The organism is Streptomyces chattanoogensis (assembly GCF_001294335.1).
In the GTDB taxonomy this organism is placed as follows: domain Bacteria; phylum Actinomycetota; class Actinomycetes; order Streptomycetales; family Streptomycetaceae; genus Streptomyces; species Streptomyces chattanoogensis.
This window is the reverse complement of the sequence record NZ_LGKG01000024.1, coordinates 1-56,240: the sequence shown is the minus strand read 5'-3', so window position 1 is coordinate 56,240 and position 56,240 is coordinate 1. Positions and strand designations below refer to the sequence as shown.

Here is a 56,240-nt window from a genome sequence, read left to right as displayed (position 1 = left end):
CTGCTCCACTGCGAGCAGCTGGCCGAGCGGTCGGTACGGGCCCGGCTGCGGGCCCTGCCCGGCGGCCGCGCGGCGGCGGACGAGCCGGAGCGTGAGCGGGAACGCGAGCCGGAGCGTGAGTCGGAGCCCGAGCCCCAGCGGCGCCCCCGGCCCGCTCCGTCACCCGCGCCGAAGGCCCCGCGCCGGGACCGTCCCATCCCCACGCCCGGCGAGGTCTTCCCGCCCCGCCGCAAGCCCGCCCCGCCCCCCGAGAGCCGCACCGCCTGAGCGCTGCGTACCCTGGGAATCTCGACGCCCCAAAGGAGGCCGTACGCCATGGATTACCTCGCAGCGCTGACCCCGCCGGCAGTGATGGCCGTGGCCTTCACCGCCCTCATCGTGACGATCGTCAAAAGCCAGGGCGGCCCGAACAAGGCCAAGGAAGACGCCGCCGCGGACGCCATGATCGCCCGGTCCGAGCCGGCTGCGGAGCCCAAGGCGCACGGAGTCTGACCGTTGTGCCGCCTCTTGCGGCGGTGTGCGCACACAGTACGGCCCGGGAATGACCATCTCGGGTCGTACATCCTTTTTCCGGCACAAACGCCACGAGATCAACGGGCATTCGGGACATCTCCCACTATTGTTCTTGTGTGCCGAGACCATTGGGTGATCTGGAAGACGCGGTGATGACGCGGGTGTGGGAGTGGAACCGCCCGGTCACCGTTCGAGAAGTCCTGGAAGATCTCCAGAAGGAACGGTCGATCGCCTACACGACGGTCATGACCGTATTGGACAATCTTCATCAGAAGGGCTGGGTACGGCGCGAAGCAGAAGGCCGCGCCTATCGATATGAGGCGGTCTCCACTCGGGCCGCGTACTCGGCCGCACTGATGAACGAAGCATGGTCCGCCAGTGACAACCCCGCGGCCGCTCTTGTGGCCTTCTTCGACATGATGTCGCCGGAACAGCGACATGCCTTGCGCGATGCCGTACGGATGGTGCAGATCGACGATCCGGAGAGCACCGATCCGGAGAGCCGCGAAGAGACCGAAGAGGCCGAAGAGACCACTCCGGAACGCGCGGAAGAACGCGCAACCGGCGAAGGTGATGAACCCGGGGCGGGCGCCGGCGGCACGGGGCGATAGCGTCCCGGCATGCCCGTGCATTCAAAAGGCCTCACCGTCCGCCGCGCCCGGACCAGCGATGTCCCGGCGGTCCGCCGCCTCATCGACTCCTACTCACGGGACGGCATCCTGCTCGACAAAGCCACCGTCACGCTTTACGAGGACATCCAGGAGTTCTGGGTTGCCGAGCGCGACGAAGACGCCGAGGTCGTCGGCTGCGGCGCACTGCATGTGATGTGGGAAGACCTGGCCGAAGTCCGCACACTTGCGGTGGACCCGCAGCTCAAGGGCTCGGGAGTCGGCCACCATGTCCTCGACAAGCTGCTGCGTACCGCACGCTGGCTCGGAGTACGGCGCATTTTCTGTCTCACCTTCGAAGTCGACTTCTTCACCAAGCACGGCTTCGTGGAGATCGGCGAGACTCCGGTAGACGGTGATGTCTACAGCGAGCTGCTGCGTTCCTATGACGAGGGCGTTGCCGAGTTCCTCGGGCTCGAACGAGTGAAGCCCAACACCCTGGGTAACAGCCGGATGCTTCTCCACCTGTGATCGGCGTTCTATGTCCGAATCGCTCCCCTATCTCATGGCTACGGAAGCATGTGTTCCCCGCTCTGCGGGCAAGTGAACCCTACCCAAGGGTTTGTGTTTTTCCCGGAAAAGCGGTTTGCTTTCCGTCGTAATCCACATTCGATGAAAGGGAATCCGGTGGCACAGAAGGTTCAGGTTCTTCTTGTCGACGACCTCGACGGTGGCGAGGCCCACGAGACCGTGACGTTCGCTCTCGACGGCAAGTCCTACGAGATCGACCTCACCGACGCCAACGCCCAGAAGCTCCGCGACTCGCTCGCCGACTTCGTGAAGGCCGGCCGCCGTACCGGTGGGCGCTCCGCGGGCCGTGGCAAGGCGCGCGCGACTTCCGCCGGCAGCCAGGACACCGCGAAGATCCGCGCCTGGGCGAAGGAGAACGGCTACAACGTCAATGACCGTGGCCGTGTCCCCGCCGACATTCGCGAGGCATTCGAGAAGGCCAACGGCTGATCGCCGTCAGCGCGATCCGATTGGGCATTACGAGCACGCAGCAACCGGGCCCGGTGGCACTCCGTTGCCGCCGCGCTCACCAGCCGAATGAGGTCGGGGGCGCCCCCACCGTCTCCGCCGATTCCTGCCCCGAACCCCGTGGCGGGCAGGGAATTCTCCGCCGCGCGCCCCGGCCGGGGAGGTCGCAACCATCCTGCGGCCTCCCGCGCGCCGAATCCGTGCGAGGAGAGCGCTCCGGCGGCGGACGGGCAGGGAGGGAACGGGGGAACGGCCGGTGCGGGCATCCGCTCGCCGGCTCCGCGCGCGCCGAGATCCGGCGTGAGTGCACCCCACTCCAGCCATTCCAGGATTTCCGGGAGTTCCTCGGCGCCGCCGGCCGCGATGAGCATGAGTAATTTCGGCCGATCAATGAGGCGATTTCCGTCGCGTCCGGCCCGCAGCAGCGCCACCGGGCCGGTGTGCGGCAGCCGACGCAGTACGGCCCGTCCCGCGTCGGCCGGCATCTCCAGGACGTCGAAGCGCGGCCCCACCAGCAGCTCCACCGGTTCCGTGCCGGTGGTCGGCCAGCCCATCTCCTCCTCGTACCACCGGCGCACGGCGGAAAGAGGGCTGCGGGGTCGCGGAAGCGCGCGGGCCATGTCCGGTGCAACTCCCCGAGACCCAGGAAGTTACGCTGGGTGGAAGTGCGGATACGTACCGTAGCTGATCGTGACCGGGGGAGGGGCGCGGCGGTGCATTCGGTGGCGGGCGGATGTTCGCCCGTAGCGGATGGAAGCGGCCCGCGCCGCATGGAGTGTCAGTGGCAGCGGGTAAGACAGTCACAGTGGGAAGAGACCGTGTGACCGGCGCTCAAGGCGCTCTGCACCGGCTGATGGCGGGATGCGGTGGGCGTGTCGGCAGCGGGCGCGTTCGCCACGGGCGTAGTGGCGAAGAGCGTATATGCCTGGCCTGCGGGAACATCGTCTCGCACCATCGAGTTGGAGCAGATGTCAGCTGTTCGGCAGTTATTTTCCCCGCCGGAGCGGGGGGTGATCCGGACGGGTGTCGGCAGTTGGAATGAGCTGTCCCGTGTTGCGGGACTAGCATGCGGAAGGACAGGGAGGGGACCGACCCCTAACTGCCTGACCGCTCTGAGGAGCGATTAACGATGTTCGAGAGGTTCACCGACCGCGCGCGGCGGGTTGTCGTCCTGGCTCAGGAAGAAGCCCGGATGCTCAACCACAACTACATCGGCACCGAGCACATCCTCCTGGGCCTGATCCACGAGGGTGAGGGTGTCGCCGCTAAGGCCCTGGAGAGCCTCGGGATTTCGCTCGAGGCGGTCCGCCAGCAGGTGGAGGAGATCATCGGCCAGGGCCAGCAGGCCCCGTCCGGGCACATCCCCTTCACCCCCCGTGCCAAGAAGGTCCTGGAGCTCTCGCTCCGCGAGGCCCTCCAGCTCGGCCACAACTACATCGGTACGGAGCACATCCTGCTCGGCCTGATCCGCGAGGGCGAGGGCGTCGCAGCCCAGGTCCTGGTGAAGCTGGGCGCCGATCTCAACCGGGTGCGGCAGCAGGTCATCCAGCTGCTCTCCGGCTACCAGGGCAAGGAAGCCGCCACCGCAGGCGGCCCCGCCGAGGGCACGCCCTCGACGTCCCTCGTCCTGGACCAGTTCGGCCGCAACCTGACGCAGGCCGCTCGCGAGACCAAGCTCGACCCGGTCATCGGGCGCGAGAAGGAAATCGAGCGGGTCATGCAGGTGCTCTCCCGCCGTACGAAGAACAACCCGGTCCTCATCGGCGAGCCCGGCGTCGGCAAGACCGCCGTCGTCGAAGGACTGGCGCAGGCCATCGTCAAGGGCGAGGTGCCCGAGACCCTCAAGGACAAGCACCTCTACACCCTCGACCTCGGCGCCCTGGTCGCCGGCTCCCGCTACCGCGGTGACTTCGAGGAGCGCCTGAAGAAGGTCCTCAAGGAGATCCGCACCCGCGGCGACATCATCCTGTTCATCGACGAGCTCCACACCCTGGTGGGTGCGGGCGCCGCCGAGGGCGCGATCGACGCCGCCAGCATCCTCAAGCCCATGCTGGCGCGAGGCGAGCTGCAGACCATCGGTGCCACCACGCTCGACGAGTACCGCAAGCACCTGGAGAAGGACGCGGCCCTGGAGCGCCGCTTCCAGCCCATCCAGGTCGCGGAGCCGTCGCTGCCGCACACCATCGAGATCCTCAAGGGCCTGAGGGACCGCTACGAGGCGCACCACCGCGTCTCCATCACGGACTCCGCCCTGGTCGCCGCGGCCACCCTGGCCGACCGCTACATCTCCGACCGCTTCCTGCCGGACAAGGCGATCGACCTGATCGACGAGGCCGGCTCCCGGATGCGGATCCGCCGCATGACCGCGCCGCCGGACCTGCGCGAATTCGACGAGAAGATCGCCGATGTGCGCCGGGAGAAGGAGTCCGCGATCGACTCGCAGGACTTCGAGATGGCCGCGGGCCTGCGCGACAAGGAGAAGCAGCTCCTGGCCGCGAAGACCAAGCGGGAGAAGGAGTGGAAGGCCGGCGACATGGACGTCGTCGCCGAGGTGGACGAGGAGCTGATCGCCGAGGTCCTGGCCACGGCCACCGGCATTCCCGTCTTCAAGCTCACCGAGGAGGAGTCGTCCCGCCTGCTCCGCATGGAGGACGAGCTCCACAAGCGCGTCATCGGCCAGAAGGACGCCATCAAGGCGCTCTCCCAGGCCATCCGCCGTACCCGTGCCGGCCTGAAGGACCCGAAGCGCCCCGGCGGTTCGTTCATCTTCGCGGGCCCGTCCGGTGTCGGTAAGACGGAGCTGTCCAAGACCCTCGCCGAGTTCCTCTTCGGCGACGAGGACGCGCTGATCTCCCTCGACATGTCGGAGTTCAGCGAGAAGCACACCGTCTCGCGGCTCTTCGGTTCGCCTCCCGGCTACGTCGGCTACGAAGAGGGCGGCCAGCTCACCGAGAAGGTGCGCCGCAAGCCGTTCTCCGTCGTGCTCTTCGACGAGGTCGAGAAGGCCCACCCGGACATCTTCAACTCGCTGCTGCAGATCCTGGAGGACGGTCGCCTGACCGACTCCCAGGGCCGGGTCGTGGACTTCAAGAACACCGTCATCATCATGACGACCAACCTCGGCACCCGGGACATCTCCAAGGGCTTCAACCTGGGCTTCGCGGCCCAGGGCGACGTCAAGACCGGCTACGAGCGGATGAAGAACAAGGTCAACGAAGAGCTCAAGCAGCACTTCCGCCCCGAGTTCCTCAACCGTGTCGACGACACCGTCGTCTTCCACCAGCTCACCGAGGAAGACATCATCCAGATCGTCGACCTCATGATCGCCAAGGTGGACGAGCGGCTCAAGGACCGCGACATGGGCATCGAGCTCAGCGGCGAGGCCAAGTCGCTGCTGGCCAAGCGCGGGTACGACCCGGTGCTCGGCGCCCGTCCGCTGCGTCGCACGATCCAGCGCGAGATCGAGGACGCCCTCTCGGAGAAGATCCTCTTCACCGAGCTGCGTCCGGGCCACATCGTGGTCGTCGATGTCGAGGGCGAGGGTGAAAGCGCCAAGTTCACCTTCCGCGGCGAGGAGAAGGCGGCCCTGCCGGACGCCCCGCCGATCGAGTCCGCGACCGGCGGCTCGGGCCCGAACCTGAGCAAGGACGCATAGCGCGGCACAGCCAGGCGACAGCGTTTGGCGCCAACCGCCCCGGAACCGTTCCGTACGGTCCGGGGCGGTGCTGTGTCCGGGCAGGGCTGTCTAAAGCTGAATGACGCGGATTCCGTCCGGAACACCCGTCACCGGCGGAATTCGGCGGCCGATCTGCAGGGTGTCCAGCTTCGGGAACGCCGACAGCCATTCCATCGGGACGCCCAGGTCATAGGCGAGCCACAGCCGGGTCAGGCCGTCCGCCGGGACGATGCCCTCGATCAGCTCGTCCGGGGTGAAATGCCCGGTGATCCGCAGATGGGGGCGGCCGCCCAGGCTGCGCAGGGTATGCAATTCCTCCCGGTCGGCCACCGGGAAATACAGTTCGGCCGGTTCGAGATGGGCGATGATCTCGCGGGCATAGCGGGCGGTGTCGTAATGCCGCCAGGCCCCCGCGAGCTGGGCCCGGATGTCGTGATGTGCGCGGTCGCGCAGCCCCACCAGATAGTCAATTGCCATGTCGTCCGCAATGGACGTAGCGGTAATGGCGAGGAGATATGCCTCGTCGTCGGAGGCGCGGGCGGGATCGGGCAGCATTTCCAGCACAATCGGCCCGATCCAGCCCAGGGCGCGGGCCGCGGACGGTGTCCCCGGCCGCACCATGTCCCGGGTGAAGCGCTGGACGCGGGCGCGGACGTCCGGGTCCAGCTCGGTGGCGTGCTCCAGACAGGCCGCGGCCAGCAGCTTCCGGTGCCTGGCCTCGGCGGCCCGTACGCCCGCGTGCGGGGCCAGCAGGCCGTCCAGGAGGGCCGCGCACTCGTCGGGCCGGGAGAGGGCCACAGCCATCCGTATGACGTCCTCCCAGTCGTCGTGGTGGGCGTGCGCGAGGAGCAGCCCGAAGTCGTGCCGCTGCACGGTCGCCCGCGCGGAGAGATAGTCCTGGAAGGTGCGGTGCACGAAGTCGACCGTGCCCGGTGTGGGCTCCCGGAGCAGCCCGGTCCGGTTGAGGAGGTGGCGGAACACCTCTTCGGGGCCGCCCTGGCGGGCGGCGTCCGGTATGGCGGGCAGATGCTCGGCGAGGGTCGCGACGGCCGTGTCCCGGTCCATCTCCGAACGCCCGTTGATCAGCATCCAGTGCGCCAGCTTCTGCAGCAGCTGGATCTTGGGCTGCCGGGTCAGCTCCACGCTGTCCGTCGCCACCATCGCCCGCTCCCGGTCGCGGCGCTCCAGCAGCATCGACAGCGCGGCGTCGTAGAGCTCCTTACGGCCGTTGGGCAGATAGCCGCGCCGGTCGCGGTGGAGGGCGCACAGCAGCCCGCACATCAGCGGATTGGTCGCCAGCCGGCCCAGGTCCCGGGTGATCCGTACGGCGTTCAGCAGCGTCCGCTCGTAATGGCCGAGACGGTCGAGGTCGGCCGGGTTCTGCTGGGCGGCGGCGCGGTGCCAGCGCTGGATGAACGCGGCGATGTCCTCCCGGCTCATCGGCGCCAGGGCGAGCTCGGTGAACCCCTCGCCGGCGAGCCAGCCGTGCGGTACGGCGGAGGGGCGGGAGGTGACGATGCAGACGTTGCCCGGGTAGCGGGTGGTCCAGTCGCGGAGACGGGCGCGTACCTCCTCGCGGTCGTTCTCGGGCGCTTCGTCGATCCCGTCGATGAGGAGCAGGGCGCGGCCCTCGCCCAGTACGCGCTCTGCCCAGCCGGGCGGCTGTACGCCGGCGTCCGGAAACCCGGTGGCCGCCAGGAACGCGGCCGGCTCCGGGAACCCGTCGCGAGCGAAGCGGCGTACGGGAAGCAGGAACGGCACCCGGCCGCGCAGCCCCGCGAGCGCCTCGGGCAGCTCGGCGCGGGCGGTGGCGACCGTCAGCCACTGGAGCAGGGTGGTCTTCCCGGACCCGGCGACGCCGCGGATGAGGATGCGGGAGTGGTCCGCCAGGGCCTGTTCGGCAGGGACGGGGGGTTCGTCGTCCTGGGCCTCCGGCTCGCATTGAAGTCCCAGGTAGGCGGCGTCGAGGGGCCAGCTGTCGGGGGAGTGGGCGAGGTCGATGCCGAAGATGGTGAGGTGGTTGTGGGTGGTGGCGGTGGAGGTGGCGTAGTGGCGGGCGAAGGCGGCGTCGGTGGGTGTTGTGGAATCCATGCGGTCCCCGTAGGAGCGGTGGTTACGTGCGGGGGCGGGGGTGGAGGGTGAGTTTTACCTGGGGTGGGAGGGAGTCGGGGATCTCTGGGCGGAGGTTGTAGAGGCAGAGCTGTTGGAGGTGGGGGAGGTTGTCCACGGGCGGGAGGTCGATGGGGGCGTTGGTCATGCCGAAGAGCTGGAGCTTGCGGATGTGAGGGAAGGCCGGGAGTGCGGTGCGGAGGATGCGGGTCAGTTCGCGGGAGGGGCGTTTGTCCGTGTTGAGGAGACTGAGAGTCTCCACCTGGGGCAGCTGAAGGCCAGGGGGAATGCGGAGAGCATCGCCCTCGGTGTCCAGGCCGAAGGAAAACTCCTGCAGTTCGGTGAGGTGCGTGAGGACGTGCCACTCTTCCTCGGCGAATGTCTCGGAGAGGCGCCGTAGTTGGAGGTACTTCAGGCGCGGCCAGGAAGCCAGGTGAGCGGCATCGGTGCCGATCGGCTGCCAGAGAGCGAGGAAAGTGAGTGGGGCCTGTGCAGGGAAGGCCGCCAGGCCTTCCGGTGGCAGCGGTACCTGGAGCGACAGGGAGTTGAGGTGGCCGAGGCAGTTGAGCCCGCGCGGGTAGGTCACCCCGCTGGATTCTCCACCGCTGACGGACAGGGAGCGGAACGGCAGGTCCGCGAGGGGGACGACGCTGTCGATTGCGGGACAGTTCTGGAGTGTCAGTGACTTCAGTGCCGGGAATTCCCGGAGGAACGCGAGGCTGCTGATCTCGTGGTTGTCCTGGAGCACCAGCTGGGTGATGGGCCGGTAGTCAAGCTCATCGAGGAGCCGGCGGTCGGTGAACGGGCCGATGACGGTGGTGACGGGCCGGCCGCCGAGGGCTTTGAGGGCGTGCAGCTCGGCAGGGCTGCGCACAGTGAAGGGCGCGTGATCGCCCAGGTGCCGAATGACTTCCTGCGCGTAGCGTTCGGTGTCAAAAAACTGCCAGTACGAGGCGAGTCTGTATTGCACGTTGAACTCGGGATGTGCCCGGAAGCCCTTCAGTACTTCCAAGGCGGCGTCCGAGCCGATGAGCGCGGCGGTGGCCACCACCTCGCGCGCCTCGTCCTCCTCCAGCTCCTCCGGGCCGGGCAGCAGCTCCAGCACGATCGGGCCCACCTCGGCGAGCAGCGTCGACTCCTCTTGGCTGCGCGGCGGCAGGATCGCCCGTGCACGTGCCTGCACCTCCTCCCGCACCCCCGGATCCAGCTCCGTCGCATGCTCCAGACAAGCCATCGCCAGCAGATGGACCCGCAGCCGGGTACGGTCACTCCGAATGCCGTCCCCGTGTGCGATCAACCCCCGTAAGATCTCGGCCCGTTCGCGCGGCCGGGCGTGTGCCACCGCCATCCGGATCACGTCCTCGAACTGGGCGTCCACCGCATACCGCGTGAGCAGCCCGAAGTCGCCCTCCTCGACGGCCGCCCTGGCCCCCAGGTAGTCCTGAAACGTCCGGTGGATGAAATGGACCGAGCCGGGTGACGGTTCCAGCAGCAACCCGCTGCGCAGCAGCAGATGCCGGAAGACGGCCGCGGCGTCGCCCTGGGAGGCCGCCGCGGGTACGGCCGGCAGCGCCTCCGCGATGATCATCTCCGCCCGTTCGCGGGCCAGCTCCGTGCGCCCGTTACGGATCAGCCAGTACGCGAGCCGTTGCAAGAGCTGAACCTGCGGCTCATCGGACAGTTCGATGCCCGTCGGCGCCCCCATGTCCCGCTCGCGGTCGCGCCGTGAGAGCAGCATGCTGAGCGCCGCGTCGTACAACTCCTTGCGCCCGTGCGGGAGATAGCCGCGCCGGTCACGGTGCAGCGCGCAGATCAGCCCGCACATCAGGGGGTTGGTGGCCAGCCGCCCGAGGTCCTGCTTGGTGCGGACCGCGGACAGCAGCGACTGCTCGTACGCATCGAGCCGTTCGACGTCCTCGGCATCGACGCGCGCCGCCGCATGCCACCGGCCGATGAACGCGGCCACCTCCGCCCGCCCCATCGGCGTCAGCGTCAGCTCGTCGAAGCCGTCGGCGGCGAGCCAGTCCTCGTGTACGGCGGAGGGCCGGGTGGTGACCAGCCACAGGTTGTCGGGGAAGGCGTCCAGCAGATCGCGCAGCCACCGGCGGGCGGCCCGGCGTTCGCGTTCGGGGATCTCGTCCAGGCCGTCGATCAGGAGCAGGCCGCGGCCGCAGGACAGTACGCGCTCGGCCCAGCCGTCGGGCTGGGCGCCGGAGACCGGGCAGCCGACCGCGGACAGAAAGCGGTCGGGGGTGGGCAGGGCGGCGCCCGAGCGGGTGAGGGTGCGCAGGGGGAGGACGAAGGGGACGCGGCCGTAGAGGTGGGGGAGGGGGGTGTCGGTGGGGCCCTTGGTGCAGGAGACGGCCAGCCACTGGATGAGGGTGCTCTTGCCGGAGCCCGCGACGCCGCGCAGCAGAACGCGGGCGAAGTCGGCGAGGGCCTGGTCGGCGCGTTGCGGGGAAGCGGGCGCCGGCACCATGACCTGCCCGGTGGAGTTGATCACCACATCGCGACGCTGACTCGTCGCCCCCAGGCTCAGATACGCCGAGTCCAGCGGCCACCGGTCCGGTGAATGGGCGAGATCGATGCCGTAGATGGTCAGCCGGCTGTGCTTGCGCGCGATGTAGTCGAGATAGCCGCGCTCGAAGGCGGCGTCGGCGGTCCGCTGGGACGGATGCACCTCGAGGTAGGTGTCGATCTTGGTGATGACGCTGTCCAGGGTGCGGCTCTGCTGGATGAGGGTGCGGGCCACGAACGTCGACCGCTGGGTGAAGAAGTGCACGATGTGCAGGCAGGCCGTGGCGAGCAGGGTGTGGTGCATCAGCTCGGCGTCGCGGGTCAGGCCGCGGGTGGCGTGCGGGGCGGCGGCCGTCAGGCGCTCGGCGAGGGCGCTGTGGCCGAGTAAGACGGCCTGTACGTCGTCCATGGCGAGGTCGCCGAGGCCGCTCAGGGTGGTGGCCAGGGCGTCGGCCACGGCGGTTTCCTCGTCCTCGGGGCAGGGCCGCTCGCCGGGGCGGGCGGACCGCACGGCCCGGCTGACCAGTTCGGCCGCGACGTGGTGCAGGTCCTTGTCGGTGAGGGTGCGCTTCTCGCCCTTGAAGGACACCAGGCCGGATATCCGCACCGGCCCGGAGACCAGCCCGGCGCCCGGCCCCTCCTTGACGAACAGCTTCTTCACGAGCGGCGCGACCACGCCCGAGGCGAGTCGTATCCCCACTGCTGACGCTTCCATCGTGCGGGCGGCCTCCCCCGTGGCGGCTGATGTCGTCGGAGCCAGGCTACGCGCCGGGCGGCGGACAGGTGGCCCATTTCACTATTTCCCGGCCCGGCACCGGTCCGGCGGGTAATCCAGCTCACGTAAGCCAGGTCACAAATAAGGCGCCGGGTCTTATGGGGCGGTGACATGGCGCACACGGTATTTGCGCCCTACTAGAAGAATTAGGGGCGTTATCGGGCTTCGGGGTGGGGTTGTGCCGTACGGGGCGGAGGGCCGGAGGCGCCCCCGGGGTTTGATGAAAATGCCAGGTCAGGCGGTGTGTGGAGGTGCCGGGTCGGGCGCCGGACGGCAGGTTTCGCCGCCCCTGCAATGACGTGAATTACACCGGCCCGAATACGGCGGCCGGTAGTAGAAAGCGTCCCTTGGCGGTGCGCCGAATGCGGGTTACCAAGGAATGGCCAACCCGGTCCGCAGCCGGGAAAGCGAATCTCGCCGATTACGGCAATCCATTCCGGATTCCAGATCTCTGGAGGAAAAACCCGCATGTCCAAGTTCACCGCCATACGCAATGCGAAGAACTCGAACTCCGCCAAGAAGACCGTTCTGCGCAACCGCGTGGCCGTCGTTGCCGGTGGCCTCGGTGTCGCCGTCGCGGCGGGCGCCGGTATCGCCAACGCCGCCGCCGGCCCGAACCTGACGAGCCTCGCCTCGAACGTCGGCTCCACGGTCAGCGCGCAGGCCGCTGCGCAGGCCAAGGCCGCCAAGGACGCCAAGGCCGCCGCCGCGAAGACCAAGGCCGCCGCCGCGAAGGCCAAGAAGGACGCGGCCAAGAAGGCCAACGCCTGGGTCAAGCCGGTCGAGAAGTACGTCCTGGGGTCGACCTTCGGTCTGGCCGGCAGCCACTGGTCGCACAACCACAGTGGTCAGGACTTCGTCGTGCCGACCGGCACCCAGGTCCACTCCGTCCACAAGGGCACCGTGGTCAAGGCCGGCCCCTGGGGCGGCGGTGACGGCCCGGCGTACGGCAACGCCATCGTCGTCAAGCACGACAACGGCATGTACACCCAGTACGCGCACCTGTCACAGATCCAGGTCCACGTCGGCCAGCAGGTCGGCACGGGCCAGCAGATCGGCCTCTCCGGCAGCACCGGTAACTCCACCGGCCCCCACCTGCACTTCGAGGTCCGCACCGGCCCCGACTACGGGACGGGCATCGAGCCGACCGGATTCCTGCGGGCTCACGGCGACGCCGTCTGAGCTGAATCCGGCCGGACTGGCCGGCGGCTCGGCGGGTTGGCCGCCGTGACCAGTTCTGTGGCGACCTCGAGGATGGCCTTGCGCTTCTCCTCGGGGTCGCCTTCAAGGTTCTGCATCGCGAACATGCCCGCGTGCATGGAGAACAGCGCCGTGATGCAGCGCACCTGGTCCGAGAGCTCCGTGTCGGGCTCCCTGAGGAGGCCGAAGAGGGCCAGCATGCGTGCCTTGAAGGTCTCGCCGATGCTCAGATCGCGCACCGCGGCCTGGTTCTCCTGCATGAAGCGGAACAGCGGCTCGGCCGAGCGCAGCGCCTCGTTGTAGCGGCGGATCACCTCCAGCTTGGTCTCCAGGGTGCGCGGCTGCTCCTCGGCCCAGGCGATCAGCTCGTCGCAGGGCTTGGCCAGGTCCTGGAACAGGCTGATGACGATGTCTTCCTTGGTCTTGAAGTGGTAGTAGAGCGCCGCCTTCGTGACCTCGAGCTTTTCGGCGATCTCGCGCAGCGAGGTCTTCTCGTAGCCCCGCTCGGAGAACAGCTCCAGAGCGACGTCCTGAATGCGCTGGCGGGTGTTCCCCCGGCGCGGGTGCGGTGTGCTCATGGTGTTCTCCTGCGTGGTTGCTGCGGGTGCCGCGTAGAGAGCGTAGTGCGGCGTGACGCGAGTCATGCCGCGTGATGCTGCGTAGTCGGTGCTGGTCGGAAGGCTGCCTGAGGGCTGCCCCGGCGGGCGCCGCGGAAACTTACTTGACGCCCGGCTAGTTAGCCGCCTACCTTGCCGTACTGTACAGAACTAGCCGGGCGGCAAGTAAGTAGGAATACGGGAGTGAGGACGGGGATGTCGCAGAAAGCGGCCCCAACGGGGGACAGAACGGCGGAAACAGCCGGCGGGGCGGACGGGGGGAAGCAGTCCGCCAGCGTGCGGGTGGTGCTCTTCGCGCTGATGATCACGATGCTGCTCGCGATGCTGGACAACATGATCGTGGGTACGGCCATGCCCACGATCGTCGGCGAGCTGGGCGGGATGGAGCACCTGTCCTGGGTGGTCACCGCGTACACGCTCGCCACCGCCGCGTCGACCCCGATCTGGGGCAAGCTCGGCGACATGTACGGACGCAAGGGCGTCTTCCTTACGTCCATCGTGCTCTTCCTGATCGGCTCCGCGCTGTCCGGCATGGCCCAGGACATGGGGCAGCTGATTGCCTTCCGCGCGGTGCAGGGCCTGGGCGCGGGCGGTCTGATGGTCGGCGTCATGGCCATCATGGGCGATCTGATTCCGCCGCGGGAGCGCGGCAAGTACCAGGGCATGATGGCCGGCGTCATGGCCGTCGCGATGGTCGGCGGCCCGCTGGTCGGCGGCACGATCACCGACCACCTCGGCTGGCGCTGGACCTTCTACATCAACCTGCCGCTCGGCGCGGTCGCGCTGATCATGGTCACCGCCGTTCTGCATCTGCCGAAGAAGCGGTCGCAGGCCCGGATCGACTACATCGGCTCCGCGCTGCTCACCATCGGCATCACCGCCCTGGTGCTGCTCACCACCTGGGGCGGGACCGAGTACGACTGGACCTCGCCGCAGATCCTGGGCCTGGGCGCGGGCGGCGTGATCGCGCTGGTGCTCTTCGTGCTGGTGGAGCGCAAGGTCAGCGAGCCGGTGCTGCCGCTGCGCATCTTCCGTAACGGCAACTTCTCGCTGATCACCGTAATCGGCTTCCTGGTCGGCTTTGTGATGTTCGGGTCGATGACCTTCCTGCCGCTGTTCCAGCAGACCGTGCAGGGGGCCTCGGCGACCAACTCCGGTCTGCTGCTTCTGCCGCTGATGGGCGGCCTGCTCGTGGTGTCGCTGATCGCGGGCCGGGTGACCACCCAGACCGGCAAGTACAAGTTCTTCGTCGTCGGCGGCAGTGCGGTGCTCACCATCGGGCTGGCGCTGCTCTCGCTGATGGACACGGAGACGACCCGGCTCACCTCCAGCCTGTACATGGTGGTGCTGGGCGCCGGTATGGGCTTCCTGATGCAGACCACGATGCTGATAGCGCAGAACAGCGTCGAGATGAGGGACATGGGCGTCGGCTCGTCCTCCGCCACCCTCTTCCGTACGATCGGCGGCTCGTTCGGCGTCGCGATCCTCGGCGCGATCTTCACCAACCAGGTGAAGTCGACGATGGTCGAGCGGCTCGGCGCGGCGGCCGGTGCGAAGATCAGCGGCGGCGGCGCCCAGATGGACCCGAAGCGCCTGCCCGAGCTGCCGCCGGTCGTCCGGGACGCCTATGCGCACGCGGTGGCCAACGGCAGCCACCAGGTCTTCCTGTGGGGCGCGGCGATCAGCATCATCGGCTTCGCGGCGGCGTGGTTCCTGAAGGAGGTCCCGCTGCGGGGTGGGCCTTCGGCCCCCAAGTCGGACGAGGGTGCGGGCGCAGCGCCGGTGGCAGAGCCGGCCGCCGTCTGACCGATGGTTGCGGCTCGGCGTGTGACCAGCGGCCCTCGCGATTGCGGGGGCCGCTGGTCATTCGGGGCCGGGGTCCCCAAACTCCGGGTCGGAGAGGTACCGGAAACCCAGACGCTCGCGCAGCGCTTCCTTCTGCTCGGGCGTGGCGAGGACCACGAAGGTGTCGCCGTCGTGGGGTTCGAAGACGATCTCGTGCCATGAGCGGGGGTCGTCGTCAGCGGCTGTCTCCGCGATGGCTCGGCAGGCCGCCCCGGGGTTGTAGTGGCGGTCCGAGAAGTGCTCGACGCCGATGGTCACGAGCTTTCCGTCGCGTTCGAACTTCAGCGTGTCGAACCGGTCGCCCATGAAGCCGTCGAAGCCGCCTTCGCCCGCGATGAGCCGGACGTTGGTGATGGCGACTTTGTTGCCGGCGACTTCGGAGGCCTCTTCCAGCAGGACCGCGTAGTCGGAGTAGATGGAGTCGATGCTGTCGGCGTGGACCGAGACCGCCACGCCGAATTCCTCGAGGGCGTCGGCCGCCTCGTACTGGTCCACCTCGTCGTGCGCGTAGTCGGCGGCCTCTTCCAGGACGCTGCGCAGCTTCTCCTCGGACACCATGCCGATGTCGTGCAGGATCGCGCCCACTTGCGCATACGTGAACGATGAAGTGTTCGACATGGAGGCGATCTTGTCAGGCGGACGGAGCCCTTGTGCCCCGTTCTGAGCAGGTTGCCCCGCCGAATGGTTCGGCGGGGCAACGCGGTTCAGGCGCCGTTCAGTTGGCCGTGTTTGACGGCCGCGACGAAGGACGCCCACCCGGCGGCCGGGAAGACGAGCGCCGGGCCGTACGGGTCCTTGCTGTCGCGGACGGGGACGAGGCCGGGGAGGTCGTCGCGGACCTCGATGCATTCGGCGCCTTCGCCGTTGCTGTAGCTGCTCTTGCGCCAGGTTGCAGAGCTCAGGTCAACTTCCTTGCTGTGCTTCATCGCTGTAGCCCCTTGCCGCTTCCTCGATCATGGCCAGGGACGCCCTGGGGGACAGTGCGGCGGCCCTGAGCAGATCGTACGAGCTTCGGTAGTCCTTCACGAGCGGCGGATAGTCGATGATCTGGCCGCTGTGACAGCCCTCGGTCCAGGCCACCGGTGGGGCCTCCGGGAAGGTCATGATCTTGAGCACCCCCATCATGAGCGAGTGACAGGTCTCCGTTTCCGGCAGGATCTGCACAACGCACTGTGTGGTCCGGATCAGTTCGGCGATGTGCTCCAGCTGCTCGGCCATGTCCTCCGGCGGGAGAATCGGCTTACGAAGCAGTGACTCGGCGAGGATCCCCCAGTACGTCGCGCGGTCCTCACGCTTCCAGAAAGCGGCGCGCGCCAACCTTGCGCAGACTCGCTTCTCGACGATCTCAGGCGGTGCCCACAACGCTGCGCTCTGCGCGATCTTCCGGGCGTACGCCTCGGTCTGCATCAGACCCGGGACAATGAACGGCGCCCAGTCCTCAATTGTGGCCGCGGATTTCTCCAGGTCGGGGATGTCCGCGAAGTACTCCGGATGCCCGGCCCGCCGCGCCTTCGCCGCCGCTTCGCAGTGGCGCTGGAAGAAGCCGTCTGTCTTCAGCACTGTGTCGCAGTGGACGGCCAGATCCATCGGCATTCCCCGCTCGCCCCGCTCAATCTGGCTGAGGTACGAGATGCCGCGGAAGCTGCCTTCCACTAGCTGCTCAAGCGTGAGCCCCGCTTGTTCTCTCTGGTGGCGCAACTCCGCGCCGTAGAAGCACGGCACGCTCGCCGACGCGTCGGGATCTTTTCGAGGAGGCGTAACTCACCACCGCCGCTTGCAGGTTGCCCGGTGCAACCCCGTGACGCCAACGCTACGCCGCGTGACGAAACGCCGTGCGTGTTTCGTTACAATCCGTACAGGAGACAACCTCTGGCATGGATGCATCAAACGGGGATCTTGCGGGGAAGGTGATGGAGGTCCTTGTCGGCCTCGCCACGGGGGCGGGTACCGGCATCGGCACGGTGGCGGCGCAGACCGCCGCCGGTCTCGCGCGCGAGCGGCTGCGGGGAACGGAGGCCGGCCGCGACGCGCTGGCCCGGCTGGACGGCGCGCCCGACGACCCCGGCGCGGCGGCCGCCGTCCGCTCGGTGCTCGATGCCGAGCTGTCGGTGCCGGAGTTCGCCGGCGCGCTGAAGGCGGCGCTGGCCGGTCCGCCCTCGTCGGCGGCGTCGGTGAGCGGCAGCATGATGATCACGGGCAGCAGGCTGAAGGGGAATCAGATTGCCCTCGGGCCGCTGCACATCACCAACAACCGGTCCGGACGGCTGACCGCGGCGGCCATCGCCCTGGCGCTGGTCCTGGCCGTCGCGCTCGTCGTCTACGGCGGGATACAGCTGATAGCGGGTGGTGAGTCGTCCGGGGATTCCGTACAGGGACTGGAGGAGTCGGCCGTCACCACCAAGGACCTGGCCGGAGCGGCGATTCCGTGGACCGTGGAGGCCGTCACGAACAACGGCAAGCCCGTCTACTCCGCCCTGACCGACGGGGCGACGCGGTCCGCGGAATGCCGCCCGCTGGTGGACGTGCTGAACCGCAAACCGGCCGAGCTGCCGAAACCCACCCGCTTCGGCCAGGTGCGCCGTCTCGACTCGACGTCGCGCAACTGGAGCGTACGCATGGGCCTGCGCGGATACGCCGATGAGGGGGCAGCGAAGGGGGTCGTGGACAAGGTCATCGGCGCCCTGTCCACCTGTTCGTCCTTCACGCTCGACCCCAATGCGACCCTCGTCAATGACGAGACCAAGGTGAATGAGGTGACGGCCGGGGACGGCAATGTGCCGGGGGAGCGCGCCGGGTACACCCTGGAGATGGCCTCCGACAGCTCGTCCGCGTATCACCTGATGAGGGTGTCGGTGCTGCGCAAAGGGACCCGTCTCGTCGTGTTCTATCAGGGGGGAGAGAACACGTCGGATCTGACGCCGGTGTCCCAGCTGCCCAGCGAGGAGCAGCTGGGGAAGTTGTGAACGGTCAGCGGTCCGGCAGCTGGATGACGGGGAAGCTGCCGGTGTTCGTCGGTGCGTTCTCCGGCAGCCAGAGGACCGAGACCGCGCCCGTGGAGCCGTCCGTCAGCTCGTCCGCGTTGCGGAAGGTGAGCCGGGCGCCCAGGACCCGCGCCTGGCCGGCCGCGATGGTCAGGCCGAGGCCGTGGCCGCGGCCGGCGCGGTCGGTGCTGCCGGTGCGGAAGCGGCTGGGGCCCTCGCGCAGGAGGTGCTCGGGGAAGCCGGGGCCGTGGTCGCGGACCCGCAGGACCCGGCCCTCCACCGTCACCTCGATGGGCGGCTTGCCGTGCCGGGCCGCGTTGGCGATCAGGTTGCCGAGGATGCGTTCCAGGCGGCGCGGGTCGGTGGTGACGTCCGCGTCCCGTACGACCTCGACCGTCACGTCCTGGTTGAGGGAGCGGACGCGGCGGCTGACGAATTCACCGAGGGCGACGTCCTGGAGCTCGGCGCGTTCGGCGTAGCCGTCGAGGCGGGCGACCTCCAGAACGTCCTCGACGAGGGTGCGCAGGGCCTGGGCCCGGTCCCGGACGAGTTCGGAGGGGCGGCCGGGGGGCAGGAGCTCGGCGGCGGTGAGCAGGCCGGTCACCGGGGTGCGCAGCTCATGGGCGATATCGGCGGTGACCCGGCGTTCGGCCTCGATGCGCTGCTGGAGGGCGTCGGACATGGCGTCCACGGCCCAGGCCAGATCGTCTGTCTCGTCGCGGACCCGGCCGCCGACCTCGTCGCGGATCCGGACCGCCGTATCGCCCTCGGCCAGCTTGCCCGCGGCGGCGGCGGCCTTGCGCAGCCGCTTGGACAGCCGCCCGCCGACCAGGACGCCCACCGCGCTGCCGGCGAGCACCACCCCGGCGAAGCCGAACAGCAGCGCCTGGTCCGTGTCGTCCAGGACGGCGAACCGGTCGAGGAAGGGGTCGTGGAGGGAGAGCACCCGGCCGTCGCCGAGGGGGGTGGCGGCCCACACCTCCGGCGCGTTGTCCCCGTTGTCCTGGACGTACGTGGCCTGCTCGCCCTCGGCGATCTCGTCCTTGAGGGGCTTGGGCAGCGACGGGTCGTCGATCTTGGCACCGAACTGGAGACGGTTCGACTGCGCGAAGATCTTCAGGGTGATGGCGAGGCGCTCGACCTGGACGTCCCGGTTGCTCTCGAGCATGGAGTGGCGGGCCGCATTGTGTACGACGAGGCTCAGCGCGACCGCCATCAGCGCTCCCACGAGCGCGATCGCCGCACTGACCTTCCATCTCAGACCCGTCCGCAGGGCCAGCCTCACCACCGGCGGGGTCAGCCTCTCAGCTTGTAGCCGAAGCCGCGGACCGTCTCGATCCGGTCCTGGCCGATCTTGCCGCGCAGCCGCTGGACGTGGACGTCGACGACGCGGGTGTCGCCGCCCCAGCCGTAGTCCCAGACCCGCTCCAGGAGGCGGTCGCGCGAGAGGACCGTACCGGGGGCGTCGGAGAACTCGAGCAGCAGACGCATCTCGGTCGGGGTCAGCGCGACGGGCTCGCCGCCCTTGCGGACCTCCATGCCCTCGGTGTCGACCTCGAGATCGCCGAAGCGCAGGACGGCCTCGGCGGGGGCGTCCGCCTCCGCCGCGCCTCCGCCGTTGCGGTCGGGGCCGCTGGCGTGGCCGAAACGGCGCAGTACGGCGCGGATCCGGGCGACCAGGACCGCGCCGTCGAACGGCTTGGTGACGTAGTCGTCGGCACCGGCCTCCAGGCCGAGCACCACATCGATGGAGTCGGCGCGCGCGGAGAGCATGATCACGGGGACGGTGGACTCGTCGCGGATGCGGCGGCACAGGCTGACGCCGTCGAGGCCCGGCACCATCACATCCAGCAGGGCGATGTCGGGGCGGTTGGCGCGGAAGGCCTCCAGGCCCGCGAGCCCGTCGGGCATGGCGGTGACCACGAAGCCGTCCCGCTCCAGTGCGAGCTGGGTGGCCTCGCGGATGACGTCGTCGTCCTCGACGAAGAGCACATGGGTCTCGGCCATGCGGTTGTCTCAACCCTCCGGGTCCGTGCCGTCGGGCGGCGCGGAGCTGTCGTCGGTGGCTTTGCTGTAGCTGCGGTGAAAGCGTTTGTACTCGGTGAAGCGGTCCTTCGACCAGCGGTACTCGCGTACATCTTCACCCGAAGGGCAGCACACGTCGTCATCGGCGTCGTACGTCTGCTGTGTGACCTCGAGCTCGCCGTCGTTGTCCCCGGCGAAGACCAGCGGCAGCTCATTGCGGTACACGGTCGCATAGTCGCCGCTGTCGCGCTTGCGGAACACATAGGCGCCGATGCCGGTGGAATCCGCGCAGGTCATGACGTTGACGATGACGTCGGGGGAGCCGCTGCCGGTCAGCCTGGCAGGGCTCGCATCGACGGGGTATTCGTTCCCCGAGCACGGCTTGGCCAGGGTTTTCTTCACCTCGGCGCCGACCGTGGGGTCGTCCTTCAGCTGCTTGACCAGCAGCTTGACCCCGGGGACCTTCTTGCTGCCGGCGGTCGTGGCCGGTGAGGGGGAGGCGCTCAGGGCGCCCTTGGGCGAGGGGGTGCCGGTGGCCGACCCCTCGGGCCGTACGCCCTCGCCGCCAGGATTGCATCCGGCCAGCAAAAGGCCGACGGCGGCCACCCCCGCCGTGGCCGCGCCGCCTCTGGTCAACCCGCCGGTCAACCTGTTCCTGGACAATCCGCTCCTGCCCACCGTGCCGCTCGCACAGCCGCCGGTCCCGCCGCTGCTCGTGTGGTGCTGGTGTTGCCTGTGCTGGTGTTGCCTGTGTTCGTGGTGACTGTGCTGCTGGTGCCCGTGCTGTCACTGCCCGTGCTGGTGATTGTCGCGCGGGCAGCGGTGAACCGTACCGCGCGTGCCGTAAGCATGCCCTCCAGAGGGCCCGGACGGCAGGTCAGGCCGCGCACCGCTCCCGGTCCCGCTCGTCGCGCTCCAGCATCCGGGCGTCTATGTCGCGGTTCTCCAGCTCCTGGCGCAGCCGGGCGAGCGCCCGGTGCAGGGTGCTCTTGACCGTTCCGGTGGACATGCCCAGCGCCGCCGCGGTCTCCTCCGTGCTCATCTGCTCCCAGTGCCGCAGGACCACGACGCTGCGCTGCTTGGGCGCCAGCACCCCGAGGATGTCCATCAGCAGGGCCCGGTCGGCGCGCTGCTCGGAGCCGTCGTCGACGCTCGCGTCCGGGAGCTGCTCGGTGGGCACCTCTTCCAGCTTCCGGGCGCGCCACCACTCCGTACGGGTGTTGATCATGACGCGGCGGAGGTAGGCGTCGGCCAGCGACTTGTCCGCGATGCCGTCCCAGCGGCCGTAGGTGCGGACCAGGGCCGTCTGCAGCAGGTCCTGGGCGTCGACCGGGTCCGGCACCAGCCGCCGGGCGCTGCGCAGCAGGGCCTCCTGCCGCGTACGCACATACTCTTCGAAGTCCAGTACCTTGCCGCCGCTGGTCGCCATTTCCGACGCCTCCGATCCGCTTGCGTTCCCCACGTTGTCCGTGCCGGTGGTCGTCTCCAGCACGAGGAAGAAGCTACGGAGGGGGTGTTGCGACGCAATGTGCGTCGGCCCCACAGCGAATGCACGGAAAACCTGCGGTTGTGTAACAGCCCGCCGGGGGTCATACCTTGGGCGGACGGCGGGACGGTGTGGGTCATCCTCCAGAGGGATGAGGCCCCCCTCGAAAGGCCGATGGGCCCTTCCCCGGCGGTGTACACCCCTCTAGAGGGTCACCATCGAGCCGAGGTTGGGCCCATTCCAGCCATATTTCCGGTTCTGTGGCCGCTATGCGTGCGGCAGCCGGTACCGGCCACCGCCCAGCGGCTCCACCAGCCCGTCCGAGACCAGCCCGTCCAGCGCACGCGCCCGCTGCACCGGCTCGTCCCACACCGCGTCCAGCACCTGCTGCGGCACCGGCGCGACGGCCTCCCGCAGTACGGCCAGCAGCTTGCCGCGCACCTGGCGGTCGGTACCGGCGTACGTCTGGGTGCGCCGCGGCGGACCCTCGTGCGCCGGCGCCCCGGCCAGCTGCCAGGCGCACTGCGCCGCGATCGGACAGCGGTGGCACTCCGGCCCGCGCGCCGTGCACACCAACGCGCCCAGCTCCATCGTGGCCGCCGCCCAGCGTGCCGCCAGCTGCTCGTCCTGCGGCAGCAGGGCGCGGGCCAGCTTGCGCTCGGCGGCCGTGGTGGCGTTCGGCGGGTACTGGCGGCCGGTGACGGCGCGCGCGAAGACCCGGCGCACATTGGTGTCCAGCACCGCGTGCCGCTGCCCGTAGGCGAACGACGCCACGGCCGCGGCGGTGTACTCGCCGACGCCGGGCAGCGCCAGCAACTGGCCGTGCTCGCGCGGTACGTCACCGCCGTGCCGCTCCTGTATGGCGGACGCGGCGGCGTGCAGCCGCAGCGCGCGCCGCGGATAGCCGAGGCGGCCCCAGGCGCGCACGGCCTCGCCCGGCGCCTCGGCGGCCAGGTTGGCGGGGCGCGGCCAGCGGGTCAGCCACTGCTCGTACACCGGCAGCACACGGCTGACCGGCGTCTGCTGCAGCATGAACTCGCTGACCATCACGCCCCAGGCACCCGCCTCGGGGCGGCGCCAGGGCAGATCACGGGCGTGCTCGTCGAACCAGTCGGTGACCGGACCGTGCAGCGCGGTCCCGTCGGCGGCCTCCGCGGCCGGAGCGGCGGAGGCGGTCTCGGCGGCGGCGGTCATGGCAGTGGATGTCGCAGGCGTCGAAGTCATGGCACCACCGATCCTGGCACGCCCGCGCCCGCCCAAGAAACGCACCGGCCCCGCGCCGCCCGCGCCCACCCGCACGCGGGACGACCGGGTACGTACGGGTGGCCGCTACCGGCGGTACGCGCCGCCGTACGGGGCCCTCGCACGAAGGCGATGTCCGAGCCGTGCCGGGGGCCCGTGCAGCCGTGCCGGGGGCCCGTGCATGGGGCGGCGCGCGAGCCGTACGGGAGGATGCCGGAATGACGGACAGTGCATGCCCCGCGGCGATCCGGCGGGCGCTCGCCGCACACACGACGATGACCCTGGCGTACGCGGACGAGGACGGGCCGCAGGCGGCCGCGGTGCTGTACGCGGTGGCGGACGGTCCCCTCCTGTACTTCGTCACCTCGGCCACCACCCGGCACGGCCGGGCCCTCGCCGGCGGCGGGCCCGGTGGCGCGCGGGTGGCCTTCACCGCGCAGCGCGACGGCCAGGAGTGGAGCACCCTGACGGGGCTTCAGGGCCGGGGCCGCTGCCGGCCGCTGGGAGACGCCGAGCGGGCGGCCGGCTGGCGGGCCTACCTCGCACGCTTCCCCTTCGTCGCGGAGAGCGAGCGGCTGCGCGGGGCCCTGGAGCGGACGACGCTGTGGGAGCTGCGTCCCGACTGGCTGCGGCTGATCGACAACGGCCAGGGGTTCGGACACAAGGAGGAGTGGCACCGGCCCGCGGCACATTCGGGGTGATCGCGGCCGGATCGGGCGGCAGCGCCACGCATCGGCCGCCCGACGGGCGTACTGCGGGCCGATGATGGGAAAAGTTGCAGCCTGATGCGGCGGGTACTGGCCGGTCCGCGCACCGATCTCTCGTAGAGTTTTCCCGTGGGATCACTGCGCAATCCGATCGGGCCGCTTCCCTCCTCCATCTACTGGCGGCGGAGGGCCGTTGCGCTGGCCATCGTCGTGCTGCTCGCCCTGGTGGTGGCGTGGGCCCTCAGCCTGGGCGGGGACACCGAGGAGACCGGCACCAAGGACGGCAAGGGGAAGGCGCACGGATCGGGGCCGGCCACGTCCATCACGCCGGGTCCCTCCGGCAGCGGGCCGGCGATCACTCAAAAGCCGGGCGGGCGCGGCGGATCAGGTGGCGGCGAGTCGGGCTCGGACGGCGGGTCCGGGGCGGACGACGGCGACGGCGGTGCGGGGGGTACGGGCGCCTCCGGCGGCCCCATCGGCCAGGGATCGGGCGCCAAGGCCGTACCGGCCGGTTCCCCCCTCCTCAACTGCACCACCGACGGCGCCGAGTTGACGCTGCGCAGCATCAAGAAGTCCTACAAGCCGGGCGAGAAGCCGCGGTTCGAGCTGGCGGTCCGGAATTCCGCGGGTTCCGCCTGCAAGGTCGACCTGGGCCGTAAGGCCGCGGTGCTGACGATCAAGGACACCGCGGGCGACGACCGGGTGTGGGCCTCCAACGACTGCCCCGCAGGCACCGGCCCGGCCCTCCTGAAGGTCCCGGCGAAGGGCTCCGTGGAACGCACCATCGAGTGGGACCGCCGGGCCAGCGCCCCGCAGTGCGCGACACCGAGTGCTGCCGCGGTGCCGGCCGGGACGTATGTCGTCGAGGCGAAGGTGCCGGGGCTGGACCCGGCGGAGGCCAAGTTCGTCCTCGCCAAGGACTGAACGGCCAAGGGCTGAAGGTACGGGGCCAGTCCCCAACTCCCCTTCCTGCTTCCCTCCTTACTCCCCTCCCTTCCTTCCCCCGGGATTCCGCTGAGAGCGAGGACGGCGGCCCCAGTCATGCCTGTAGGACACAGTCAGTTCCATGACGTCAATGAAATCAATGAAGTCCATGAAGCTGCTGATTCTGGGTGGTACGGAGTTCGTGGGGCGGGCGGTTGCCGAGGCCGCGCTGGCCCGTGACTGGCAGGTGACGGTGTTTCACCGCGGCCGCCACGAGCCGCCGGAGGGGGTGACGGCCCTCCACGGCGACCGCCTGGCCGACGACGGGCTCGGCGCCCTGGCGGACGGGGAATGGGACGCCGTCGTCGACACCTGGAGCGGCGCGCCGTCGGCCGTACGGGACACGGCGCGGCTGCTGGCGGGGCGGGCCGGACGGTACGCGTACATCTCCAGCGGTTCGGTGTATGCCTTCCCGCCCACGGAGCGGCTCACCGAGCGGTCCCCGGTGGTGGCGGCTTCGCCCGACGCCACCGACGCCGACGACTACGCGGCGGCCAAGCGCGGCGGCGAGCTGGCCGCGGCCGATGCCTTCGGGGACCGGGCGCTGCTGGTGCGGGCGGGGCTGATCCTCGGCCCGTACGAGAACATCGGCCGACTGCCGTGGTGGCTGAACCGGATCGCCCGCGGGGGACCGGTCCTGGCGCCGGGGCCGCGCGAGATGCCGCTGCAGTACATCGATGCCCGGGACCTGGCCGAGTGGACGCTGGATGCCGTACGGGACGGGCTCGGCGGCGCGTACAACCTGGTCAGCGAGCTGGGGCAGGCGACGATGGGCGAGCTGCTGGAGAGCTGCGTCCGGGTCACGGGCTCGGACGCCGGGCTGCGGTGGACCGCGCCCGAGGAGGTGCTCGCCGCCGGCATCGAACCGTGGACCGAACTCCCGGTCTGGCTGGCCCCCGGCGAACTGCGGGACGCGATCTACGGCCCCGATGTCAGCAAGGCCCTGGCAACCGGCCTCCGCTGCCGTCCCATCGACGAGACCGTCACCGACACCTGGTCCTGGCTTCGCTCCCTCGGCGGCACGGCCCCCCAGCGCCCGGACCGGCCGGCGGTGGGCCTCCCGACGGAGAAGGAGGCCGCTGCGCTGGGGCTGGGCCGCACGTCGGGGTGACGACGGCCGCCGGCACCGCCGGACCTGCGCCGCGGCGACGGCCGCCTCGCAAGCACCCGCCGCGAGGCGAAGGCCAATCCGCCGCTACGGCGGTCAACTCGCACGGCGAGGGTTCGGCGGAACCAGCGACGCCGCCCGTCCCACAAACCCCCGCCGCCAGGCGGAAAAGAAGCCCGCCGCCACGGCGCGCAACCACCATGGCGAGGGTCCGGCGGAAAAGACGACGGCCGTATCCCCCCGTACGGCGCCCCGCTAGACGTACCGCTCCAGGATCGACGACTCCGCCAGCCGCGACAGCCCCTCGCGGACGGAGCGGGCGCGGGCCTCGCCGACGCCGTCGACGGCCTGGAGGTCGTCGACGCTGGCGGCCAGGAGTTTCTGGAGGCCGCCGAAGTGGTCGACCAGGCGGTCGATGACCGTGCCTGGGAGGCGGGGGACCTTGGCCAGGAGGCGGAAGCCCCGGGGGGAGACCGCGGAGTCGAGGGTTTCGGGGGCGCCGCTGTAGCCCAGTGCGCGGGCCGCGGCGGGGAGTTCGAGGAGTTCGGTGTGGGTGAGGGAGTCCAGCTCGACGAGCGCCTCGGGGACCGTACGGGAGCGCTTGGCGGTCGGTTCGGGCACATAGTCGCGGACGACCAGCTCGCGTTCCGGCTCGACGCCCGCGATCAGCTCGTCGAGCTGGAGGGCGAGGAGACGGCCGTCGGTGCCGAGTTCGACGACGTACTCGGCGATTTCGGTGGCGATACGGCGCACCATTTCCAGGCGCTGGGCGACCGCGGTGACGTCGCGGACGGTGACCAGGTCCTCGATCTCCAGGGCGGAGAGGGTGCCGGCCACCTCGTCCAGGCGGAGCTTGTAGCGCTCGAGGGTCGCCAGGGCCTGGTTGGCGCGGGAGAGGATGGCGGCGGATTCCTCCAGTACGCGGCGTTCGCCGTCGACGTAGAGGGCGATCAGACGCATGGACTGGCTGACGGAGACGACCGGGAAGCCCGCCTGGATGGAGACGCGCTGGGCGGTGCGGTGCCGGGTGCCGGTCTCCTCGGTGGGGATGGAGGCGTCGGGGACGAGCTGGACGCCGGCCCGGAGGATCTTGGTGAGGTCCTTGTCGACGACCAGGGCACCGTCGAGCTTGCACAGTTCGCGCAGACGGGTGGCGGTGAACTCGACGTCGAGGACGAAGCCGCCGGTGCACATGGACTCGACGGTCTTGTCCCAGCCGAGGACGATCAGACCGCCCGTATTGCCGCGCAGCACCCGTTCCAGGCCGTCACGCAGGGCCGTACCAGGTGCGACGGCGCTCAGGGAGGCGCGCATCAGGCGATCGGTGCCGGAGCTCCCGGACCTGCTGGGAGCCGATGCCCGGTCGTTGGCTGCCACTGCACTCCTCCGTTGCAAGGTCAAGTCGGTCGCCGGCCGCCCGGCCCAGGCCGCGGTGACGTACCAGCGAGCGTACGTGGCGGGCCACACGGCTGCGGTGACGGGCGAGACCAGGGCAAAGTCTACCGGCGTACATCCTCTTCCCGCGGGGCCTCCCGGCGTACCCGCTTGGGCAGCACGGACAGCGCCTGCCCGACGTCGGCGACTTCCATGACCCGCATTCCGTCGGGGATCTTGCCGGGGTCGGCGGGGACCAGGGCGTGGGTGAAGCCGAGCCGGGCCGCTTCCGAGAGGCGCCGCTGGACGCCCGTGACCCGTCTGACCTCGCCCGCAAGGCCCACCTCGCCGATGGCGACGAGGTTCTTCGGCAGGGGGGTGTCGCTGGCGGCGCTGGCCAGGGCGAGGGCCACGGCGAGGTCGGCGGCGGGCTCGGTGAGCTTCACGCCGCCGACCGTCGCGCTGTAGATGTCCCGTTTGCCCAGGGCGCTGATCCGGCCGCGCTGCTCCAGGACGGCGAGCATCATCGAGACCCGGGAGGTCTCCAGGCCGGAGGTCGTGCGGCGCGGGGAGGGGATCTGGGAGTCGACGGTCAGGGCCTGGACCTCGGCCACCAGGGGGCGGCGGCCCTCCAGGGTGACCGTCAGGCACGTACCGGGCACGGGCTCGTCGCGGCGGGTCAGGAAGAGGCCGGAGGGGTCGGCGAGGCCCGTGATCCCCTCGTCGTGCAGCTCGAAGCAGCCGACCTCGTCCGTCGTGCCGTAGCGGTTCTTGACGCCGCGGACCAGGCGGAGGCGGGCGTGGCGGTCGCCCTCGAAGTGCAGGACGACGTCGACGAGGTGCTCGAGGAGCCGCGGGCCGGCGATGGCGCCGTCCTTGGTGACATGGCCGACCAGCAAGGTGGACATCCCGCGCTCCTTGGACGCGCGGATCAGGGCGCCGGCGACCTCGCGGACCTGGGCCATGCCGCCGGGCGCACCCTCGATCTCGGGCGAGGCGACGGTCTGCACGGAGTCGAGGATGAGGAGGGAGGGCTTGATGGCGTCCAGGTGGCCGAGGACGGCGGAGAGGTCCGTCTCGGCGGCGAGGTAGAGGTGGTCGTCGAGGGCGCCGATGCGGTCGGCGCGCAGCCGTACCTGGCTCGCGGATTCCTCTCCCGTGACGTACAGCGTGCGGTGTTCGTCGGAGGCGGCCTTGGCGGCGACATCCAGGAGGAGGGTGGACTTGCCGACGCCCGGCTCGCCCGCCAGGAGGACGACCGCGCCGGGGACCAGCCCGCCGCCGAGGACGCGGTCCAGCTCGGGGACGTACGTCGAGCGGGCGGCGGCCTGTCTGCCGTCGACCTGGGCGATGGGCACCGCGGCGGTGGTGACCCGGCCGGGCGCGGTGGTGCGCACCGCGGGGGCGCCGCCGAACTCCTCGACCGTGCCCCACGCCTGGCACTCGGGGCAGCGGCCGAGCCACTTCGCGGTGGTCCAGCCGCACTCGGTGCAACGGTAGGAGGGGCGCTCCTTGGCCGACGTTTTACGGGTTGCCATGAGGTCACCGTATCGGCGGCCACCGACAATCCGGACCGTCGTCTCCGGTTGGGCCGACCGGGTGGGCGGGACAGGGGATGGTGTACCCCTTTGAGGGAGAAGGTCACCCGTAAGGGTTAAAAGTGCCCAAGGGGAGCGAGTGCGGCTGCATCATCCGCCTACCGTCGCCGGGTGATGAGCAGCAGGCCCGAGCACCCCAGGCACACCACCGGCGCACACCGGTCGCGCAGCGCCGCGGCGCGCCCCGACGGACCGGACCGCGGGAGCCGGGACCGCTCCGGCCGGGACCGCTACGACGCCTATCTGGACGGGCTGTTCACCTACTGCCTGTCCGTCCTGTGCGAGCACGACGCGGCCACCGCGGTGCTCGGCGAGACGCTGGCGCTCGCCGAACGCCATCACCACCGCCGCCCGTCCGGCCCGGACCTCTACCGCCCCTGGCTCTACGCCCTGGCCCGGTGGGCCTGTCTGCGCAGGCTCGCCGAACGGAGCGGACCCGGCACGGCGGCGGACGGCGCCGTCGCCCCTGAAGCCCCCGACGTCCCCGGTGCCCCTGGTGCCACCGATGCCGAGGCGCGGCAGCGCGAACTGGCCGCGCTGGCCTGGCCGGAGGCCGCCGGGACGACCCCCGAACAGCGCGAGGCGCTGGAGCTCTCGGTGCGCCACCACCTCCCGGCGGGCGAGGTCGCGGCGGTGCTCGGCGTCGAACCGGCCGCCACCCGAGCCGTGCTGGCCGCCGCCCGCTGCGAGGTCGAGCGGACCCGGGCCGCGCTGGCCGTCGTCGAACGCGGCGGGTGTCCCGATGTCGAGCAACTGGCGGGGGACACCCGGGTACTGCTGGGCGCGGCGCTCCGCCGGGAGCTGGTGCGGCATGTGGACGACTGCGCCGAGTGCCGGCGGACGGCGGAGCGGGCCACCGCCGCGGGGCCCTGGCCGGGCACCGCGCCCGCGGCCCCGGGCACGCTGCCGCTGGTCGCCGCGCCGCGCGAGGCGGTGGCCGGGGCGATGGCGGCGGCCCGGCGCTCGCGGTCGGGGCGCGCGGAGGGCGTGCCGGGCGCGGGCGTGGCGGCGGGTGCGGGACGCGGCGGCCGGGGCGTCGGGGCAAACGGTTCTCCTCGCCATGCCGACAGCGCACCCCGCTATGACCGCAGCGGGTTCCCGGTGGGCCCCACCGACCGGGCCGCCCGCCGCCGCCGGCTGCGCAACCGCGCGCTGACCAGCACCGTCGTCGCGACCGTACTCGCCGCGCCGGTGCTGGCCGTATGGGCCGCGTACCGCCAGGACCCGCCGGCCGAGCAGACGACGGACGGCACCCCCGCGGTGACGGCCAACGAGCGGGACGGCGACGGTGGACGGCTCGGCGGCCGCTACGAGAACGCCGGCAACGCCCGCACGACCCCGGACCCGGCCTACTCGCCCGGCGCGGCATCCGAGGTGTCGGCCCAGGTGGTCGGCGCGGACGGCGCCCCGCCCCGGCCGGCCCCGCCCGGCCGGGAGCACTCCGGCCCCGGCCGACTGACGGTCGCGGCGCAGCCGAGCGGCGGGACGACGGTCATCATGCTCAGCGCCTCCGGCGGGTCCCCGGTGCGCTGGACGGCGTCGGCCGGTGCGCCCTGGATCCAGGTGAGCCGGACGGCCGGGGTGCTGCGGCCGGGCGAGTCCCTCACGATCACGGTCTCTGTCGATCACGACCGGGAGCCCGAGGGCCCTTGGACGACCAGGATCGCGATCGGGCCCGGCGGCACCGCCGTCACGCTCGAGGGCTACGGCGTGCCCGACCCGGACCCGGGCCCGAGCGACCCGCCGCCCGCACACCCGAAGCCGAAGCCGAAGCCGACCGAGCCCACCCCGACCGACCCGACCCCGCCCCGTCCGACGCCGACGCCCACGGACCCCACGCCGACCCCGAGTCCCACGGCCCCGCCGACGGCCGCACCCCCGCAGCCGTCCAGCACCACCAGCCCGGCCCGCTAGCCCGACGGGCGGCGCCCGGCTGCGCTACTTCTTGGATTCCTTGGCGTCCTTGGACTTCTTGGATTCCTTGGGCTCCGCCGGCCTCGGGTCCGCCGGATGCGGTGCCATCGGCAGCGTCGCCGCCAGCCGCTCCTCGCACAGTTCGGCGAGCTTGGCGTAGCCCTTCTTGCCCATCAGCTCGGTCAGCTCCGGCCGGTACGTGACGTAGACCGGCTCGCCCGCGCCGTGCGCCGAGGTCGCCGACGTGCACCACCAGTGCAGGTCATGGCCGCCCGGCCCCCAGCCGCGCCGGTCGTACTCGCCGATCGTGACCTGCAGGATCTGGGTGTCGTCCGGCCGGTCGATCCACTCGTACGTGCGCCGCACCGGCAGCTGCCAGCAGACGTCCGGCTTGGTCTCCAGCGGTTCGCGGCCCTCACGCAGCGCGAGGATGTGCAGCGAGCAGCCCGCGCCGCCCGCGAAGCCGGGGCGGTTCTGGAAGATGCACGAGCCCTGCCAGCGACGGGTCTGCCGCTCGCCGTCCTCGTCCTCCTCGGTCCAGCCGGTCCGCGTGCCGACGTCGTGGAACTGCCACAGCTCGGGCGTGAGACGCGCCACATGCCCGGCGACCCGCTCCTCGTCCTCCTCGTCCGAGAAGTGCGCGCCGAGCGTGCAGCACCCGTCGTCCGCGCGGCCCGCCTGGATACCCTGGCAGCCGCTGCCGAAGATGCAGGTCCAGCGCGAGGTCAGCCAGGTCAGATCGCAGCGGAAGAGCTGTTCGTCGTCGCCCGGGTCGGGGAAGGTGACCCAGGCGCGGGCGAAGTCGAGGCCGACCTCGTCGGGCGTCGCCCCGGCCGCCACGCCCTGCTTGGGCTGCTTCGTCTTCTTCGCCTTTTTCGTCTTAGCCACGACCCCAGCGTAAGGCGGCTGACAAGTCACACCCGTCACGGCAGTAGGTTTCCCCGTATGAGACTCGGTGTCCTCGATGTGGGTTCCAACACCGTCCACTTCCTCGTGGTGGACGCACACCCCGGCGCACGCCCGCTGCCCGCCTACTCGCACAAGGCGGAGCTGCGCCTTGCCGAACTCCTTGACGAGTCCGGTGCCATAAGTGACCACGGGGTGGAGCGGCTGGTCGCCACCGTCCTGGAAGCGCTCCAGGTGGCCGAGGACAAGGGCGTCGAGGACGTGCTCCCGTTCGCCACCTCCGCCGTCCGCGAGGCCACCAACAGCGAGGACGTGCTGCGCCGGGTCGCCGAGCAGACCGGCGTCGACCTGCGGGTGCTCTCCGGCCAGGACGAGGCGCGGCTCACCTTCCTGGCCGCCCGCCGCTGGCTGGGCTGGTCCGCGGGCCGGCTGCTGGTCCTCGACATCGGCGGCGGCTCGCTGGAGATCGCGTACGGCCTCGACGAGGACCCGGACGCGGCCGCCTCCCTGCCGCTGGGCGCGGGCCGGCTGACCACCGGCGATCTGCCGGGGGACCCGCCCGACCCGGAGGACGTCCGGGCGCTGCGCCGCCGCGTACGCGCCGAGATCGCCCGTGTGGTGCACGAATTCACCCGCTACGGAACGCCCGACCACATCGTCGGCACCTCCAAGACCTTCAAGCAGCTGGCCCGGATCGCAGGCGCCGCGCGGAGCGCCGAGGGCCTGTACGTCCAGCGGGAGCTGACCCGTAAAAAACTCGAGGAGTGGGTCCCGCGGCTGGCCACGATGACCGCGGCGGAGCGGGCCGTGCTGCCCGGTGTGTCCGAGGGACGCTCCAAGCAGCTGCTGGCCGGGGCGCTGGTCGCGGAGGCGGCGATGGACCTGTTCGGCGTCGAGACCCTGGACATCTGTCCGTGGGCGCTGCGCGAGGGCGTCATCCTGCGGCGGCTGGACCATCTGCCGCCCCCGTCGGCGGCCGTCTGACGCGGAACGCGGCATCCCGGACCTCCTGCCCGGTGCCCAGCCCCGGCCCGTACGCTGTCCCTCGTGACAGAGCCAGTGGTGCGCATCCCCGATGCGAAGGTCGCCCTGTCCACGGCCTCGGTGTATCCGGAGTCGACGGCGACGGCCTTCGAGATCGCCGCGCGGCTGGGCTACGACGGCGTCGAGGTCATGGTGTGGACCGACCCGGTCAGCCAGGACATCGAGGCGCTGCGCCGGCTGTCGGACTACCACGGGGTGCCGGTGCTGGCCGTGCACGCTCCGTGTCTGCTGATCACCCAGCGGGTGTGGTCCACGGACCCCTGGGTCAAGCTCCAGCGGGCCCGCAACGCCGCGGAGAAGCTGGGCGCCTCGACGGTGGTGGTGCACCCGCCTTTCCGGTGGCAGCGCAACTACGCCCGCGAGTTCGTCCGCGGGGTGTGGCGCATGGAGAACGAGACCGATGTGAAGTTCGCCGTCGAGAACATGTATCCGTGGCGCTACCGCGACCGCGAGATGCTGGCGTACGCCCCGGACTGGGACCCCACCAACGACGACTACCGCCACTTCACCGTCGACCTGTCGCACACCGCCACCGCGCGCAATGACGCGCTGGAGATGGTCGCGCGGATGGGCGACCGGCTGGCGCATGTCCATCTGGCCGACGGCAACGGCTCCGCCAAGGACGAGCACCTGGTGCCGGGGCGCGGCAGCCAGCCCTGCGCCGATGTGCTGGAGCGGCTGGCGGCCACCGGCTTCGCCGGCCATGTCGTCGTCGAGGTCAATACCCGCCGGGCGATGTCCGCCGCCGAACGCGAGGCCGACCTCGCCGAGGCGCTGGCCTTCACCCGGCTGCATCTGGCCTCGCCGACCTGGGTGCCGGGGTCGTGACGGGCGAGCCGTCCCGGCCCGCCGCCCGCCGCCGGGGCCGCCCGGCCCGCGCCGAGGCCGCCGAAGGCCCCGGCGCCCGCGAACGGATCCTCGCCGCGGCCCGTACGGAATTCGCCGAGCGCGGCTACGACAAGACCTCGGTCCGCGGTATCGCCAAGGCCGCCGGCGTGGACGCCGCCCTGGTGCACCACTACTTCGGCACCAAGGAGCAGGTCTTCGCGGCGGCCATCGAGCTGTCCTTCACCCCCGCGCTGACCATGCCGGACGCCATCGCGGGCGGCGCGGAGGCCGGGGCGGGCGAGCGGATGGCCCGCTTCGTTTTCGGCATCTGGGAGAACCCGGTCAGCCGGCCCCCGCTGCTGGCGATCATGCGCTCGGCCCTGACCAACGACACCGCGGCCACCGTGCTGCGCGGCCTGGTCGAGCGCCGCCTCCTCCAGCGGGTGGCGGGCGAACTGCACGTCCCCGACCCGGAGTTCCGCGCCCAGCTGGCCGCGAGCCATCTGATCGGCATCGCGATGCTCCGTTACGTCGTCAAGATGGAGCCGATGGCGTCCGCGGACCTCGAGGAGATCATCGCGATGGTCGCGCCGACACTCCAGCGCTATCTGACCCAGCCGTAGGGGCGGGGGACGCGCGGGGTCCTGCACCTGCTCCACTGTCCGCACTCCGGTCAGCCGTCTCACATACCGGAGTCGCTGTCCAGATCTTGGATCAAGAGCGTAATCTCGGTCTCAGCTGCTGTATGACGCCGCTGAGGTATGGCGCTGATGTACGGCACGGCTGCCGTACGTACATATCCCGAGGGAGTGACCATCGTGCCCGAGCTGAGGTCCCGCACCGTTACCCATGGCCGCAACATGGCGGGCGCCCGCGCCCTTATGCGGGCCTCGGGTGTAGCGGGCGCGGACATCGGCCGCAAGCCGATCATCGCCGTGGCGAACTCCTTCACCGAGTTCGTGCCGGGCCACACCCACCTCCAGCCAGTCGGCCGGATCGTCAGCGAGGCCGTCAAGGCGGCCGGCGGCATCCCCCGCGAGTTCAACACCATCGCCGTCGATGACGGCATCGCCATGGGCCACGGCGGCATGCTGTACTCCCTGCCCTCCCGCGACCTGATCGCGGACAGCGTGGAGTACATGGTCGAGGCGCACTGCGCCGACGCGCTGATCTGCATCTCCAACTGCGACAAGATCACCCCGGGCATGCTGAACGCCGCGCTGCGGCTCAACATCCCGGCCGTCTTCGTCTCCGGCGGCCCGATGGAGTCCGGCCGCGCCACCCTCGTCGACGGCACGGTCCGCACCCTCGACCTGGTCGACGCGATCTCGGACGCGGTGAACGACAAGATCTCCGACGCGGACATCCTCCGCATCGAGGAGAACGCCTGCCCGACCTGCGGTTCCTGTTCCGGCATGTTCACCGCCAACTCGATGAACTGCCTGACCGAGGCCATCGGCCTCTCCCTGCCGGGCAACGGCTCGGTGCTGGCCACGCACACGGCCCGCAAGGCGCTGTACGAGAACGCCGGCCGTACGGTCGTCGAGCTCACCAAGCGCTACTACGACGGCGGCGACGAGTCGGTCCTGCCGCGCAACATCGCCACCTTCGAAGCGTTCGAGAACGCCATGGCCCTGGACATCGCCATGGGCGGCTCGACCAACACGATCCTGCACCTGCTCGCCGCGGCCCAGGAGGCCGGCGTCCCGTTCGGCCTGGAGGCCATCGACGCTGTCTCGCGCCGCGTCCCGTGCCTGGCCAAGGTCGCGCCCAACGTCGCCAAGGACCGCACGTACTACATGGAGGACGTGCACCGCGCCGGCGGCATCCCGGCCCTCCTCGGCGAGCTGCACCGCGCCGGACTGCTCAACGAGGACGTGAACTCCGTCCACAGCCCGTCGCTCGCCGACTGGCTCAAGACCTGGGACGTGCGAGGGGGGTCGCCCTCCGCGGAGGCCGTGGAACTGTGGCACGCGGCGCCCGGCTGCGTCCGCTCCGCCGAGGCGTTCTCCCAGTCCGAGCGCTGGGCGGCGCTGGACGAGGACGCCGAGGGGGGCTGCATCCGCTCGGCCGAGCACGCCTACTCCAAGGACGGCGGCCTCGCGGTCCTCAAGGGCAACCTGGCCGTCGACGGCTGCGTCGTGAAGACGGCCGGCGTCGACGAGTCGATCTGGACCTTCGAGGGCCCGGCCGTGGTCTGCGAGTCCCAGGAACAGGCCGTCGAGAAGATCCTGAACAAGCAGGTCAAGGACGGCGACGTGGTCGTCATCCGCTACGAGGGCCCCAAGGGCGGCCCCGGCATGCAGGAGATGCTCTACCCGACCTCGTACCTCAAGGGCCGGGGCCTGGGGAAGACCTGCGCGCTGATCACCGACGGCCGCTTCTCCGGCGGCACGTCCGGTCTGTCCATCGGCCACGCCTCCCCCGAGGCGGCCGGCGGCGGCACCATCGCCCTCGTCGAGGACGGCGACCGGATCCGCATCGACATCCCGCACCGCACGATCGAACTCCTCGTGAGCGACGAGGAACTGGCCGCCCGCCGTGAGGCACTCGGCGGCGTCTACGCCCCGAAGAACCGCGAACGCAAGGTCTCGGCGGCCCTGCGCGCCTACGCGGCCATGGCCACCAGCGCCGACAAGGGCGCGGTCCGGGACGTGACCAAGCTCGGCTGATACGAAGCCGAGCTGGCACAGAGCCGATACGGCCTGCTCAGCCGCCGGGCGGACGGAAGGCGACGTCCTGCCTGGCGGCTGCGTCGATCTCCTCGACGGTCAGCAGCGGGGTCGCCGTCGACTCCACGGCCCCGGAGGCGCGCACCGCCATGGAGACGGCGGCCATCGACAGGTGGTCGGGGAAATCGACGATGCAGTACAGGTCGGTGTCCCCGTAGGCGAAGTACATCGACTCCAGAGTGCTGCCACAGGAGCCGACGACCCGCTCCACGGCGGCCCGCCGCCCGCTGCCACCCTCGCTGAGCAGCCCTTTCGTGCCCTGGGCGGTGTAGTTCGCCTGGATGAGGTACTTCGGCATGCCGCTCTCCCGTACGCCGGTGGTCCCGTACTCCGTACTTCGGCCACCATGGGCCGGGGCGGCGGGGCACCGCCCGTTATGTTCCGCCAATCAGCCCGCCGTCCCTTCCCAGGTACCGCTGGGGCCTGGATGCATGATCCGTCCGGGTGCAGGCTGCCTCTCATGGACAACGCACCCACCACCGCCATATCCACTCCCGCCACTTCCGCCACTCCCGCCACTTCCGCCACCTCCTCCACTTCTGCCACTCCCTCCGTGGCCAACGCCCAAGCCGCCCCCACCGCCGGACTGCTGGCCGGGAAGGTCGTCTTCATCACCGGCGCCGGGCGCGGCATCGGTGCCGCCGCGGCGCGGCTGTTCGCCCGGGAGGGCGCCCGCGTGCTGCTCGCGGCCCGTACCGAGGCCCAACTCCAGGCGGTCACCGAGGAGATCCGGGCAGTGGGCGGCACCGCGCACTACGTGCTGTGCGACCTGGCGGACCCGGCGAGCGTCCAGGCCGCCGTCGACCGGACCGTGGACCTGTACGGCCGGCTCGACGCCGCCTTCAACAACGCCGCGACGAGCGTGCCGCCGGGCCCGATGGACCAGGCCCTGGAGGCCGACTTCGACCACGCCTATACGGTGAACCTCAAGGGCCAGTGGCTGGCCATGACCGCCGAGGTCGCCGCCATCCGCGCCACCGCCGGGACGGGCGCCATCGTCAACAACTCCAGCATCGGCAGCCTGCGGGGCAACCCCGAACTCCCCGTGTACGGCGCCCTGAAGCGGGCCCTCAACAGCCTGACGGAGTCGGCCGCCGTCACGTACGGCCCGGAGGGCATCCGCGTCAACGCCATCGCGCCCGGCGCCACGCTCACAGAGATGATCCGCACCTGGGAGGAGAACACCCCCGGCGTCCTCGACCGGCTCACGGCCCAGACGCCGCTGCGCCGCATCGCCGACCCGGCCGAGGTCGCCGAGGCCGCGGCGTGGCTTCTGAGCGACCGGTCGTCTTACGTCACCGGGACCGTGCTGCGGGTGGACGGGGGTACCCGGGCCTGACCGGTCCGCTGCGCTTTGCCTGGGCCGACGGGTCGGCTTTCCCACGGTTGCGCCTGCGGCGGGTTGGTTGCCGCTGCGCGGGGCTGTTCGGCAGCGGCACCGGGCCTACACGGCTCCGCCGCTACGACCCGGCGCCTCCCCGTTGGGGGTGGGAGAAGACGGTGGGGCCCTGTCCGGCAGGATGGCGCAGCCCGGGAGCGGAACGGTTGGGGGAGCACGTCACCAGGGCCAGCGACAGGAATGCAGGGCGTTCGAGGTAGAAGCCGAGGGACACATCACCACCCCACCCGAGTCGCTCTGTGGCAGAGCGGACCAGTGTGTTCAGGCGCGTTGTGTCCCGGTGAGCTGCCGAGTCGAAGCGAGGGGCGTACTCCGTCAATTGCTCGCCGAGCCAGACCGCTGCCTCTTGCGCTTCTCCCCATGTGCCCAGAACAGAACTCCGCGGCTTCATCAGCCAGTGCGCGGTTTCGATGGGTGGCAGATTGGTACGCGGGAATTCCGTCACGACTTCCCGATAGCGTTCATGCAGTCGGTGGCGTTCCCCGTCTTCTGATCCGGCTACCGGGGGTGGCTCGGAATGCGGCGGCCGACGGAGGCCCTCGTCGTCGAAGCGCTGTTTCGGGCCGGTCCAGAGATACGCGTGGTGGTGCACGGTCGTCCCGTTCGGCTCAGATGTGGTGAGTGGGACCAGCCGGCCCGGGCCCTCGACAAGGAGCCGGGGCCGGCTGGGTCAGCGGGCCGCTATCAGGCCGAGAGTCCGAACCGCGCCGGGTCGAGACCGGCCGCGTTCAGTTCCGCCGTGGTGAACCGGAGGGGCGCCCGACCCGGTCGCTTGTTGTCGCCAACTGCCCATGCGTCCGGGCCGATTTGCGCGAGAGTGAGGCAGGATTCCCCATCCGGGTGGGTGTTGCCGCCGCATGCTGTCGCGAATACGGCGCCATCGATGTTGAGCGCGTACAGGTCGGTTCCGTTCTGCATCGGTGTGCCTTCCTGATCGTCTGCCGCGTGCCGACCTTCCGTCGGCACGGATATATCTTCGGCACCGGTCAGCGCACGGCCTAGCGTGTTTCCTGTTCCCGCAAGAATCCGTCACGGATGCGTTCGATCATGTCGCGCATTTCATCGCCGGACAGGGCTGTCATCGCGAAATCCTGGAACTTTTGAACGTAGAGTTGGACGTCCCGGGGGTCGGTTACGGTCACCTCTGCATGAACCGTCTCGACGGTCACCATGCGATCATCCCGGATAACAAAAGAGTGGTTCGCTACATCGTTTTGCTGCACTTCGAGAGGGACAACTCGTATGTCCACGTGAGACAGCCGGGAAAGGGAGACGATGCGGTCGAGCTGAGCGGCCATCATCTGCGGCGATACGATTCGCCACCGGAGAACCGGTTCCGTGATGATGAAGCGCAATGATTTGGTGCCGTCGTAGAGGACGGCTTGACGGTCAATTCTCCCGGCGATGGTCCGCGCCAGGGAATCTTCGCTCAGGTCGTGGCGCTGCAGAACAGCCTTGATGTACTCCGGTGTCTGGAGCAGCCCTGGGACCAGGGCGGATTGAAAGAGCCGAAGCGTGGTCATCTGCGCCTCGAGAGCCTTGGTGGCCTGCTGGCCCTTGTGGAGGCCGGCCCGCTGCAGCAGTCGCCAGGCGGTCACCTCGGTCGCGGCGGCGCGTGCCGCGTTCGCGTACTCAGCTTTGACCTCATCCGATACGCCGATTGCGCTCAGGATTCGCTCGACGTCGGCTGGGCTTGGCGACAGTTTTGCATTCTCGATCTTGGAAAGCTTGGACGGCGACATGAGTGCGCTGCGAGCCACCGCCTTGGCCTCCTTTTTGGATGCCAAGCGCAGTGCCCGCAGCGCGGCCCCGAGCTGTGCTCTGTTCACTCGCCGTGCTTGGCCCACCAGTCAGTGAAGGGCACTGCGCGGGCGAGGGCTTTGTCCCGGTGGGCGACGAACCCTGTCGCGCGGCCCGGCGGCAGCACATCCGCTCCGAGAAACGCACCGTGATCGTCATAGCGCATGACGGCGGCGCTCTCTGCATCGAAGAGCCAGAAATCGGGGACGTCCGCCAGCGGGTTGGGCTGTTCGGTGACGTCGAGGATGAAGAACTCTTCCCCGCCGGACATGTTCTTCTGATACCCCCACCCGAGTTCGAACTTGAGATAGTCCGTCAGCGGGCGTGTCACGATGTGTACGCGATAGATGCGCTTCCCCTGACTCGTATGCGACCGAAGCTCTGCCACCCACCGGGAGTTGTAGTCCTGCGGCTGCGGTGCCCCGGACAGGAACGTCCGATAGGCGTCGACATTCACGGAATTGCTGTAGTCATCCAGGGTTTCCAGCCGGAATGCCTCTCGCTCGAACGTGTCGAAGAGATCTCCGAGGGTCTTAGATGAGCTGGTCACGGATGGCCTTCCGGATGAGGTCGATCGGGATCTCTACGAGGGTTTCGTGAGCGGGAATCCGTAAGCCGTGGTTGGTCGGGGCCTCACCCTGCACGAGGAGGGTGTCACGGTCCGTCGCGTACAGCGTCGGGCAATCCTTCTTGTCGCACGTACTGACCAGCTCGGTCACCTTCATGGTCACCGGTTCCCCCCTGCCGTGCCGCTGGTCGCGGCGTTGCACTCGATGCTCCCGAGGTGGTGACTCAGGGGTCAAGGGATCATGGTTGACAGAACGGGAAACCAGGCAGCGGCCCCCGTCGCGTCAGCAACGGGGGCTGGTTCAGTGGGCTTGGCGTGTCAGGAGCTGGACAGCGCCCAGTCCTTGACGGCGGTGACGAAGGGGGCCCAGGCAGCCGCGGGGAAGACGAGGGCCGGGCCGGTGGGGTTCTTGCTGTCGCGGACGGGGACGAGGGTGGGGTGGTTGTCGGTGACCTCGAGGCACTCGCCTCCGTCCGTGTTGCTGTAGCTGCTCTTGCGCCAGGTGGCGGCGCTCAGGTCTATGGCTCGCACGGCACTTCCTCCAACATCCGGATGATGAACTTCCGCGACTCGCCCGGGGTCAACGTCAGGTCGCGCACGGCATCATAAGTGCGCTGCAAACGCTCAACCCTGCTTGTCTCCTCAATGAGTTCACCGCGTACGTCGTTCTCGGTGTAGGCCACGGTACGGCTGTCCGGTAGCCGCAGGAACATCACAGCAGTGTTCATCAGGCCATGAGGTCCGGCGCTGAATGGCAGTACGTGGAGGGTGATGTTCGGGCGCTCCGACATCTCAGCCAGGTACTCCAGCTGCTGCTGCCACGCCTGTGTGTCGCGCAGCTGCGTGCGCAGAACTGCCTCGGAAAGGACGACCCGGAACGCTGGCGCATCGTCCCCTTCCAGCAGCTTCCGTCGCCCTATACGCGCTTCCACCTGCTGGTGTAGTTCTTGGCCGCTGCTCCCGCCCGCCGCGAGCGCCTCAAGTGCGTACCCGTCCGTCTGGAGCAGACCCGGTGGCGCACTCACCGAGTAGTGCCACAGACTCACCGCCTTGGCCTCCAGCGTCATGTAGCGCCGGTACTGCTCCTTGAATTGTGTGGGATCCCCTGCTGCCAGCTCCCAGAGCGCTAACAGCATGCCCGGAGTCCCGTAGTGCTGGTCCAAGGCCTCGGCGACCTCCGGGCTGCCGATCGTCCGGCTGTTCTCCATCTTGCCGAAAAGCGACCAGTCCCAGCCCAGCGCGTCGCCGAGCTGCCGCAGGGTTTCGCCTCGCTGTCTGCGCAGCAACCGGAGCTCTTCGGCGAACCGTTGGCGCGGCTCCTGGCTGCGTCCGCTTCCGGCTCGTCTCGGCGGCAAGGCGCCCTCCTCCGTGGAACTTGTGGAATTTGCGGGTCAGGGCGTGGAACTACGGCCTGCAAACGGCCTTCGCGCCCATTTCTCGGTCCATCCTCGTAACGGCCTGACCACTCACGGTAGTTGCCGTCCGGCGCGCCACGCACGGAAACGGCAGACGGGAGCCGCACCAAATGACCACAGAACCCCACACCGAAGCCCAGGCGGCCTGCGACGAGTTGGCAGCCGCACTGAAGCAGGTGGGCATCGTGCTGCCATCGCTGGGCGTCGACCCCATCTGGCTGAGCGACGCCTGGCCCCGCGCGCTCGTCGAGCTGGGGCGCTGCAACCTCGAGACGGCCCACCGGCTCATCGCCGTGCTCAAGAGGGCGGCGGAGCGGTGACCGGCCGGCTCGTACGGCGGGTCCTCACCCGGCTCTTCCCCGCAGGTGGGCGGCACCGTGCCGCCGCCCCGCCGCAACCGGCACCCGACCCGGCCCCGCGTCGCCGCAGGCTCCCGCGGCACAAGAGCCCGTACGCCCAGGACGCGGCCACCGGAGGGCCGTTCCTGGACACGCCGCTGCGGCCCGTGCGGCCGTACCTGCCCACCCCCTACGTCTCACCGGCGTGCCACATCGGTACGCACGCGACCTGCGACAAGGGCGCGCCGGAGCCCGAGGTCATCTCGGTTCCGGGTGTCCGGTGGGAGGCCTGCAGCTGCCCCTGTCATGCGCGCGTACCGACTTCGCTCCGCCTTGCGGCGGGTGCGGCTCCGACCTGAAGAGGATGTGGCCGAATCGGCGGGATCGGCAGGGTGGTTGGTGCTGGATGACCACCAACATCGGGAGAATCACCATGCGTGGGAAAACGGGGAGCTTCAGGAAGGCAGCGGCGGTCGGGATGCTCATACTCGCCGCCACAACGGTGAGCATGCCCGTCGCTTCGGCCGCCGAGGTCCGTGGCCGGGCGGCCTGCGTCTCGACGCTGGAGAAGGCGCAGTCGCTGAACAAGAAGGCCCTCGAGGCCGATGGACATCACAGGCCCCGCACGGCCTTTGACTACAACCGCAAGACCTGGACCGCGATCCGCGATGCCCAGCACCGGGATTGCCGGGGCGTACGTGACGAGCGGGAGATCCGGCACCGCCTCGACTCCATCGCGGACGACGTCAAGACGGCGGAGAGGCACAACCACTACGGTCGGGCGCGGAAGGCCATGCCGTACGAAGAGGATGTGTGGGCCGGCATCCGGAGGGTGCTCTCCCTCGTGACCCACTGATCCGGCGGGCGTCCCGACGTCACCAGTTCCCGGGGTCCTTCGGATCCGCCGCGAACACGGTCCCGTCGGGCGCCGCCGCATAGATCCGGCGGCCGCGGGCGTCCATCACCGGGGCGGGCAGCGAGTCCAGGAAGCCGTTGCGGCGGTCGGCGGCCAGGCGGGGCGGGGTCTGGCCGACCAGTGAGCCGGAGCGGGTGTCCACGGCCAGGAGCCGTCCGTCCGCCGCGGTGAAATACAGGCGGTCGCCGTTCACCACGGGCGCCGAGCCCCGGCTGACCGACGTCTCCGTGCTCCACTTGCGCTTCCCGAGGGCCTGCAGCTGGCCGCCCTCGGCGAGCACGTACACCGTCTCGCCCTGCACCACCGCCCGCACCGTTCCGTCGAGCGGTGCGGCCAGCCGGGTGCGGTGGGTCTGCCGGGTCTCCGGGTCGTAGCGGACCACGGCGGTGGTGGTGTAGGGGTGCATGGGGTCGACGGCGGTGAAGTAGAGGGCGCCGGAGCCGCCGACGCCGGCCAGGTTGAGCATGCCGGGCAGCCGGCGCGACCAGCGGACCGAGCCGTCCGCCGGGGCGATGGCGGTGACCTGGGTGCCGGTGCTGTCGGGGGTCAGGTCGACGGCGTAGGCGGTGCGGGCGTCGCCGTACGAGAAGAAGCGCGGCGGTGTGTGCTTCGGGAAGCGCTTGTGCCAGCGGCGCTCATGGGTCGCGCTGTCCAGGGCCGTCACCGTGCCGTCCCCGGCACACAGCAGTATCCGGTCGCCGATGACGGCCGCCCCGCCCTCGTACGCGGTGAGGTCCTGGCTCCAGCGGGTGGCGCCCCGGCCCTTGGCGGAGGGATCGAGGGCCTCCAGCCGCCGGAGGTCGGGCGTACGGACGTACAGCAGCCCGCCGGAGAGCACCGGGGCGGTCGGCGGGGCATCGGTGACGGCGGCGGTCCGGCCGGTACGGTGCCATGCCGCGCGCCCGGTGCCGGCGTCGAGACGCGCCGCGCGCAGGCCGGACTGGGAGCAGAAGACGGCTCCGGAGCCGGCCGTGCAGAACGGCATCTCGGATTTGTGGCCGTCGGGGCGTTCGAGGAGCGTGGTGTGCCAGGGGCGCACCTCGGTGGAGGCGGCCGACGGCGGACGGGTCTGGAGTCCCTGCCCGTCGGACGACAGGGCCCGCACGCCCGCGAACGTCCCGGCCCCGGCGACGAGCAGCGCCACGGCGGCCCAGACGAGCCGGCGGCGCGCCTTCGGGGCGGTGTCCTCTTCCGGGCGGGTTTTCGGGCGGGTTTCGGCGTCGTCGACGTCGGGCGGCGGCGGTCCGGCCGGTGCCGACACCGCCGCCCGGACATGCGTGACCTCGGCGCGCGACGGTGCGGAATCGGGCGGGACGGGCTGCCGTTGGGCGGGTATCCGCGCGGCTGTCAGGGCGCCTGCCGGGGACTTCCTGCCGTGCGGGTCCGTGGGGAGCGCGGGCAGGTCGAGATCGATCTCCGTGTGCAGCTCGGTGTGCAGCAGCTCCATCAGCTCGCCCGGTGTCGGACGGTCCGCCGGATCCTTCGCCAGGCAGCTCTCGATCAGCGGCACCAGTTCTTCCGGCACGCCCGCCAGATCCGCCTCGTCGTGCACCACCTGGTACGCCACCAGATACGGGCTCTCCGAGTCGAACGGCCCGCTCCCGGTCGCCGCGTGCACCAGCACCGACCCCAGCGCGAACACATCCGCCGCCGGGCCCACCTCGCGCGGCCGCTGGAACTGCTCGGGCGCCATGAACGGCGGTGTACCGATCAACTTGCCGGTTTCGGTGCGCATTTCACTGTCGGACGGCCGTGAGATACCGAAATCGATGACTTTCGGGCCGTCGGCGGCCAGCAGTACGTTTCCCGGCTTCAGATCGCGGTGGACGACCCCGGCGCGGTGGATGTCGCGCAGCGCCTCGGCGAGGCCGGAGGCCAGCCGCCGCACCTCGGCGGGCGGCAGCGGGCCGTTCCGCTTCACATGTTCGGAGAGGGTCGGACCGGGAATGTGCAAGGTCGCCATCCAGGGCCGTTCGGCATCCGGATCGGCGTCCACGACCGGCGCCGTAAAGGCCCCGCTGACCCGCCGCGCGGCCGCCACCTCCTGCCGGAACCGCCCCCGGAACTCCGGGTCCTGGGCGAATTCCGCGTGGATGACCTTGACCGCGAGCAGCAGCCCGGAGGACGAGCGCGCCAGATGGACCACGCCCATACCGCCGGCGCCCAGCCGTGCCTCCAGGCGATATTGCCCGGCGTATTCCGGACGCTCCGCTTCCGGGCCGACCCCGGAATCACGCAGCGGCGGCATCCTTCCACCCCCGTGTCCTACCCTCTGCAATTCGGCCGCAGGTGCGACGCGCGGAGCCTAGTCGATGACCCGTACGAGATGAATGAGGCTTGCTAGCGTGCGCGTTGCGCGTCCGAAAACGCCCGGCACGACGGGCGGCGACGGACCACACGGCAGTCATCAACGCGCCAGTACTCAACACGGCAGTCATCAACACGCCGTCATCAACACGGCAGTCATCAACGGGGGAGCAGGAAATGAGCACACAGGACCATCACGACTACCTGGACCTGGACGCGGTCGTCGGCAAGCTGGACGACGACATGGACGGCAGCGTGGCCGGCGAGGCGGAGGGCACCGGCGATGCCGCCGCGCCGGCCGTTATGGCGGCCACCCGGCGCAGCTTCCAGATCGCGTCCGGCCAGCAGCTCAAGGTCCGCGGCGGCCCCAGCACCACCTACCCGGTCGTCGGGAAGCTGGCGCCCGGCTCCTGGATCGAGATCCGCTGCCAGCGGCGCGGCCAGCGGATCACCGGCCCCTACGGCACCACGGACATCTGGGACAGCATCGGGCCCGGCGAGTTCGTCTCCGACGCCTATGTCCGTACGGGCAGTGACGGGCCGGTCGCACCGAGCTGCACCAGCTGAGATCGGCCGAGCCGGCCGGCCACCGGGGATAATCGATGCCATGAGCGATGCGCAGACCCCCGGCGGCCCGGAGCGGGACGGCCCGGAACCGGAGGAGATCCGGTTCTTCGGCACCACCTGGGTCCACCACGGCGGCGGCTACGTCCTGCGCCGGGCCGCCGTCGCGGTGGGCTCGCTCGTGCTGGCCGCCGTCGGCGCGCTCGTCCTGCGTTTCGCCTTCCAGGGCCTGGAATTCGGCGGCGTCGGCCCGCTCGTCAACGTCCTCGTCGTCGCCGGCTTCGCCATCTGCAGCGCCCTCGCCTTCCGCCGCACCTGGGACGGCTTCGTCCGGCGCCCCGACCCTTCGTCCGAGAGCGCCGCCGACAAATCCGCACACAGCCTGATGCTCATCGGCTTCATCGGCTCGCTGCTGGCCTACTTCTGCCGCAGCCTCATCGAGGCGCCCGGCGAGAAACTGCACCGCGCCGAGTACGAGGCGGCCCGCGAACGCCATGAGCGGCGGCGCACCGCCCGTACCGGCAACCCGGCCGCGAAGAAGCCGCGGCCGAAGGGGAAGAAGCGCGGCTAGGGCCTGGCCCGGCGCTCGCCCTCCGGCGCAGGTATGGCCTGTGCGTACCGGGCCGCCATCGTGTGGAACACCCGGCGCGGCACCCACCGCTCCGCGCCGACCATCCGCACCACCCCGTACGAGGAGAGGTCGTCGGGGGCGGAAGGACCGTCCCCGTCGGACGCCTTGCCGAACCCGGCGAAGGTGAACCACAGCGCGGTGTCCACGCCCTCCTCCTCGAAGACGTCCAGCAGCTCCGTCAGATAGCGCACCTGTTCGTCCTCGTCCGGCACCGCGTCCGCGGGCGGCTGCCAGGCGATGCCGCCCCGCTCACCCGCGCCCCGGTAGGGACAGGTGCCGAATTCGGTCACCACGACCGGCTTGCCATGGGCGAAGTGCCCGCGCAGCTCGTCCCGGAAGGTGCCGGCGTTGTACTTCGCCCGGTACGCATCCACACCGACGACATCGAACGGCCGCCAGTCGACGGACTCCCACGGCCCCGAGGCATAGGTGACCCGGCCGCCGAACCGCCCCCGGACCACCTCCGCCACCTCCGCGAGGAAGCCGTTGAGCCGTTCCTGCACGGGGCCCAGCGACATCCACCAGTCCTTGTCGCCGCTGGTCATCGCCCGCAGCCGCTCCCCGTACGTCTCCCCCGGAATAAAGCCGTCACAGAAGGCACTCATCTCGCACCCGGCGACGAACACCACCTCGGCCCCGCCCGCCCGGACGGCCTCGGCCCGCTCCGCGCACTCCGCGAAGAACGGCAGCAGCTCCGCCGGCCCGAGATCCACCGGGAACGGCGCGAACCACACTTCGAGCCCCGCTTCCGCGGCATACCGCGCCGCCGTACTCAAGCGCTCGGGGTGCCCGCCGGAAATCCGTATCGCGGTGCAGTGCAGCTCGTCTGCGATCACCGTCATGTCCCGGCGCACCGCCTCCTCGCTGAAGCTCTTACGAGAAAGCTCTTCACCAGGAAGGAACCCGGTGTCGTAGTTGATGCCCCGTGCGCGCATGCGTCTCTCACATCCCCGTTGATGCAGCCATGAGGCCCGATGAAGACCTCGCGATGGGCTCAACGCCCCAGCCTGAGCGGAAAGTTCCCCATCCGGGTGCCCCACCTCCGTGGCGCAGGCAGGATGGCTCATATGCCTCATGACCCCCACCACGCCGCCCGCGCCCGCTCCTTCGACTCCGTGGCCGCCCAGTACGCGGCATCCCGCCCCGGCTACCCGCCACAGCTCTTCGACGCGATCGAAGAGGCGGCCGGCCGCTCCCTCAAGGGGGCCCGAACGCTGGACGTCGGCGCCGGCACCGGTATCGCCACCAGGCTGCTCGCGGCCCGCGGCGCGCAGGTCATCGCCGTCGAACCGGGCGCCGGAATGGCCGCGCAGCTGCGCGCCGACCTCCCCGGCATCCCGCTGGTCCGCGCCGTCGGCGACGCTCTGCCCTTCCCCGACACCGCCGCCTTCGACGTCGTCTGCTACGCCCAGGCCTGGCACTGGACCGATCCGGCCCGCTCGGTCCCGGAGGCCATGAGGGTGCTGCGGCCCGGTGGCGCGCTCGCCCTGTGGTGGAACATCCCCTACCGGGAGACCGGCTGGGCCGCCGACCAGGAAGCCCGGCTCGCCCGCCGGCTCCCCGGCTACGACCGCCACCGCGTCACCGACGACCCCGACGCCCTCTTCCGCCGCCACGGCCTGCGGTCCGCGTTCCGGGCGGCCGAATGGACCCGGCCGGTGCCCCTGGACACCCACCTCGCCATGCTCGGCAGCCACTCCCAGCTCGCCGTCGTCGCCCCCGCGACCGCCGCCGCCATCCTGGAGGACGAACGGACCGCCCTGCTGGACGCCTTCCCCGACGGCATCGTGCAGGAGGAGTACGGCGTCGACCTCACCGTCACGCTCTGCCCGGCCGTGCCGTCGTGAAAGCCGTGCGCGGACCGGCCGCTGAAGCCGTGCTCGGACCAGCCGCTCGAGCCGTGCTCAGAACGTCTGCTTCGGCTTGCCCTTCCCGTACAGCCAGACATCGAACAGTTCCGTCAGATCCTTGTCCGTCCGCTGCTGGCAGAAGGCGATGAAGTCCGCCGAATCGGCATTGCCGTAGCGGTACTTGGCGGGCCACTCCTTGAGGATCCGGAAGAAGGTCTTGTCACCGACGGCGTTCCGCAGCTGCTGGAGCACCATGGCGCCACGGTAGTAGACGGCATCCCCGGTCACGTTCGCCCCCTTGCCCGGCTTGCCCGGCGGGTACGCCCACAGCGTGTCCTTCGGGCCCTTCTTGTAGAGCGCGTCGAACTGCTGCTGGGGCGTCTTGCCGTCCTCGTCCTCGTGCTGCTCCCACAGCCATTCGGTGTAGGTCGCGAAGCCCTCGTTGAGCCAGGTGTCCTGCCAGGTCTTCGGCGTCACCGAATCGCCGAACCACTGGTGGGACATCTCGTGCACCACCGTCACGGTGTCCGGCGCCCCGGCGTAGACCGGCTTGGTCTGGCTCTCCAGGGCCAGCCAGTCGATCCGCGGCGGGGTGTCGTCGACGATCGCACCCGCCGACCGGAAGGGGTACGGGCCGAACAGCCCGCGCTCCCACTTGATGATCTCCGGCAGCCGGCTCAGGGCTTTCTTGCTGCCCGCCGCCTCCGCCGGGTCCACCGCCTCGTACAGCGGGAGCCCGTCGGGCATCCGGTCCTCGGTGAAGCGGAACTTCCCGATGGACGCGGTCGCCAGATAGCTGGCCATCGGCAGACCGTTGTGCCACACGAACGTCGTACGGCCCTTGGCGGTCTTCCGCGACCGCAACTCCCCGTTGGCGACGGCCGTGTAGCCGTTCGGCACGGTGATCCTGAAGTCGTACAAGGCCTTGTCGCCGGGGTGGTTGTTGCCGGGGAACCAGGACATGGACCCCTCCGGCTCCCCGGACACGAACGCACCGTCGGGGGTCTTGACCCACCCCTCCGTCGTCTTGTCCGGGTCCATGATCTCCTGCGGGGTCCCGTGGTACCTGACGGTGATACGGAACGTTTCGCCCTTGCGGAGCACGGCGACGGGCGTCACCGTCAGCTTGTGCCCCTTGCGGGAGAAGTCGGCGTTCGCGGTGTCGACCTGCACACCGGACACCTTCAGCCCCTGCAGGTCGAGCTTGAAGGACCGCAGATTCTGCTCGGCCTTGGCCGTGATCTGGGCGGTCGCGTCCAAGTACCGTTTCTTCACGTCGTAGTCGAGGTCCAGCCCGTAGTGGGTGACCTGATAGCCGCCGTTGCCGAGCGCCGGGAACAGGGGGTCGCCGACCCCGCCGGAGCCCGCCGCCCCTTTGACGGCCGTCGCCCCGACCGTGCAGGAGGACAACAGCAGGGCGACGGACAGCGCGGCGGTCGCACCGCAATAGCGCAGGGGCCGGCGGGTGGTCACAGCACTCCCAGGGTCGTTGAGGGTTCGTTGATCGTTGATCGACAAAGTCCTCTGACCCTAAGGCCGTTTCTGCTCGAACGCCGTTCCTTTCCGGATAGAGGGTGTTATGGAGGAGAGGGGCGGGTCATACGAGGGCGCCCTCGCGTGGTGTCCGCCACGGGCGCCCTCGCGTGCCGTCATAGGTGGGCGCCGCCCGAGGACCGTTCGCCGCCCGCGCTGCCCGCCCCGGCCGGGCACCGCTGTTCGGCCCAGCTGCCGAGGGCGGCCGCACAGGCGTGGTCGAGATGCCGCAGCCCGGACAGGTCCAGCTCGACCTCCCGGTCCCGCGGCAGCGCCTCCAGCTGGTCGAGCAGCTTCGGCAGCCGCAGGAACGTTGCATGCCCGACGGCCCGTACGCGGATCGGCCGCCGACAGCCGGGCCCGGCGGGACCCTCCACCCCCACGATCTCCAGGTGGACGTGCGAGGTCTCCCACGCCGACTTGGCAACCGCCATCAGCAGCCCCAGCAGCACCCCCTCGAACATGTTGGTCGCCACGATCGCCACCGCCGTCGCCGCGAGCACCACGGCCTCGCCCCGGTGCTCGCGCCACAGCGGCCGCAGCTCGCGCAGCGGCATCAGCTTCCAGCCCGCATGGATGAGTACGCCCGCCAGCGCGGCCACCGGCACCACCCCCAGCGCCGCCGGGAACGCCGCCGCGAACACCAGCAGCCAGACACCGTGCAGCACCCGCGAGGCCTTGGTCCGCGCGCCCGCGTGCACATTGGTGGCGCTCCGCACGATCACCGCGGTCATCGGCAGCGCCCCGAGCAGCCCGCACGCCGCATTGCCCGCGCCCTGCGCCATCAGCTCCTTGTCGTACTGGGTCCGCGGCCCGTCGTGCAGCCGGTCCACCGCGGCCGCGCTGAACAGCGACTCCGCCGACGCGATCAGCGCGAACGCCAGGACGGTACCGAGCGCGCCGATCTCGGCGAGCCGCCCGATATCCGCCAGGCCCGGTGGCCGTACGGCCTCCAGCAGGCCCTCCACCTCGACCCGCGCCACCGGCAGATCCAGCACGCCCACGGCAGCGGTCGCCAGCACCACCGCCACCAGAGGGGCGGGCAGCACCTCCGCGGCGCGCCGCCAGCGCGGCCAGAGCAGCAGCACACCGATCGTCGTCACGCCGACGGCCAGCGCCGCGAGCCCCGTGTCCGAACCGGCGGTGTCGGCCGCCAGTCCCGGCAGCCCGCCCAGATTGGCCGGTCCGTTCCCGGGCGCCTTGGCATCCACCAGGGCGTACACCTGACCGGCGATCAGCACCAGGCCGATCCCCGCCAGCATCCCCTGCACCACCCCGATGGAAATGGCCCGGAACCACCGTCCGAGCCGCAGCGCCCCCATGACCAGCTGGAGCACCCCGGCGGCCAGCACCAGCACGCCCAGTGTCCCGGCCCCGTACTCGTGCACGGCCTCGTAGACCAGCACGGTCAGCCCGGCGGCCGGCCCACTGACCTGCAGACTGCTGCCCGGCAGCAGCCCGGTGAGCAGCCCCCCGACGATCCCGGTGACGAGCCCCAGCTCGGCCGGTACCCCGGACGCGACGGCCACTCCGACACACAACGGGACGGCGACGAGAAAGACGACGAGGGAAGCGGTGAAGTCGGCCCGCCAGGTGGCGAACGACCGCGGGGACGGCGCCGACGATGAGGACGGCGCGGACGACGGTGAGCCGGACCGGCGGGCGGCGGCGCGTGCGGATATCCGCGGGAAGAGCTGCCGGGCTCGGTGCATCCGGGATTTCTGCATGAGGTGCCTCCAGCGTGACGAGATGCGGCGGCGCGCGGCAGGGCGGCGCGCATGCGGGCATGCGGGCGCGCGGTGTGGCGCCAGGAAAGTGACGGCTGGATCCGTCGGAATGCGCGGGCCGGGGAAGGCCCTGGGGAAGCGCTCGGCTCGGGGCTCTCAGCAGCGGAAGACGCGGTGCTGGACCGGCAGTTCGCCGGATCTCGACAGGGGTACGGCCCGCTGCCCGGTCAGCGGTACGGACCCGGACGGCCCGTCGGTGTCCCGTACGGGGCAGGCGGTCGACAGGGGAGTGGAGAGCGGGGGCGGCACGGACACCGCGGCCGCGGACCGTCCGCCGCGGCGCGGCCGGCAGCGGTCGGGGCCGGCTTGCGGGTGGTGCTCATGGAGGTCCAGCGCAACGGGTTTCGCGGCCCCGGCACCTTTGCCGTACGTCGTTCCGTAGGCCGTTCCGTAGGCCGTTCCGTACGTCGTTCCGTACGTCGTTCCGTTCGCGGATTCGGACGGGGCTCCGGGCGCGGCTCCGGAAAGGGTGGCTCCGCGCGTCTGCCCGTACGACCCGTACGACCCGTACGACCCGTACGACCGCCCGGCGACGGCCGGAAGCGCGAGGACGACGACCACGACCGCCAGCAGGAACCGGCCGAGGCCAGTGCCACGAAGCGGACTGCTGGCCATCATCGCCCTCCGATGGGTTTTCGACGGGTCTCGATTGGCTGGACAACGCCCTCCATTGTGTCCAAGAGGACACGCTCCGCCGCAACTCGGCATGTAACCGCCATGTAAACCCGGAACTGCCGAAAAGGAACGATCAGCTCCGATCGCTCCGGCGCCCGCCCGGCGCGCGCGGCACCCCACAACGCGCCCGCCACCCGACCCGACCTGCCCCGACCACCCGGCGCCCCACAGCTCCCTTGACGCCCCGCATCTTCCCTTGACGCTCCACACCGCCCCGAGGATTATTCACCGCATGATGAATTACCTCTCCGGGGCACCCGACGACCCCGGTTCTTCCGGCGACCGCGACGCCGCCGATGCCGTCAGCGGACCTGATGCCGCCGACGCCTTCGCCCCGGCCCCCGCCGTCCACGCCCGCCGCCTCACCGTCGTACGAGGCGGCCGCACCGTCCTCGACGACCTGGCTTTCGACATCCCGCCCGGCCGGATCACCGGGCTCCTCGGCCCCTCCGGCTGCGGCAAATCCACCCTGATGAGGGCCATCGTCGGCACCCAGGCCCACATCACCGGCACCCTCGACGTCCTCGGCAGCCCCGCCGGCCACCCCCGCCTGCGCCCCCGCATCGGCTACGTCACCCAGGACCCGTCCGTATACGACGACCTCACCGTCCGCCAGAACCTCGACTACTTCGCCGCGGTACTGCAGCCCGGCCGCGCCGCCCGCGCCGAACGGCGCGCGCGCGTCACCCGCACCATCGAGGACGTCGACCTCACCCGCCACGCCGACGCCCTCGCCGGCACCCTCTCCGGCGGCCAGCGCAGCCGCGTCTCCCTGGCCGTCGCCCTCCTCGGCACCCCCGAACTCCTCGTCCTCGACGAGCCCACCGTCGGCCTGGACCCCGTCCTCCGCCGCGACCTGTGGAACCTCTTCCACACCCTCGCCACGGACCGGGGGACCACCCTCCTCGTCTCCTCCCACGTCATGGACGAGGCCGAGCGCTGCCACCGCCTCCTGCTGATGCGCGAGGGCCGCCTCCTCGCCGACGAAGCCCCCGACACCCTCCGCCACCACACCGGCGCCCCCACCGTCGAGGCCGCTTTCCTCCACCTCGTGGACCGGACCACACGGAACGAGCCCACCGCGCACCGGACCACGCGTGAGGCCGTCCCGGACGAGCCCGCCGCGAGCGGACCTCTCGCAGACGGAGCCACCGCGGCCGAGGCCGCGCCGGGCGAAACCACCGCGGGCGAAACCGCCGCGGACGAAACCGCCACGACCAAGGCCACGGACCAGCAGCCCGCCCCCTCCAACACCCCGTCACACCCACCGCACCCCACGAGCGCGATCCACCCCACGGGCCCGATCCACCCCACGGGCCCGACTCACCCCACGGAAATTCCCACCCACCCCACGGGAATACCGCCCCACCCCCGCCGCGTTGTGGACCCGCAGGGGGCCCTCCCAACCCTTAGGGGATCTGTTCGAACGCCCCCTAGGGGAAATCCCCCAGCGAATAAGGGAAATCCCCCAGCGAGCCCCGCCCGCACCCTCGCCACCGCCGCCCGGGTCCTCCGCCAGCTCCGCCACGACCCCCGCACCATCGCGCTGCTGCTGATCGTCCCCTGTGCCCTGCTCGCCCTCCTCCGCTACGTCTTCGACGCCCACCCGAGCACCTTCCACACCATCGGCGCCTCGCTCCTCGGCATCTTCCCGATGATCACGATGTTCCTGGTGACCTCCATCGCCACCCTCCGCGAACGCACCTCGGGCACCCTGGAACGCCTCCTCGCCATGCCCCTGGGCAAGGCGGACCTGCTCACCGGCTACGCGCTCGCCTTCGGCCTCCTGGCGATCGTCCAGTCCGCCCTGGCCACCGCCCTCGCCGTCCGGTTCCTCGGCCTCGACGTCACCGGCTCCCCCTGGCTCCTCCTCCTGGTGGCCGTCCTCGACGCCCTCCTGGGCACCGCCCTCGGCCTCTTCGTCTCGGCCTTCGCCGCCTCCGAATTCCAGGCCGTCCAGTTCATGCCGGCCGTCCTGATGCCCCAACTCCTGCTCTGCGGCCTCTTCGCACCCCGCGACACCATGCAGCCGGCCCTGAAAGCCCTCTCCGACGCCCTTCCGATGTCCTACGCCGTGGACGGCATGACCGAGGTCCTCACCCACCCCGGCATCACCGCCGCCTTCGTCCGCGACACCACCCTCGTCGCGGCCTGCGCCCTCCTGGTCCTCACCCTGGGCGCGGCGACCCTGCGCAGGCGTACGGCCTGACGCCCCGGGCCCCGGCAGGCGGCCGTACCCCACCACCCCCACGATGCGAAGATGAGCGAAACGGCCCACCCCACCGGAAGGTGCACCCGCACATGACCCAGAAGGTCGCCGTCCTCGGCACCGGAAAGATCGGCGAAGCCCTCCTCAGCGGAATGATCCGCGGCGGCTGGGCGCCCTCCGACCTCCTGGTCACCGCCCGCCGCCAGGAACGCGCCGCTCAACTCCGCGAGCGTTACGGCGTAGAGGCGGTCAGCAACGCCGAGGCCGCCAAGTCCGCCGACACCCTGATCCTCACCGTCAAGCCCCAGGACATGGGCGCCCTCCTCCAGGAGCTGGCCCCGCACATCCCCGCCGAACGCCTGGTCATCAGCGGCGCCGCCGGCATCCCCACCTCGTACTTCGAGGAGCGGCTGGCCGCCGGCACCCCGGTCGTACGGGTCATGACGAACACCCCGGCCCTCGTCGACGAGGCCATGTCCGTCATCTCCGCCGGCACCCACGCCACCGCCGCCCACCTCACCCTCGCCGAGGAGATCTTCTCCACCGTCGGCAAGACCCTCCGCGTCCCCGAGAGCCAGCAGGACGCCGCCACCGCCCTCTCCGGCTCCGGCCCCGCCTACTTCTTCTTCCTCGTCGAGGCGATGACCGACGCCGGCATCCTCCTGGGCCTCCCCCGCGACAAGGCCCACGACCTGATCGTCCAGGCCGCCATCGGCGCCGCAGTGATGCTCCGCGACAGCGGCGAACACCCCGTCAAGCTCCGCGAGAACGTCACCTCCCCGGCCGGCACCACCATCAACGCCATCCGCGAACTCGAGAACCACGGCGTACGGGCCGCCATGATCTCCGCCCTCGAAGCCGCCCGCGACCGCAGCCGCGAGCTCGCCACCGGCAACGGCTGACCCCGCCACCCCCACCGGGGGCAGCCGCACCCCCGAGCGGCCACCCCCGATGGGTCCGCCTACGCCATCAACCCCACGGCCCGGTACGCGGCATCCACCCGCGGCCGCGCCAGCCCCCATGCCCGCTCGGCCCCGGCCCGCAACACGGCATCGACGTACTCCCAGTCGGCAGCCAACGCCGCATGCCGCTCCCGAACCGGCCGCAACCCCTCCACCACGGCCTCCGCGACATCGCTCTGCAACGCGCCGTACGACGAGTACCCCTCGGCCAGCCGCTCCGGCTCACCCCCCGAAAACGCCGCCAGCACCTCCAGCAGCTCGGCGACCCCCGGCCGCACACCCCGCTCGTACTCAACGGCACCACTTCCCCCCTCCGGCACCGCCCGCATCACTTTCTTCCGCACCACCTCCGGCTCATCCAGCAGACAAACAACCCCCGACATCCGCCCCTGCCCCGGCTTCCCCCTTTTCTCCCTCACCCGCGCCGCCACCTCCGGATACGTCGCCCTGGGCACCACGAAGACCTCCCTGTACCGCTGGTTGAACCGCACCGCCAGCTCCCGCGTCAGCTCCACCTGCTGCGCCTGGTCCGCCCCGACCGGCACTTCCTGCGTCCCGTACGCCAGGACGTCCGCCGCCCTCAAGGCCGGATACGTCAACAACGACCCCGCACATTCCCACCCCGGCCGGCCCGCTCTGCGTCCTTCTCCCTGTACTGGAGCATCCGCCGCATCTCGCCGTCGGTGGCCGTGCACTCCATCAGATACGACAGCCGCGCATGCTCATCCACATGGCTCTGCACAAACACCGTGCACCGCTCCGGATCCAGCCCCATCGCCAGCATCAGCGTCGCCGCCTGCCGGCTCAGCCGCCGCACCCGCGCCGGATCGTGCTCCACGGTCAGCGCATGCAGATCCACCACACAGAACAACGCCTCGCCCCGTTGCTGATCCACCTCGACCCACCGCCGCATGGCCCCCAGGTAGTTCCCCAACGTCAGATGCCCCGTCGGCTCCACCCCACTGAAAATCCGAGGCCCCGCCGCAGCACCGGTCGCCCTCGCACTCAACACCCGTCTCTCCTCTACGTCGTGTACGTCGCAAGCGCCATCGACACGTCACGGGACCGCCGACCTCACCGGCCGGCTACGAGAGGGAGATACGCGAACGGCCGCCGAAGCGGCGGCCGTGATCATGCATACGCAGGTGGTCGGCCGCCGTCAGGCGGGCCACCACAGCTGTACGAGCGCATACGCAGTCATGCGCCTCAAAGTACCCGGTGACTCCTCACCCGGCACGGGTTTGAACCACCCCACCCCCTCGTGTAGTGTTCTCCGAGTTGCCGCGGAGCCCATCAAGCCCCGGGTGACCATCCCGCCGCATCGCGGCACACCACTACTGCACGGCCCCTCACCGGGAGCAATTTCGGCATGCCGAAATTAGGACCGGGACTCGATTATGAGTCGCCGAGGAATTCCGCTAAAGTAGTGACCCCGACAGGGAATCGGAACTGAATTCGA

Annotated in this window: 53 protein-coding genes and 2 pseudogenes (1 of these 55 running past the window's edge); 26 read left to right on the top strand and 29 right to left on the bottom strand. The window is 70.5% G+C overall.

The genetic code is table 11. The features are described from left to right. The 5 genes from ADL29_RS05930 to ADL29_RS05915 form a co-directional block, all read left to right on the top strand. Positions 1-267, top strand: the final stretch of a protein-coding gene (locus ADL29_RS05930; RefSeq protein WP_245689167.1) for a hypothetical protein. 396 nt of this gene lie to the left of the window's left edge; only the last 267 of its 663 coding nucleotides appear in the window; its start codon lies off the left edge, out of view; it ends in the stop codon at positions 265-267. A 48-nt stretch (positions 268-315) separates the two neighbouring features. Continuing rightward, positions 316-492, top strand: coding sequence for a hypothetical protein (locus tag ADL29_RS43965; RefSeq protein WP_046926730.1), 177 nt, complete (start codon positions 316-318; stop codon positions 490-492). Positions 493-665: 173 nt separating this feature from the next. Next, on the top strand, positions 666-1,124 hold the full coding sequence (locus ADL29_RS05925) for a BlaI/MecI/CopY family transcriptional regulator (protein WP_053922683.1): 459 nt from the start codon (positions 666-668) through the stop codon (positions 1,122-1,124). A gap of 9 nt (positions 1,125-1,133) precedes the next feature. Further along, positions 1,134-1,652, top strand: coding sequence for an amino-acid N-acetyltransferase (locus ADL29_RS05920; RefSeq protein WP_053922682.1), 519 nt, complete (start codon positions 1,134-1,136; stop codon positions 1,650-1,652). A 156-nt stretch (positions 1,653-1,808) separates the two neighbouring features. After that, positions 1,809-2,141 carry a histone-like nucleoid-structuring protein Lsr2 gene (locus ADL29_RS05915; protein WP_046926727.1) on the top strand — a complete coding sequence of 111 codons (333 nt, stop codon included), beginning with the start codon at positions 1,809-1,811 and terminating at the stop codon, positions 2,139-2,141. Here ADL29_RS05915 and ADL29_RS40550 read toward each other — a convergent pair. Beyond that, a complete protein-coding gene (locus ADL29_RS40550; RefSeq protein ID WP_078970775.1) occupies positions 2,072-2,779 on the bottom strand; it encodes an SCO3374 family protein in 708 nt (235 codons plus the stop codon). The genes ADL29_RS05915 and ADL29_RS40550 overlap by 70 nt on opposite strands. 509 nt (positions 2,780-3,288) lie before the next feature. Between ADL29_RS40550 and ADL29_RS05910 the strand changes: the two genes are divergently transcribed. Further along, on the top strand, positions 3,289-5,814 hold the full coding sequence (locus ADL29_RS05910) for an ATP-dependent Clp protease ATP-binding subunit (RefSeq protein ID WP_053922681.1): 2,526 nt from the start codon (positions 3,289-3,291) through the stop codon (positions 5,812-5,814). A gap of 90 nt (positions 5,815-5,904) precedes the next feature. Here the strand turns inward: ADL29_RS05910 and ADL29_RS05905 are convergent, their stop codons facing one another. Beyond that, positions 5,905-7,926, bottom strand: coding sequence for an NACHT domain-containing protein (locus tag ADL29_RS05905; RefSeq protein WP_281181775.1), 2,022 nt, complete (start codon positions 7,924-7,926; stop codon positions 5,905-5,907). 22 nt (positions 7,927-7,948) lie between these two features. Next, on the bottom strand, positions 7,949-11,176 hold the full coding sequence (locus ADL29_RS05900) for an NACHT domain-containing protein (RefSeq protein ID WP_053922680.1): 3,228 nt from the start codon (positions 11,174-11,176) through the stop codon (positions 7,949-7,951). A 528-nt stretch (positions 11,177-11,704) separates the two neighbouring features. On the opposite strand from ADL29_RS05900, the gene ADL29_RS05895 reads away from it, so the two are divergent. Continuing rightward, the gene (locus ADL29_RS05895) at positions 11,705-12,418 is read left to right on the top strand and encodes a M23 family metallopeptidase (RefSeq protein ID WP_053922679.1); all 714 of its coding nucleotides are present in this window, start codon (positions 11,705-11,707) and stop codon (positions 12,416-12,418) included. On the opposite strand, the gene ADL29_RS05890 is transcribed toward ADL29_RS05895, so the two are convergent. Beyond that, positions 12,400-13,014, bottom strand: coding sequence for a TetR/AcrR family transcriptional regulator (locus ADL29_RS05890; RefSeq protein WP_053922678.1), 615 nt, complete (start codon positions 13,012-13,014; stop codon positions 12,400-12,402). The genes ADL29_RS05895 and ADL29_RS05890 overlap by 19 nt on opposite strands. 234 nt (positions 13,015-13,248) lie before the next feature. On the opposite strand from ADL29_RS05890, the gene ADL29_RS05885 reads away from it, so the two are divergent. Further along, positions 13,249-14,859, top strand: coding sequence for an MDR family MFS transporter (locus ADL29_RS05885; protein WP_078970774.1), 1,611 nt, complete (start codon positions 13,249-13,251; stop codon positions 14,857-14,859). A 57-nt stretch (positions 14,860-14,916) separates the two neighbouring features. Here ADL29_RS05885 and ADL29_RS05880 read toward each other — a convergent pair whose 3' ends face one another. From ADL29_RS05880 to ADL29_RS05870, 3 genes are all read right to left on the bottom strand, one after another. Further along, positions 14,917-15,516 carry a hypothetical protein gene (locus ADL29_RS05880; protein WP_053922677.1) on the bottom strand — a complete coding sequence of 200 codons (600 nt, stop codon included), beginning with the start codon at positions 15,514-15,516 and terminating at the stop codon, positions 14,917-14,919. Positions 15,517-15,602: 86 nt separating this feature from the next. Next, positions 15,603-15,824: a DUF397 domain-containing protein gene (locus ADL29_RS05875; RefSeq protein WP_053922676.1), complete on the bottom strand. Its 222-nt coding sequence runs from the start codon at positions 15,822-15,824 to the stop codon at positions 15,603-15,605. Next, complete coding sequence (locus ADL29_RS05870) at positions 15,802-16,596, bottom strand: helix-turn-helix domain-containing protein (RefSeq protein WP_245689165.1); 795 nt, start codon at positions 16,594-16,596, stop codon at positions 15,802-15,804. The genes ADL29_RS05875 and ADL29_RS05870 overlap by 23 nt, the downstream gene beginning before the upstream one ends. Positions 16,597-16,772: 176 nt before the next feature. Between ADL29_RS05870 and ADL29_RS05865 the strand changes: the two genes are divergently transcribed. Then, a complete protein-coding gene (locus ADL29_RS05865) occupies positions 16,773-17,861 on the top strand; it encodes a hypothetical protein (RefSeq protein WP_157878400.1) in 1,089 nt (362 codons plus the stop codon). Between the two features lie 4 nt (positions 17,862-17,865). Here ADL29_RS05865 and cseC read toward each other — a convergent pair whose 3' ends face one another. From cseC to ADL29_RS05840, 5 genes are all read right to left on the bottom strand, one after another. Continuing rightward, complete coding sequence (gene cseC, locus ADL29_RS05860) at positions 17,866-19,167, bottom strand: two-component system sensor histidine kinase CseC (protein WP_053922673.1); 1,302 nt, start codon at positions 19,165-19,167, stop codon at positions 17,866-17,868. Between the two features lie 8 nt (positions 19,168-19,175). Next, positions 19,176-19,886, bottom strand: a complete 711-nt coding sequence (cseB, locus tag ADL29_RS05855; RefSeq protein ID WP_053922672.1) for a two-component system response regulator CseB — start codon at positions 19,884-19,886, stop codon at positions 19,176-19,178. A gap of 9 nt (positions 19,887-19,895) precedes the next feature. After that, the gene (locus ADL29_RS05850; protein ID WP_245689163.1) at positions 19,896-20,540 is read right to left on the bottom strand and encodes a hypothetical protein; all 645 of its coding nucleotides are present in this window, start codon (positions 20,538-20,540) and stop codon (positions 19,896-19,898) included. A gap of 241 nt (positions 20,541-20,781) precedes the next feature. Continuing rightward, positions 20,782-21,333 carry a SigE family RNA polymerase sigma factor gene (locus ADL29_RS05845; protein ID WP_053922671.1) on the bottom strand — a complete coding sequence of 184 codons (552 nt, stop codon included), beginning with the start codon at positions 21,331-21,333 and terminating at the stop codon, positions 20,782-20,784. A 324-nt stretch (positions 21,334-21,657) separates the two neighbouring features. Further along, a complete protein-coding gene (locus ADL29_RS05840; RefSeq protein ID WP_046926716.1) occupies positions 21,658-22,614 on the bottom strand; it encodes an HhH-GPD family protein in 957 nt (318 codons plus the stop codon). A gap of 236 nt (positions 22,615-22,850) precedes the next feature. On the opposite strand from ADL29_RS05840, the gene ADL29_RS05835 reads away from it, so the two are divergent. The 3 genes from ADL29_RS05835 to ADL29_RS05825 all read left to right on the top strand — a co-directional run bounded on the left by ADL29_RS05835 (position 22,851) and on the right by ADL29_RS05825 (position 25,434). Then, complete coding sequence (locus tag ADL29_RS05835) at positions 22,851-23,333, top strand: pyridoxamine 5'-phosphate oxidase family protein (RefSeq protein ID WP_053922670.1); 483 nt, start codon at positions 22,851-22,853, stop codon at positions 23,331-23,333. 135 nt (positions 23,334-23,468) lie between these two features. Beyond that, positions 23,469-24,263 carry a hypothetical protein gene (locus tag ADL29_RS05830; protein ID WP_053922669.1) on the top strand — a complete coding sequence of 265 codons (795 nt, stop codon included), beginning with the start codon at positions 23,469-23,471 and terminating at the stop codon, positions 24,261-24,263. Between the two features lie 169 nt (positions 24,264-24,432). After that, on the top strand, positions 24,433-25,434 hold the full coding sequence (locus tag ADL29_RS05825; protein ID WP_053922796.1) for an NAD-dependent epimerase/dehydratase family protein: 1,002 nt from the start codon (positions 24,433-24,435) through the stop codon (positions 25,432-25,434). Positions 25,435-25,686: 252 nt separating this feature from the next. Here the strand turns inward: ADL29_RS05825 and disA are convergent, their stop codons facing one another. Both disA and radA read right to left on the bottom strand, forming a co-directional pair. Further along, positions 25,687-26,808 (bottom strand): DNA integrity scanning diadenylate cyclase DisA, encoded by a 1,122-nt coding sequence (gene disA, locus ADL29_RS05820; protein WP_046926713.1) that lies wholly within the window; start codon positions 26,806-26,808, stop codon positions 25,687-25,689. Positions 26,809-26,930: 122 nt separating this feature from the next. After that, entirely contained in the window at positions 26,931-28,343 is a 1,413-nt protein-coding gene (gene radA / locus ADL29_RS05815; protein WP_053922668.1) for a DNA repair protein RadA, read from the bottom strand. A gap of 174 nt (positions 28,344-28,517) precedes the next feature. On the opposite strand from radA, the gene ADL29_RS05810 reads away from it, so the two are divergent. After that, the gene (locus ADL29_RS05810) at positions 28,518-30,317 is read left to right on the top strand and encodes a BACON domain-containing protein (protein WP_053922667.1); all 1,800 of its coding nucleotides are present in this window, start codon (positions 28,518-28,520) and stop codon (positions 30,315-30,317) included. 24 nt (positions 30,318-30,341) lie between these two features. Here ADL29_RS05810 and ADL29_RS05805 read toward each other — a convergent pair whose 3' ends face one another. Next, the gene (locus ADL29_RS05805; RefSeq protein WP_053922666.1) at positions 30,342-31,205 is read right to left on the bottom strand and encodes a DUF3109 family protein; all 864 of its coding nucleotides are present in this window, start codon (positions 31,203-31,205) and stop codon (positions 30,342-30,344) included. Positions 31,206-31,262: 57 nt separating this feature from the next. On the opposite strand from ADL29_RS05805, the gene ADL29_RS05800 reads away from it, so the two are divergent. The 4 genes from ADL29_RS05800 (at position 31,263) to ilvD (ending at position 35,767) form a co-directional block, all read left to right on the top strand. Further along, positions 31,263-32,207 (top strand): Ppx/GppA family phosphatase, encoded by a 945-nt coding sequence (locus ADL29_RS05800; protein WP_053922665.1) that lies wholly within the window; start codon positions 31,263-31,265, stop codon positions 32,205-32,207. A gap of 63 nt (positions 32,208-32,270) precedes the next feature. Then, positions 32,271-33,095 carry a sugar phosphate isomerase/epimerase family protein gene (locus tag ADL29_RS05795; RefSeq protein ID WP_179954542.1) on the top strand — a complete coding sequence of 275 codons (825 nt, stop codon included), beginning with the start codon at positions 32,271-32,273 and terminating at the stop codon, positions 33,093-33,095. Then, entirely contained in the window at positions 33,092-33,718 is a 627-nt protein-coding gene (locus ADL29_RS05790; protein WP_053922664.1) for a TetR/AcrR family transcriptional regulator, read from the top strand. Before ADL29_RS05795 ends, ADL29_RS05790 begins: the two co-directional genes overlap by 4 nt. A 195-nt stretch (positions 33,719-33,913) precedes the next feature. Next, complete coding sequence (gene ilvD / locus ADL29_RS05785; RefSeq protein ID WP_053922795.1) at positions 33,914-35,767, top strand: dihydroxy-acid dehydratase; 1,854 nt, start codon at positions 33,914-33,916, stop codon at positions 35,765-35,767. Between the two features lie 37 nt (positions 35,768-35,804). Here ilvD and ADL29_RS05780 read toward each other — a convergent pair whose 3' ends face one another. Beyond that, positions 35,805-36,125 carry a GYD domain-containing protein gene (locus ADL29_RS05780; protein WP_053922663.1) on the bottom strand — a complete coding sequence of 107 codons (321 nt, stop codon included), beginning with the start codon at positions 36,123-36,125 and terminating at the stop codon, positions 35,805-35,807. 162 nt (positions 36,126-36,287) lie between these two features. Here ADL29_RS05780 and ADL29_RS05775 point away from each other — a divergent pair, with 162 nt between their 5' ends. Further along, positions 36,288-37,166: an SDR family NAD(P)-dependent oxidoreductase gene (locus tag ADL29_RS05775; RefSeq protein WP_078970772.1), complete on the top strand. Its 879-nt coding sequence runs from the start codon at positions 36,288-36,290 to the stop codon at positions 37,164-37,166. Between the two features lie 121 nt (positions 37,167-37,287). Here ADL29_RS05775 and ADL29_RS44915 read toward each other — a convergent pair whose 3' ends face one another. The 7 genes from ADL29_RS44915 to ADL29_RS05745 all read right to left on the bottom strand — a co-directional run bounded on the left by ADL29_RS44915 (position 37,288) and on the right by ADL29_RS05745 (position 40,949). Then, positions 37,288-37,818: a hypothetical protein gene (locus tag ADL29_RS44915; RefSeq protein ID WP_078970771.1), complete on the bottom strand. Its 531-nt coding sequence runs from the start codon at positions 37,816-37,818 to the stop codon at positions 37,288-37,290. A 92-nt stretch (positions 37,819-37,910) separates the two neighbouring features. Then, the gene (locus ADL29_RS05770) at positions 37,911-38,144 is read right to left on the bottom strand and encodes a hypothetical protein (protein WP_053922662.1); all 234 of its coding nucleotides are present in this window, start codon (positions 38,142-38,144) and stop codon (positions 37,911-37,913) included. An 80-nt stretch (positions 38,145-38,224) separates the two neighbouring features. After that, a complete protein-coding gene (locus ADL29_RS05765; RefSeq protein ID WP_078970770.1) occupies positions 38,225-39,055 on the bottom strand; it encodes a helix-turn-helix domain-containing protein in 831 nt (276 codons plus the stop codon). Further along, the gene (locus tag ADL29_RS05760; protein ID WP_053922660.1) at positions 39,052-39,576 is read right to left on the bottom strand and encodes a DUF6879 family protein; all 525 of its coding nucleotides are present in this window, start codon (positions 39,574-39,576) and stop codon (positions 39,052-39,054) included. Before ADL29_RS05760 ends, ADL29_RS05765 begins: the two co-directional genes overlap by 4 nt. Beyond that, complete coding sequence (locus ADL29_RS05755; RefSeq protein ID WP_053922793.1) at positions 39,560-39,751, bottom strand: hypothetical protein; 192 nt, start codon at positions 39,749-39,751, stop codon at positions 39,560-39,562. The genes ADL29_RS05760 and ADL29_RS05755 overlap by 17 nt, the downstream gene beginning before the upstream one ends. A gap of 161 nt (positions 39,752-39,912) precedes the next feature. Continuing rightward, positions 39,913-40,125 (bottom strand): DUF397 domain-containing protein, encoded by a 213-nt coding sequence (locus tag ADL29_RS05750; protein ID WP_053922659.1) that lies wholly within the window; start codon positions 40,123-40,125, stop codon positions 39,913-39,915. Continuing rightward, entirely contained in the window at positions 40,113-40,949 is an 837-nt protein-coding gene (locus ADL29_RS05745) for a helix-turn-helix domain-containing protein (protein WP_053922658.1), read from the bottom strand. Before ADL29_RS05745 ends, ADL29_RS05750 begins: the two co-directional genes overlap by 13 nt. 170 nt (positions 40,950-41,119) lie before the next feature. Here ADL29_RS05745 and ADL29_RS05740 point away from each other — a divergent pair, with 170 nt between their 5' ends. Beyond that, positions 41,120-41,329 carry a hypothetical protein gene (locus tag ADL29_RS05740; RefSeq protein ID WP_053922657.1) on the top strand — a complete coding sequence of 70 codons (210 nt, stop codon included), beginning with the start codon at positions 41,120-41,122 and terminating at the stop codon, positions 41,327-41,329. Positions 41,330-41,753: 424 nt separating this feature from the next. Then, on the top strand, positions 41,754-42,203 hold the full coding sequence (locus ADL29_RS05730) for a hypothetical protein (protein WP_157878399.1): 450 nt from the start codon (positions 41,754-41,756) through the stop codon (positions 42,201-42,203). A 19-nt stretch (positions 42,204-42,222) separates the two neighbouring features. Here the strand turns inward: ADL29_RS05730 and ADL29_RS05725 are convergent, their stop codons facing one another. Next, on the bottom strand, positions 42,223-44,511 hold the full coding sequence (locus tag ADL29_RS05725) for a serine/threonine-protein kinase (protein WP_053922654.1): 2,289 nt from the start codon (positions 44,509-44,511) through the stop codon (positions 42,223-42,225). Between the two features lie 236 nt (positions 44,512-44,747). On the opposite strand from ADL29_RS05725, the gene ADL29_RS05720 reads away from it, so the two are divergent. Both ADL29_RS05720 and ADL29_RS05715 read left to right on the top strand, forming a co-directional pair. Beyond that, positions 44,748-45,137: an SH3 domain-containing protein gene (locus ADL29_RS05720; protein WP_245689161.1), complete on the top strand. Its 390-nt coding sequence runs from the start codon at positions 44,748-44,750 to the stop codon at positions 45,135-45,137. Between the two features lie 40 nt (positions 45,138-45,177). Next, complete coding sequence (locus ADL29_RS05715; protein WP_053922653.1) at positions 45,178-45,705, top strand: hypothetical protein; 528 nt, start codon at positions 45,178-45,180, stop codon at positions 45,703-45,705. On the opposite strand, the gene ADL29_RS05710 is transcribed toward ADL29_RS05715, so the two are convergent. Further along, complete coding sequence (locus ADL29_RS05710) at positions 45,702-46,700, bottom strand: glycoside hydrolase family 113 protein (protein WP_053922652.1); 999 nt, start codon at positions 46,698-46,700, stop codon at positions 45,702-45,704. The genes ADL29_RS05715 and ADL29_RS05710 overlap by 4 nt on opposite strands. A gap of 132 nt (positions 46,701-46,832) precedes the next feature. Between ADL29_RS05710 and ADL29_RS05705 the strand changes: the two genes are divergently transcribed. Further along, complete coding sequence (locus ADL29_RS05705; protein ID WP_053922651.1) at positions 46,833-47,612, top strand: class I SAM-dependent methyltransferase; 780 nt, start codon at positions 46,833-46,835, stop codon at positions 47,610-47,612. A 57-nt stretch (positions 47,613-47,669) separates the two neighbouring features. Here ADL29_RS05705 and ADL29_RS05700 read toward each other — a convergent pair whose 3' ends face one another. The 3 genes from ADL29_RS05700 to ADL29_RS05690 all read right to left on the bottom strand — a co-directional run bounded on the left by ADL29_RS05700 (position 47,670) and on the right by ADL29_RS05690 (position 51,550). Beyond that, on the bottom strand, positions 47,670-49,088 hold the full coding sequence (locus tag ADL29_RS05700; protein ID WP_053922650.1) for a M1 family metallopeptidase: 1,419 nt from the start codon (positions 49,086-49,088) through the stop codon (positions 47,670-47,672). A gap of 176 nt (positions 49,089-49,264) precedes the next feature. Next, entirely contained in the window at positions 49,265-50,860 is a 1,596-nt protein-coding gene (locus tag ADL29_RS05695; protein WP_078970799.1) for a SulP family inorganic anion transporter, read from the bottom strand. 171 nt (positions 50,861-51,031) lie between these two features. Next, positions 51,032-51,550: a hypothetical protein gene (locus ADL29_RS05690; RefSeq protein ID WP_063788399.1), complete on the bottom strand. Its 519-nt coding sequence runs from the start codon at positions 51,548-51,550 to the stop codon at positions 51,032-51,034. A 292-nt stretch (positions 51,551-51,842) separates the two neighbouring features. Between ADL29_RS05690 and ADL29_RS05685 the strand changes: the two are divergent. The 3 genes and pseudogenes from ADL29_RS05685 to proC form a co-directional block, all read left to right on the top strand. Further along, a pseudogene (locus ADL29_RS05685) lies at positions 51,843-52,709 on the top strand (ABC transporter ATP-binding protein); the annotation flags it as partial. A gap of 282 nt (positions 52,710-52,991) precedes the next feature. Further along, positions 52,992-53,819, top strand: a complete 828-nt coding sequence (locus tag ADL29_RS05680) for an ABC transporter permease (protein WP_078970798.1) — start codon at positions 52,992-52,994, stop codon at positions 53,817-53,819. 92 nt (positions 53,820-53,911) lie between these two features. Further along, positions 53,912-54,721, top strand: a complete 810-nt coding sequence (gene proC / locus ADL29_RS05675; RefSeq protein WP_053922648.1) for a pyrroline-5-carboxylate reductase — start codon at positions 53,912-53,914, stop codon at positions 54,719-54,721. A 59-nt stretch (positions 54,722-54,780) separates the two neighbouring features. Here the strand turns inward: proC and trpS are convergent. Further along, positions 54,781-55,790, bottom strand: a pseudogene (gene trpS, locus ADL29_RS05670) (tryptophan--tRNA ligase). Positions 55,791-56,240 lie beyond the last annotated feature (450 nt).

Bases quoted from the DNA above. Each gene is read 5' to 3' on its own strand.
- ADL29_RS43965 (WP_046926730.1), top strand. From the start codon at position 316: ATGGATTACCTCGCAGCGCTGACCCCGCCGGCAGTGATGGCCGTGGCC.
- ADL29_RS05925 (WP_053922683.1), top strand. From the start codon at position 666: ATGACGCGGGTGTGGGAGTGGAACCGCCCGGTCACCGTTCGAGAAGTC.
- ADL29_RS05920 (WP_053922682.1), top strand. From the start codon at position 1,134: ATGCCCGTGCATTCAAAAGGCCTCACCGTCCGCCGCGCCCGGACCAGC.
- ADL29_RS40550 (WP_078970775.1), bottom strand. From the start codon at position 2,779: ATGGCCCGCGCGCTTCCGCGACCCCGCAGCCCTCTTTCCGCCGTGCGC.
- ADL29_RS05910 (WP_053922681.1), top strand. From the start codon at position 3,289: ATGTTCGAGAGGTTCACCGACCGCGCGCGGCGGGTTGTCGTCCTGGCT.
- ADL29_RS05905 (WP_281181775.1), bottom strand. From the start codon at position 7,926: ATGGATTCCACAACACCCACCGACGCCGCCTTCGCCCGCCACTACGCC.
- ADL29_RS05900 (WP_053922680.1), bottom strand. From the start codon at position 11,176: ATGGAAGCGTCAGCAGTGGGGATACGACTCGCCTCGGGCGTGGTCGCG.
- ADL29_RS05895 (WP_053922679.1), top strand. From the start codon at position 11,705: ATGTCCAAGTTCACCGCCATACGCAATGCGAAGAACTCGAACTCCGCC.
- ADL29_RS05890 (WP_053922678.1), bottom strand. From the start codon at position 13,014: ATGAGCACACCGCACCCGCGCCGGGGGAACACCCGCCAGCGCATTCAG.
- ADL29_RS05885 (WP_078970774.1), top strand. From the start codon at position 13,249: ATGTCGCAGAAAGCGGCCCCAACGGGGGACAGAACGGCGGAAACAGCC.
- ADL29_RS05880 (WP_053922677.1), bottom strand. From the start codon at position 15,516: ATGTCGAACACTTCATCGTTCACGTATGCGCAAGTGGGCGCGATCCTG.
- ADL29_RS05875 (WP_053922676.1), bottom strand. From the start codon at position 15,824: ATGAAGCACAGCAAGGAAGTTGACCTGAGCTCTGCAACCTGGCGCAAG.
- ADL29_RS05865 (WP_157878400.1), top strand. From the start codon at position 16,773: ATGGATGCATCAAACGGGGATCTTGCGGGGAAGGTGATGGAGGTCCTT.
- cseB (WP_053922672.1), bottom strand. From the start codon at position 19,886: ATGGCCGAGACCCATGTGCTCTTCGTCGAGGACGACGACGTCATCCGC.
- ADL29_RS05845 (WP_053922671.1), bottom strand. From the start codon at position 21,333: ATGGCGACCAGCGGCGGCAAGGTACTGGACTTCGAAGAGTATGTGCGT.
- ADL29_RS05840 (WP_046926716.1), bottom strand. From the start codon at position 22,614: ATGACTTCGACGCCTGCGACATCCACTGCCATGACCGCCGCCGCCGAG.
- ADL29_RS05835 (WP_053922670.1), top strand. From the start codon at position 22,851: ATGACGGACAGTGCATGCCCCGCGGCGATCCGGCGGGCGCTCGCCGCA.
- ADL29_RS05825 (WP_053922796.1), top strand. From the start codon at position 24,433: ATGAAGCTGCTGATTCTGGGTGGTACGGAGTTCGTGGGGCGGGCGGTT.
- radA (WP_053922668.1), bottom strand. From the start codon at position 28,343: ATGGCAACCCGTAAAACGTCGGCCAAGGAGCGCCCCTCCTACCGTTGC.
- ADL29_RS05810 (WP_053922667.1), top strand. From the start codon at position 28,518: ATGAGCAGCAGGCCCGAGCACCCCAGGCACACCACCGGCGCACACCGG.
- ADL29_RS05800 (WP_053922665.1), top strand. From the start codon at position 31,263: ATGAGACTCGGTGTCCTCGATGTGGGTTCCAACACCGTCCACTTCCTC.
- ADL29_RS05780 (WP_053922663.1), bottom strand. From the start codon at position 36,125: ATGCCGAAGTACCTCATCCAGGCGAACTACACCGCCCAGGGCACGAAA.
- ADL29_RS05775 (WP_078970772.1), top strand. From the start codon at position 36,288: ATGGACAACGCACCCACCACCGCCATATCCACTCCCGCCACTTCCGCC.
- ADL29_RS05770 (WP_053922662.1), bottom strand. From the start codon at position 38,144: ATGCAGAACGGAACCGACCTGTACGCGCTCAACATCGATGGCGCCGTA.
- ADL29_RS05755 (WP_053922793.1), bottom strand. From the start codon at position 39,751: ATGAAGGTGACCGAGCTGGTCAGTACGTGCGACAAGAAGGATTGCCCG.
- ADL29_RS05740 (WP_053922657.1), top strand. From the start codon at position 41,120: ATGACCACAGAACCCCACACCGAAGCCCAGGCGGCCTGCGACGAGTTG.
- ADL29_RS05730 (WP_157878399.1), top strand. From the start codon at position 41,754: ATGACCACCAACATCGGGAGAATCACCATGCGTGGGAAAACGGGGAGC.
- ADL29_RS05725 (WP_053922654.1), bottom strand. From the start codon at position 44,511: ATGCCGCCGCTGCGTGATTCCGGGGTCGGCCCGGAAGCGGAGCGTCCG.
- ADL29_RS05720 (WP_245689161.1), top strand. From the start codon at position 44,748: ATGAGCACACAGGACCATCACGACTACCTGGACCTGGACGCGGTCGTC.
- ADL29_RS05715 (WP_053922653.1), top strand. From the start codon at position 45,178: ATGAGCGATGCGCAGACCCCCGGCGGCCCGGAGCGGGACGGCCCGGAA.
- ADL29_RS05710 (WP_053922652.1), bottom strand. From the start codon at position 46,700: ATGCGCGCACGGGGCATCAACTACGACACCGGGTTCCTTCCTGGTGAA.
- ADL29_RS05705 (WP_053922651.1), top strand. From the start codon at position 46,833: ATGCCTCATGACCCCCACCACGCCGCCCGCGCCCGCTCCTTCGACTCC.
- ADL29_RS05695 (WP_078970799.1), bottom strand. From the start codon at position 50,860: ATGCACCGAGCCCGGCAGCTCTTCCCGCGGATATCCGCACGCGCCGCC.
- ADL29_RS05690 (WP_063788399.1), bottom strand. From the start codon at position 51,550: ATGGCCAGCAGTCCGCTTCGTGGCACTGGCCTCGGCCGGTTCCTGCTG.
- proC (WP_053922648.1), top strand. From the start codon at position 53,912: ATGACCCAGAAGGTCGCCGTCCTCGGCACCGGAAAGATCGGCGAAGCC.